This window comes from Paenibacillus sp. EPM92 (genome assembly GCF_016586185.1).
Classification (GTDB): domain Bacteria; phylum Bacillota; class Bacilli; order Paenibacillales; family NBRC-103111; genus Paenibacillus_G; species Paenibacillus_G validus.
This window is the reverse complement of record NZ_BCPS01000109.1, coordinates 1-57,671: the sequence shown is the minus strand read 5'-3', so window position 1 is coordinate 57,671 and position 57,671 is coordinate 1. Positions and strand designations below refer to the sequence as shown.

The window sequence follows — 57,671 nt, the reverse complement described above, 5'->3', positions numbered from 1 at the left end:
GGGAAAAGCCGAGCAGCAGTCCGATCACAATGCCGATGGACGCGCCAAGCAAGTAGCCGAGCACGATACGGTACAGGCTGGCGCCCGTGTTTTGCAGCAAATCGCCTTGAGTCAGCAGTTCCCAGCCCGCCGCAACGATTCCCGTCGGTGAAGGCAGGAACAAAGGGGAGACCCATTCCAACCGGCAAACAATTTCCCAAATTATGAGCAGCGCGGCAATCCCGGCCACGGAGGCGTAGCCGGGAACCTTCTGCTCCAGAAACGCCACCCGGTTTTTAATATGTTTTCTCGTTTCTCCCACTTGACTAACCCTCCTTCAGCGCGTCCTGGGCGTCATGCCGGATCAGGTTCCAAATTTGTTTGACGTAATCGTCGAATTGAATCCGGTATTGCTCATCGTCCCGGCCTGTTTTCGGCATGTCGATTCGAATGATTTCCTTGATTCGTCCGGGATGACGGGAAAGCACGATCACGCGGTCGGCCAGATAAACGGCTTCCTGGATATTATGGGTGACGTACAGCGTGCTCAATCTCGTGCGGTTCCAGATGGTGAGCAGCTCCTCCTGCATCAGGGTGCGGGTCTGCGCATCCAAAGCGGAGAACGGCTCGTCCATGAGCAGCAGATCCGGTTCGATGGCAAGCGCCCTCGCAATGCCTGCGCGCTGCCTCATACCGCCGGAGAGCTGCTTAGGATAGGCCTGCTCGAAGCCGGTCAGCCCTACCATGTCGAGGTAGTACTGGCCCTTTTCCTTCAGCTCGCTTTTGCCCAGCCCCATTTCTTCCAGGCCGTACACCACATTCTCGAACACCGTACGCCAGGGGAACAGGGCGATCTCCTGAAACACGATCCCAAGACGCGGATCGTTCTGCTCCGCGGACAGTCCTTCGAAATAAACGCTTCCATCGGTGGGGGACAGCAATCCCCCCACGATGTTCAGCAACGTTGACTTCCCGCAGCCGCTAGGGCCGACCAGGACGACGAATTCCTCCCGGTCGATGGCGAAGTCGATCTGGCTGAGGGCGGTGACGTCCCGCCCTTTTTTGTCCCGAAACGTTTTGGTGACTCCGTCGACGACGACTCTCATGCTGTCCTCACTTTCCTACGGTTTTCAATGCTTCGTCAAGCAATTCCGTATTGACGATGGTTTTGTAGTCCACCGCTTGTTCGATCATTTTAGTTTTCAAGTACCACTCGACCTGAGTTTTGATGTCTTCGGCCAAGAGCTTTCCGTCACGGTCCATGTAAGGCAGACCGAGCTTGATGTTGTCGGCAGGCTGATCGGTGTATTTGGCAATGATGCTGATGACTTCGTCATAGTTAGCGCCCGGTTGAGGTTTGCCGTCCTTTTGCACGAGCACTGCATCGTAGTAGTAGCGGGACGCTTTGACGTACGCCTTCATGAAGCGAACGGCTGCGTCACGATTGTCCGCGAATTTCTGCGAGAAGAAGAGACCGGACGTCTGGTATTCGATTTCGTCGCCCACCTGCGCAATGACTTTCCCATAGCCTTCCTTCACAACGGCTGTAATATTAGGCTCGTTGAGGAGCACGGCGTCCACCTGTTTGCTCTTCAGTGTTTCCATCATCGCGCTCACTTTGCCGAGCGGCACGAGTTCTACGTCGGCCAGTGTCAGGCCGTACTTTTCCAGCAGACGTCCGGCCATGTAATGGAACGTAGAGCCGGTTTGGGTAATACCGATCTTTTTGCCCTTCAAATCCTGGATGGAAGCTACCGGAGAATCTTTGTGTACCAGTAAAGCGGAAGAGGAATAGCCTTTCTGCTCTCTTCCTTTATCCGCGACGATGAGCAGCTTCTGGCCCCCGGCGATCATATTGTAAAGACTTGCGGTAATTCCCGTAGCGCCCACGTCCACGCTTCCCGATGCGGTAGCAACGGCGATCGGCTGGGCCGCTTCAAACCACCGTGGACTCGCTTCGATTCCTTCTTCTTTGAAGAAGCCTTTTTCCATGGCGATAAACAGTGGAGCGGAGCTGGTCAGTTTCAGCATCCCGATCTCCAGTTTGACGGGTTTGACTTCCGCCTTTGATGCGGAGCCCGCCGCCTGGGGAGCTTCTTCTTTTTTGCCGCAAGCCCCTAGAACCGCAACCATGACCAGCATGGCCGCAAGTAGCAGTGCGAAGTTCTTTTTCATTTTGTACCCTCCTGAATGCGATTTAAACTGCGAAATTTACATGATTCGACACTTCGGAGAAGGAATCCTTCTGTAAAATAATTCCTTCAACAGTTTGTCATAATATTGGATTTGAACAGGTCTTGGAAGCATAGTGTACACGAATACCCGCACCATAACTCAATTTAATACGGAAGTGATGAAAACTAGCTTGAGATAAGGGAAATTGGCCACATGAAAAATAACGCTATGCCCTTCGTGCAGCTGAGCATGAACCGGGGACACCTTATTATTCCAATTGAAGGGTGAAAGGAGTCCGGACGGGCCTCTTTTTCTTTTGAAAGATCATGCCGGGTGCAGCATGTAAGCGAGCCCGGAAGACAAGCCGTTCACTGCTGGTTTTTAACATTTCATGCTTTTAATTTAACACTTCACGCACAGAGCTATCACAGAAAGCTCAAATCCATGTAAAGTTTTATTAAAGCGCTTACATTAATTCTAAGGGGGCTTTCGACATGAACATACCTAAACAACTGGAAAACCGCGCAATAGCCAAAGTGCAATCCGCCGCTGTAGAGATCGGCAAGCTCTTGGAAGGACACGCATGGTCCGAACGGTCAGAGGATATTCGGGTATTATTGGACCAGTTGCTTCAAAATGATGAATACTTCCTGGTCGTCGAGCATCACGGACTATCCGTTCTGCATACAAACCGGCTGCGCGAGGGGACGGTCTTCAATGATGTCGTTGGCTTGGCGGCTGCGCAAACGGACAAGCCGTTAGCTCAAATTTACCACCGTAACACCGGTGAGGTTATATTGGATGTTTCGACTCCTGTGAACATTCCGGGGGCGGGAGCTTCGCCTTATAATTTGCGGCTGGGTGTGATCGTGCAATCCTTATCTTTTCAGGCAACCTGGTACACCGTTTACAGTATTCCATTGCTGATTGCTTTAGGCGGCCTCGGGCTGGCCGATTCGTGGGGGGAACGCGCCGGGGCGGGCCTTCTTGTGCTGGCGGCGTTCGCCGGGACGGGCTTGTATTTTCATCGAACGGTGCTTCAAAGCTTGAAGAGCTGGATGGGCCGCATGAAAGCCATTTCTTCCGGCAAGCTGATGCCCGCTGCGGCAGGCTCCAGGCGCAATGAGCTCGGACAAGTTTCGTTTGAGATCAACAAAATTGTGATAGGGATGAGAGCGATCTTGTCCGACATGAAGGAGGCTTCCTCCACCGTGAATAAGATCGGGTCCGAGCAGGCCGACGAAATTCGGCAGCTGCTGTCTTCGGCTGAGCAGCTGGTAGCGAGCATGCAGGAAGTGAGCGCGGGAGCGAATGACCAGCTGCAGCTCATCGAACTTAACGGCAGCCGGATGCAGCAGATTCACGACAGAGTCAGCCGGGCCGGTCAAGACATGGAGCTTTCGGGCAAGATATCCGAGGAGGCCCGGACATCGTCGCATGCCGGGCTGGAGAAGACGCTGGAATTGCGCAATGACATGAATGACCTGCAGGAAACGAGCAAGCGGAGCGTGAGCTCGATGGAAGAGCTGGAGCGGCAATTGCAAGAAATGAGAGAGTTCATCTTGTACATGCGTGAAATTGCCGAACAGACGAACCTGCTCGCGCTGAACGCCGCGATTGAGGCTGCGAGGGCCGGCGAAGAAGGCAGAGGATTCGGGGTCGTTGCCGGCGAAGTGAGGAAGCTTGCCGTTACATCCAATGAGGTAGCGGAACGCGCGATCGGGCTGACGCACAATATGGCGCTGAAATCGAAAGAAGCCGCGGATGCGGTGAAAGCGGAACGGCTTGCCGTAGAACGGGGAATCCGAAGGATTGGCCAATTGAGCGATATGATTCGCCTTGTGGCCGACAAGTGCCGCCTGACTGCGGAGCAAGCGTCCGCGCATTCTGCGGAGATGCGTGAAATTCAGCTTGGGCTTCATTCGATGGAAAGCAGCATGCAGGCGATTCGGGATATTTCTCAACAGTTCACTGCGTCCGCCCAAGCGATGGCGAGCAGCGGAGAACGGCATCACATGGCTACCGAGCTTATTGCGCAGCAAGCGGATTTGCTCAAAAGCATTTCCGGAAATCTGCAGAAAATTACCGGCCGGTTTGTGATGGAATCCTGAAGCCGCCCGCTGTAAGCGAGTGGATCGAAGCGTACGGCGGGATGAGGCCCCGCGTCAGGACCGCGGGCGGTTGGCCCGCAAGAAATAGTTGGACGATGCTTGGGGATCGTGTTATTCTTTGTACATAATTGAATCATTTGCTCGGGTAGATGTCGAACGGGAGGCTAGCCATGCCGGCGTTCGGCGAACAGGGAAGTCCGGTGAGAATCCGGCACGGTCGCGCCACTGTAAGCGGGGAGCGGCTTCCATGATGTCACTGTCCTTCAGTTGGTTTAGGGGGGGCGGTTGGGATGACGGAAGTCCGGCTTCGATCCGCAAGTCAGGATATCTGTCTAACCCGAGAACACCGTCGCCTACGCGAAATTAGGAGAAGGGGGAACGGCAATCCGTCAGGAACGTAATATTGCCTGCAGGTTCATGCGTATCGGCATCCCTTCATAGAGAAGGGGTGCTTTTTTAGTTTAAGGAAGGTCAGTTTCAAGAGAGGGGAATAGGACAACAGATGAAGAGTAACAGATGGATCAACAAGATAAGCATGGTCCTGCTAAGCTGGTGCTTGCTCATATCCATGCTTGGCGGGCTGGCGCCTGCGTATGCGGATGGAGCGGGGAGAGGGCTTGTCACGGTTCCTCAGGCTATAGACGATGCGGCCGGCTACATCCTGGATGCGAATGGAGGCGCGCTTTCCGATTGGGATGCTTATGCGCTGGCTGCAGCCGGGAAGCAGGTGCCGGCTTCGTATTTATCATCCGTCCGCGAGCAGCTTCAGCAGAACGGCGGACGTTACAGCAAGGTAACGGACTATGCCCGGATTGCGTTAGGCGTAAAGTCGGCCGGAGGAAACCCCGAGCAGATCGCGGCCGGGTCGAGTTCGTACAATCTTATTGAGGGCATTTATAACAGCGATGTGCTGACTGCCCAGGGAACGAACGGCGCGATTTATGCGCTGCTGGCCTTGAGCGGCGATGCTTATCACATTCCGTTAACCGCGAAGTGGAATCCCGATAAAATCGTGGCATGGCTGCTCGCGCAGCAAAATGCGGACGGCGGATGGCCGCTTGGGGCCGGAGGGCCGAGCAGCATCGACATTACAGCGTCTGCTGTGAACGCCCTGGCCGCTCATACCGCGCACACCGGTGTCCGGCCGGCGATGGACCGCGGCATTCAATGGCTGTCCTCGCAGCAATTAGCGAACGGCGGATTTTCGGAGTATGGGGAAAATGCGGAAAGCACCGCACAGGTCATTCTCGCGTTGTCCGCTGCCGGACTCGACGCGCGCAGTTCAGGCTTCGCGAAGGCGAACGGCAACCCGCTTACCTATTTATTCGGTTACCGGCAAGGCGACGGCGGATTTGCCCATGTGGCCGGCGGTTCTTCCGACGGATGGGCCACGGTGCAATCGCTTGTGGCGCTGGCGGCCTTCCATACGGCTGTCAACGGTGACAGCGGATCGTATGAGGCGATCCTGACCACAGGGGGCGGAGCGCCTGCCGCAGCTCGCGTGACGGTTCATGTGGAAGGCCCCGCCGGTACGATCGCCGAAGGCTCCGCCGTTGCGGGGACTGCCTATGAGGCTGTGGCTCAAGTGCTGCATGCGCAGGGGGTTCCTTTTCAAGAGAGCGACGGCCATTTCATTCATACGATCAACGGAATTTCCGGTAAAAGCGACTACAGCACCTGGTGGTGGTACAATGTCAAACGCCAGGGCTCCTGGGATTATGCCCGCACGAATAACCTGGGCATGGCTGACTACTCCCTGCGTAACGGCGATGACATTTATTTGTACTATACAGGCATAAGTACCGCATTGGTGGATTCGATTAAGGTGGAGCCGGCGATGCCGGTTGAAGGCCAGGCAGTAACGGTTCAGGTCTATCGGTCGGTATGGGATTATGACGTTACAAGGGACGAGGTCGTCACGGTTGCCGCCAGCGTTTATGTAGAATTGGGCGGACGTAAGGTGGAGACGGACGCAAACGGATACGCGTTGTTCCCGTCCGGCTTGCCCGGCGGCACCTATCAAGCGGTTGTAACAGGCTATCAAGACGGGCTTGCGCCGAAGATCGTCAAGGATTCCAAGACGATTCAGGTCGGAACGGCGGCGATTCAAATTGAAGGAGCTTCAGGCACTTATGCCGAAGGGAAGGCGAGTTCTCCGAATTTGCTGGAAAGCGTTGTGCGGCTTCTAGATGCCAACCAGGTTCCTTACGAGCTTGAACACGCCAGCTTCGGAACGTACATCCAATCCGTCGGCGCTGATGCCGGGGCTTGGCTCTATGCGATCTACCGCCAAGGCAAGTGGAATCCGGGAATGGTCGGCGCGGATCAATATACGCTGCAGCCGGGGGACCGGGCGGTCGTTTATATTAGCGGATTCGACGCGGAGTGGAACTCGTCGACGTATTTGGTCGATTCGATTGCCTTGAATCCTGCACAGCCTAAGGCTAACGAATCGTTCACCGTTACGGTGAAGAAGACGCTCGCGGACAATAAGCCGGCTTCTCCCGCAGCCGGCATTCAAGTGAAGATCGGAAGCTTGACCGCCACAACAAGCAGTGAAGGCATCGCCACATTCGCCGGATTGCCTGCAGGAACCTATACCCTCGATATATCGGGCTATGTGACCGGTGAGGCGCCGAAAGTGGTACATACCTCGCAACCGGTGACGATTCAACCGAGAACCGGGGGCGGAACAGACGGAGGAACGGGTCCTGTCGTCAATCCGGTCGTATATGTGTCCGTAACCGGGGACAGCAGCATGGGGACGATCCTGCCTTCGACCTCGGTTTCCTTGCAGAGCGGCGACACGCCTTATTCCATTCTGATCCGGGCCCTGGGCGCAGGCCGCGTTCAATCGTCCGGCTCGGGCTCGACGGCTTACGTCCAAGGCATTGACGGACTGCGGGAATTCGACCGGGGGCCGCTAAGCGGCTGGATGTACGCGGTCAACGGCACCTACCTGAGCACAGGGGCGGATTCCACGTCCTTGAAGCCGGGCGATACGGTGGCGTGGCGTTATACGCTGGACGGCGGCAAGGATTTGAATGCCGGCGCGGGTACCGGAGGAACGGGCGCTGTCGGGGTACCGGTGGCGCCGACCGTCCCGGCGGCTGCCGATGTGGTTCAGAAGCTGGAGATGCCGTATAACAACCGGAAGCCGATCCATGAGATCGCGAAGCCGGCCATTGTCTTGAACGCAGACAAGAAAATGACGGCGAATGCCGCCGATACGCTCAAGAAGGACTTGGCGGCCAATACGGTGAACGTGCAAAAAGCGGCAGCTGCCGATACCGAAACCGTCATTGCCGACGCCAAAGCGGAGGTTCAGCTCCAGGTTCCGGCCGGTGCGCTTAAGGAAACGACGAAGCTGACGGTCAGCGAGCTTCCTTCGGCTTCGGCCGGGCGGAACGAGCTCGTTTCCTCGATGTATGAGTTCGGCCCGCAGGGTCAGTCCTTTGATACACCGGTACAAATTTCGATTAAAACGCCGGTTGCCTCGGTAAGTCTGGATCAGTTGGCGCTGGTGTGGCTGGATGAGCAGACGGAGCAATGGATTCCGATTCCGGCCGTCATCGATGCCGAGACGGGAACGGTTACCGGATGGGTGAACCATTTTACGAAATTCGCGGTTATCGACAAGTCCAAAGTGGCGCCGGCTGCGGGCATAGACGTCGGACCTTCCATCGAACGGGCGGCCCAATGGCTGAAGGGCGGCGTGGAACTGAGCGACTGGTCGGCCTATGCGCTGAGCAGAGCCGGCGTGGCCGTTCCAAACGATTACCTCGCTTTGGCTTCCGCCAAGCTGAAGGAGAAGAACGGCGAGTTCCGGAACGTCACCGACTATGAAAGATTGGCGCTAAGCATACAGGCGGCAGGCGGCAATCCGGAATCGATAGGCGGCTTCAATCTGATCGAGCGTATTTATAATAACGAGCGGATGGAAGTACAGGGAAGCAACGGCCCGATTTATGCGCTGCTGGCTTTGAACGGAGGCGCTTATCGCATTCCGGCCGATGCGAAATGGACGACCGGGAAGCTGGCGCAGTGGATCCTCGACGTGCAGAATGCGGACGGCAGCTGGCCGCTTGTGAAGGGCGAGCAGGGAAATCCCGACTTAACGGCTGCGGCGCTGGCTGCCCTTACCCCTTACCAAGAGCGGACGGATGTGAAAGCCGCCATGGAGAGGGCGGTTAAATGGCTGGGCTCCGTGCAGTCCCCGGACGGCGGCTTTGCCCTGAACGGTGTGGAGAATGCGGAAAGTACAGCGCAAGTGATTTGGGGTCTCTCGGTAAGCGGAACCGATCCGGTGAACAGCCCGTATTTCAAGTCCGGCAAGCAGAGCATGCTGGCCTGCTTGCTCGGGCTGCAGCTGAGTAACGGCGGTTTCCCTCATGAACGCGGAGGGGAAGCGGAGGTCATGGCTACGGAGCAGGCGTTAATGGCGCTGGGAGCGTACCAAGCCTATGTGAATCTTGATCGGCAGGTGCCTGCCGCCCCGGTCTACGCCGACCAGACGGACATTGCCTCCTGGGCGCTGCCGTTCGTACAGAAGGCGTCTATTTACCGGATCATGGAGGGGACGGGCGGATCGGTACCCGTTTTCGAACCTAAACAAAAAGTGACCCGCGTACAATTTACCGCGATGCTGCTGCGGATGATGGGCGAAGCGCCTCTGGCCGAAGCCACGACGGATTTCGCAGATGTCGCTCCGGATGCCTGGTACGCAGGCTATGTGACCAAAGCGGTGGCGAAGGGCATCGTGCAGGGCGTAAGCGCGGATCGGTTTGCTCCGGATGCCGCCATTTCACGTCAGGAGATGGCTATCATGCTGGCAAGAGCGCTGCAATTGCAAGCCACAGGCGCCGATTCCGCCGGATTTATCGATATGAGCGAATCGTACCCGGATGCCGTACCATTCATTCAAGCCGTGCGCGAGCAAGGGCTGATGGAAGGCGACGAAGCGGGACGGTTCCTGCCGCTGGATTCGGCAACGCGCGAGATGGCTGCGGTCGTAGCGGTAAGAGCCTATGAATTGACAAAAAAGCCGTAATCGGTGAGGATGAAAAGAGCCCTGTTCGCAAGGGGCTCTTTCTTTCCTTTTCATGTCAGGAGGATCCTAGATGTATCGATTATTTCTGCTGGGAATTGCCGTGATGACCGCTCTCTCCGGCTGTGGGCCGCAAGCGCAGCCTTCTGCCGGCGCGGCCTCGCAGCCCCCTGCGCAAGGGGCGGCCGCGGACAACGCTGCTTCGCAAGAAGCAGCCCGGCCTGCGGAAGCGGCGGTTAAGCCGCCGGAGCCGCCGGCGTCCGGGCAGGCCGAGCCGGATGCCGCCAAGCCGGAGGCTGCGAAGCCAGCCGGCGCGAAGCCGCCGGAAGCAGGCCCGTCCGCGGGCCAGGCCGCGCCGTCTGATGCAGACGCCGCCCAGCCGCCCGCCGCTTCGGCCGCGCCGCCGGCTGAGCAAACGCCGCCGGCCCCTGTTGCTGCGGCAGCGCCGGTGCATAACGCGCTAACCGTCACCATAACCGGGGACTCGAAGCGCGGCGTCCTTCTGAAGGAAGGCTCCGTGCCTTATGAGGAAGGAATGACGGTGATGGACGCGCTCAAGCAGGCAACCAAACAACATAAGATTCAGATGGAATTTCAGGGCAAGGGAGCTTACGCATATGTGCAAGGCATCGATAACTTATATGAATTTGACGAGGGCCCCAAAAGCGGTTGGGTCTACAAGGTGAACGGCAGCGCGCCCGGCGAAGGCGCCGGCGCCTATAAGGTAAAGGCAGGCGACAAGATCGAATGGCTGTACACGCTTGATCTGGGCGAAGACGTGGGAGCGAAGCCGAAATGAACAGCGGCTTCCGGTCCTTTCACCCGTTTCCATGCTTCTTCTATTTTATAGGCGCTATGGTTCTCGGCATGATCGTGACCCATCCGGTTTATATCGCGACCCTCTTGCTCCTTCTGGTCGTGCTGGTTGTCTTGAATCGGGAGCTTCGTACTTTGCTAAGTATGCTTACCTTTTTTCTTCCCATTAGTCTGCTGTATGCGCTGATCAATCCGTTGTTTTCCCATCGGGGGAGTCATATCCTGTTTTATGCGTGGGATCAGCCGGTTACGCTGGAATCGCTCGCGTACGGCTTGTTTGCCACCGTCAACCTGCTGGTGCTGCTGGTCCTGTTCATTTCGTATAATGCGGTGATCACGCCCGCCAGGTTTTTGTATTTGTTCGGGTCGCTGTTTCCGAAAATTGCGCTGCTCATCGTCATGGCGATGCGCTTTGTTCCGCTGCTGAAGCATCGGCTGGCCGGCATTTCGTCGGTTCAGCAGATGAAGGGGATCGATCCCGGTCATGGCAGCCTGCGGATACGGATGACGGACGGCATGAAGCTGCTGCAAATTTTGCTGGCGCTCTGTCTCGAGGAAGCGCTGCAGACGGCCGATGCGATGAAAGCGAAGGGGTACGGCTCCGGCCCCCGCGGACGGTATGAGGAATTTAGAATGCGGCCCCGGGATTGGGGCTTGTTCGGGCTGCTGCTCGGTTTGTTTACAGGCTGTGTCGTGTTCCGGCTTCTTGGTTATGGGACTTACCGGATTTTCCCGTCGCTTGAACCTGTAACGCTGCAGGGCTGGGAGACGTTGTCGTACGGGTGCTTTGCGCTGTTCGCGGCGGTGCCGGTCATCATGGAAACGAGGGAGGTGTGGGTGTGGCGATCCTGGAAATCCAAGATTTAAGCTTTCATTATCCTGCGGGCGAGCGCGCGGTTCTCGACCGGGTCAACCTTGCGGTGGAGCCCGGTGAGTTTGTGCTTCTGTGCGGGACTTCCGGCTGCGGCAAAACGACACTGCTCCGCCATATCAAAAAGGAGCTGGCGCCCTTCGGCGCGAGAAGCGGGGAGCTGCTGTTTCAAGGCAAGCCTCTCTCGTCGTATGACGACCGGTATATATCGAGAAATATCGGCATGGTGCAGCAGAGCCCGGAGAATCAGACGGTGACGGACCGGGTGCTGTCGGAGCTCGTGTTCACGATGGAAAATGTCGGGTTTCCGTCCGATCTGATGCGGAGGCGGGCGGCGGAGCTGTCCCATTATTTCGGACTGGATGCGCTGCTGGGCAAGCATGTCTTTGAGCTGTCAGGCGGGCAGAAGCAGCTCGTGCAGCTTGCTTCCGTTCTGGCTCTGCAGCCGCAGCTGCTGCTGCTCGACGAGCCGACGGCGCAGCTCGATCCGCTGGCCGCGCGGGAGCTGATCCAACTGCTGCACAGGATCAACCAGGATCTTGGCTTGACGATCATCGTCGCCGAGCACCGTTACGAAGAACTGCTGCCTGTCGTGGATCGGGTGATCGCGATGGAGAACGGCGCGATCCGGCACACGGGAACACCGCGTGAAGCGGTCGGGGCGCTCTGGACGGACGCGGATGAGAGATGGAAGGATTTTGTCCCGCCGATTCCGAGTCTGTTTATGCAAGTGCAAGAGACCGACAGCCCGCACGAGGCGGTGCCGCTGACGGTCAAAGAAGGCCGGCAGCAGCTGCGTCGCCTGCCTGGCTTCGGGGCTGCCCGGCAGTCGGCTGCCGCGGATTCGGCGTCGGGCCGTGCGGCGCAAACGACGCGGCCGGAGGGGCCGGTTTTGCTGGAATGCAGGGAGCTGTACCTGCAATACGGCCCCAAGGATGCCGCGCCGGTGCTGAAGCATGCTTCGCTTCGCGTGTATGCCGGCGAGGTGCTGGCGATTCTGGGCGCGAACGGTTCCGGCAAAACGACGCTGCTGAAGGCCATGGCCGGTATGCTGAAGCCGCAAAAGGGAAAGCTCTTTTTTCAAGGGAAAGACCTGGGCAAATGGAAGCCCCATGAACGCGCCGCGCGGATCGGATTTCTCGATCAAAATCCGCTAACGTATTTTATCGAGGACACGGTGGAGCTGGAGCTTCGGCAGGCGGCGGCCCGTGCGGTACACAGGGGGACCGGCTCAGCCGAAGACACCGCGGACATCGTCAACAGGCTGGGACTGGGACGCGTGCTGGAGCGGCACCCCTACGATCTAAGCGAAGGGGAACGTCAGCTTGCGGCGCTCGCCGCGGTGCTGCTGTCAGGCCCCGATCTCCTGCTGCTCGACGAGCCGACCAAAGGGCTCGATCCCGCGGCCAAGCGCCGCTGGGGAGAGCGGCTCCGGGAGCTGCAGCAGCTGGGCAAAACCGTGGTCATGGTTACGCACGACGTGGAATTTGCCGCGGAATACGCGACCCGGTGTGCGATGATGTTTGACGGGATGCTCGCGGCCGATGAAGCGCCATCGTTGTTTTTTCGCGATAACTTGTACTATACGACGGCGATGTGCCAGCTGCTGAGGGAGGTTTGACATGGCGCGCGTCCGTTTCGCTTCGGCTGTCGTCATCCTCTTGTTTTTCGGCTCGCTCGCCTATATGGCGTGGGCGAACGATGAGCAGTATTTGCCCATCGCCTTATTGTTGGTGTGCGCATCGATTGTGCCGTTCTTCCTTCGCTATGAGAGTCGGTCCCTTCAGGCAAGGGAAATCGTGCTGGTGGCCGTACTTTCCGCAATTGCCGCCGTCGGGCGCGTTCCTTTCGCCGCTTTGCCGAGCGTGCAGCCCACATCGTTCGTGATCATCGTCTCCGCTCTCGTGTTCGGTTCCGAGACGGGCTTCATGGTCGGGGCGGTGGCCGCGCTGGTCTCCAATATGTTTCTGGGACAAGGTCCCTGGACGCCTTGGCAAATGTTCGGCTGGGGCATGATCGGCTGGACGGCCGGTATGCTGTATCAGCGGGGCTGGCTGAAAAACCGGTACATGCTGATCGCCTTCGGGTTCGTCTGGGGCATCTTGTTCGGGTGGATCATGAATATTTGGCTGCTGGCGGGCATGGGGCAAGATTTGACCTGGGCCTCGGTTCTGGCCGTCTATGCCTCCAGCTTTTACTTCGATTTGGCCCACGCGCTCAGCAATGTGTTTTTTCTGGCCGTCTTGGGTCCGGGGTGGATTAAAGTTTTGGAACGGTACAGGTTGAAGTACGGCTTGCTGGATAGCCAGGGCTGGTCATGAAGTCATATACGGCCGCGGACGATGTCTGTGGCCTTTCTTCCGCACCCTGGATAATCCGCAAGATACCAAAGTGGATTCCGCAACATCCTTCATAGAATTGCTTGACGGGACGGTCTATAATAGGCTGGGAAAATGGTTGGTTTAACGGTTGTGTTAACGAGGGTTGGAGGAGACTATGTCACAATCAGGACAGAGCATGCTGGTGGAAGCACTTGAATTTCTCTCTGCCAAGAGAATGGACGGTAATGACCCGTGGCCCCAAATATCGGAGCCCTGTGCCGATGTCACTTCTCTCGTATTTATCAAGGGGGGGCGGGGAGAGAGCGTTATCGAGAATGTGACCTACTCCGTCAGAGAAGGGGATATCGTCATCTGCCATCCGCTTGTGCCTTTTCAGCTTCGCTCTTCAGCAGATCATCCGTTAATGATCATTTATTGTACATTCTCGATTCATGTGTCCGGAAAAAACAAAGGACAGCTGCTGGATGCCGGCCAATGTCCGGTCGTACCTCTTCGCAATAACCTTCGCGCGATGGGCAATTATTTCGAAGCCATTGTTCACGAGTATGAGCATCCTTCGGCAGGGTCCAGGGAAATCGTAAACAGTTTAATGAAAACGATTACAATCATGCTGATCCGAATGCTTGAAGCGATGAAAGTCCCCGAATACACGTCGATCACTCAAACCGTAAAAGAATATATCCAGAGTCATTTCGAACAGGAATTAACGCTTAATGATTTGGCTGAGCTGGTATATGTCAGTCCGTATCACCTGGTCCACACCTTTAAGAACGACGTCGGCATGGCGCCTATCCAATATTTGATTCATTGCCGGATCGAAGAGGCCAAGCGTCTGCTGCGGAGTACGGAATTGTCGGTCAGCGACATTTCATTTCGGGTCGGCTACCCTAATTCCAACTACTTTAATCAAATTTTCAAAAAGATGGCGGGAGTCACCCCGGGCAAATATCGAAGCGATGCGAGGCGGTAGCTCCATCACGCGGGCTGCCGGTGCAAGTAAATAGACAGGATGCTGGAGGGCTTTCGGATGCTTGAGCTGCAGGGTATCAGCAAATCGTTCTTAAACAATAAAGCCTTGGATAAAGTCAATTTTTCTTTACAAGCAGGCGAGGTGCATGCGCTTATCGGTCCGAACGGCGCAGGCAAATCGACCTTGATGAAAATATTAACCGGCATGTATGAGCCAGACGAAGGGGTTATCCTGCTCGGCGGACAACCGGTTCAAATTCGGTCTATTCTGGAAGCGCAAAAGCTTGGAATCGCCATTCTTCATCAGGAACCGATGCTCGTTCAGGATATGAGCGTCGTCGATAATATATTTCTCGGTGTCGAACCGCGGATTGCCGGCATGATTCCGAGATTCCGCTATATGAAGGAAGAGAGCAAACGATTGCTCAAAACGTTGGGAGTTCCCCTTCACCCCAATACGCCCGTGAGAAATTTATCGTACAGCCAACAATTCGTCGTTGCCATCGCTAAAGCGCTGTCGTTCAAATCTAAAATTCTTATCATGGATGAGCCGTCTTCCTGTTTATCCGAGTTCGAGAGCGGGCGTTTGTTCGACGTGATCCGCAAGCTGAAACGGGAAGGGGTGGCCATCGTCTATATTACGCACCGCATCAAAGAGGTGATGCAAATCTGCGACCGGGTCACCTTTCTCCGCGACGGAAGACATGTCGCCACGATGGACGTAGCGGGAATGAGCGAAGAAGAAGCGATCAAAATGATGCTGGGAAGAGAGCTGCATCAATATTTTCCTCCGATTTTGGACGAAGCGGGGGAAACGTTGGTCAGGGTACAAGGCCTGACGAAAAAGCCGTTTTTTTATGACATCGATTTTTCATTGCGGGAAGGCGAAATTTTAGGCGTTGCCGGCTTGATTGGATCGGGAACCTCGGAGCTGGCCAAAGCGCTATTCGGCAAAGAGAAGCGGGACCGCGGCAGCATATTTTGGCGCAACCGGGAGCTTCCGTACAAGAAAGGACGGGACGCCTCCGATTTTCGCTTCGGATTCGTCAATCAGGATCGCATTGAGGAGGGCCTGTTTTTGGAGATGGGCGTGAATCGCAATTTAACGATGCCCGGACTGGACAAAATCATGCGGTACCATATTCTAAACGCGAATAAAGAAAATGACGCGGCTTTGGATGCCGTTATCGAAATGGACATCAAAATTCAGCATCTGAATCAAAAGGTGAAATATTTAAGCAGAGGCAGCCAGCAAAAGGTGATGCTCGGGAAATGGCTGGTTCCTCAAAGCGATCTTTACTTGCTGGATGAACCGACACGGGGCGTAGACATTGGAAGTAAAGTTGAAATTTACGCGAAAATTCACGATCTGGCAGCCGCCGGCAAAGGCGTGATCGTCTTTTCGTCCGATTTTGCGGTATTAATGGGGTTGTGCACGCGAATTCTGGTCATGTATCAAGGGCGGATTGCTGCGGAGCTGCATCACAGCGAGGCAAGTGAAAAAAAAATACTGCATTATGCTACGGGAGGATCGCATGATTCGCAAGAAACATAACTTCAAGCCACAATTTTGTTAAGTGTAAGCGGATTCAATATCCAGTATGATAGGCATGTGAGCGCTTACAATAAAGGATTAAAATGAAGCTCGAATAGAAAGGGAGGGTTTATCCTTGTTCAAAACAAAAACCAATTTCCTCATGGTCCTGATCCTGCTGGTTACCGTTGTTACAGCAGGCTGTGGGCAAAATGCCGCTCCACCCGATTCAAATGGCGGGCAAGCCGGCGCCCAGACCGCAGGCAGCGGGAAGGAGGAAGGGCTGGCCAAGCTGCCTCCGCTGAAGGAGGAGGAGGCGCTGGGGAAACCGGCCGGCGTCGATACGCTGGAGCTGACGCCCGAGGAAGCGGCGAAAATCAAAGAGATGAAGCCTGTGATCGGTTATTCCGTTCATTTTGGCGACATCGCATCGGAGAAAGTGATTGGCCAGGCGATTAAAGAAACCGTCGAGTCCTATGGCGGAAAGTACATTTTGACGGATGCGCAAAGGAATCTCAATAAACAAATGAGCGACGTCGAATCACTCATCCTTCAGAAGGTGAACGGGGTTGTGGCCATTGGGGTTGATACGGCTGCTTTTGGCCCGGCTGTTAAAAAATTAAACGACGCGAAAATTCCCGTCGTGCTTGGCGGCGGGCCTCCTAACCAAGGCGATTTCGTGAGCCTGGTAGACCCGGATGGTTACGGCGGCGGTTTTGCGGCAGGCAAAGCATTGGTCAAAGAGCTGAAGGCCAAAGGGATTGAAAGCAAATCTTTAGCGACGATCGGGCTAAGGGCTTATATTTTGACTTGCGAGCAAAGAGTCAGGGGCTTCGAAGACGCTGTCCGGGAAGACGGCTATAAAATCGTGGCAAGAGGTCAGGCAGACACGGCCGATCAGGCCCAACAAGAGTTTGAAAATATTTTGACGGCGCATCCGGACGTTGTCGGAGCCTTCGGCGTCTATGAGACGCCGGCTTTAGGGATGGAAGCGGCGGTTCGGACTTCCGGACGCAAGGATGTTTTCGTCGTTACCCATGATTTGAACGATCACCTTGCCAAAGGAATGGCGGATGGGAATAAAATTGTGATCTTCACCTCGTCCCAGGACTTGTATGCCGAAGGAAAATACAAAGCGTTGGCGCTGTTAAAGGCCGTAGCCGGCGGGCAAGTTCCTAAATATGTGACGGTAGCCACCTTGCCTACCTCTGCGGAGAACGTGAAGGAGATGTATAAGAAAGTATTCAATAAAGACTGGCCCAATTAATTCGTAGCAAACTAGGGTCCCGGGCTGGATACGATCCGGTCCGGGTTCGTCTATAGGGGAGGTTTACTGTGGCTGAGCATGTACTGGAAATGGCCGGAATCACCAAAGTTTTCCCGGGAGTTAAAGCTGTAGACAACGTAAACTTTACCCTGAGAAAAGGGGAAGTTCATGCTTTATTAGGTGAGAACGGGGCGGGCAAAACGACTTTAATGAAAATTCTTGCCGGCGTTTACCGTCCGGAACAGGGGAAAATTGTAATCGACGGGCAGCCCGTTCAAATCAACTCCAGAAAAAAATCCCAAGAGCTGGGCGTCGGCATGATCTTCCAAGAGCTGAGCGTGCTGCCCAATCTCAATGTAGCTGAAAATTTGTTCCTGGCGAAGGAAAAGAAAAAGGGGATGCTGCTCGACAACTCCCTGATGGAAAAAGAAGCGCAAGCGCTTCTCCAAAGCCTGGGCTTATCTATAAGCCCCAATCAGATCGTGAAAAATTTAAGCATGGGTGAACGCCAGGTTATCGAGATCGCCCGAGCGATTTCAAGCGACGCGAAAATTATCGTTATGGATGAACCGACTTCGGCCTTAACCCATGACGAGCAGGAAAAGCTTTTTGAAATCATTCAGAAATTAAAGGCCAGAGGAACTGCCATTATATATGTATCCCACCGAATGGACGAGATTTTCAAAATTTGCGACCGGATTACCGTACTTCGGGACGGCAAGAAGATCGATACGGTGGATACGAAAGAAGCGGACATCAAACAAATCATCAACATGATGATCGGCGATAACGAAGGGTTTCATGAATCGGTCATTGCGAGGAAGCAAACGGGCAAGCAAACGGCCGCTCCGATCTTACAAGTAGACCGTCTCACCGGCACCAAGTTTAAAAATGTCAGCTTTAAGCTTTATAAAGGGGAGATTCTGGGCATTGCCGGGTTATTGGGCAGCGGCAGGACGGAAATATTACGCGCGATCTGCGGGCTGGACCCGGTCTCATCGGGAACGATAACCATGAATGGAACCGTGTGCAGGATCAAATCGATTCAGGACGCTATCCGGCTTGGCATTATTATGGTTCCGGAAGATCGAAGAAATGAAGGGATCATACCGGGCATGTCGATCAGGGAAAATGTAACCTTAACCAATCTTCCCGCTTTTTTCCCCAGCGGCGTCATTAAGTCCAAAACGGAACATACCGTGGCCCGCCGGAACATCACGGATTTAAAAATAGCGCCGGGAGATCCGGAGAAAAAGGTCGGCAAGCTCAGCGGCGGCAATCAGCAAAAGGTCGTCATCTCGAGATGCCTGAATCTGAATCCCCAAATTCTGCTGCTGGATGAACCGACGCAAGGCATTGATATTGTGGCCAAAACCGAATTGTATAAATTGTTTCGTTCATTAGCCGATCAAGGCATGGCGATCATCGTTGTATCATCGGAACTGCCGGAGCTCGTGTCGATCACGGACCGGACGATCGTCCTTTATGACGGGCAAGTCAAAACAACGCTCGAAGACGCTGAGATCAATAACAAGAGCATCTTGTATCACGCTACCGGGGGGCAATAATTCGCAATGGAACTGGGAGGACAAAAAATGGCTGGTCTGGCAACGGAACAAAGCCCCGCGCTCAAGCTGGGAAAACTACTGGGCAAATCAACGGCAATCATTTTTATAGCGCTCGTGATATTGATTGCCATTTTCAGCTATCTTTCGCCGTATTTCTTAACCTTCAGCAATTTTATGAATATTATCCGGCAAATGTCCATGATTGCGATCGTCGCTTTCGGCATGACGTACGTTATCATTGCCGGGGAAATAGATCTTTCCGTCGGCTCGATTATCGGCATCACCGGCATGGTCGCGGCCATCAATATCAAATCCGGCCTCGATCCGGTTGTTGTTATCTTTTTAACGCTCGCTTTAGGTGCTTTGATCGGTTTATTTAACGGAATCATGGTCGTAAAAGTAAGGGTCACCGCCTTTCTGGCCACCCTGGTTTGCATGTCGATATTAAGGGGGCTGTCGTTGGCGTCAAGCCCCGGCTCGGCGCCTGTTACGATCAGCTCGCCGCTTTTCGTCGATTTGACGACGATGAACATCGGGCCGATCCCGATTGTGCTGATTTATCTCGCTGTCCTGCTGTTTATCACGCATTTTGTATTAAATAAAACGGTCTTCGGCAGACATATTTATGCGACGGGCGGCAGCGCTATCGCGGCTTCATTATCCGGAGTCAACGTCAGCCGGGTCAAGATCATGGTGTTTGTCATCAGCGGTTTATTGTCAGCCTTCAGCGGACTCGTGCTGGCCGGCCGTTTGTCGGCAGGCTTGCCCGATTCCGGTACAGGGTGGGAATTGGATGCCATCGCCGCAGTCGTATTAGGGGGAACCAAGTTCAGCGGAGGCAAAGGCACCGTGATCGGCACGCTCGGGGGAGCGCTTATTATCGGCATTCTCAGCAACGGTTTAACGCTGCTCGGCATGACTTATGCTTACCAGTTAATTATTAAGGGGATTATTATTGGAATCGCCGTTATTTTGGATATTTGGGTTCGCAGGGAAGAAGCTTAACATGAAGCTTAACATGCGTAGATGGAGGGAAAGCGATGAGCGGCTTTAGCCATTTGTTCACACCATTTTCAATCGGGAATGTAACGGTAAAAATAGAATTGTTTTTCTTCCGCATTTTAATGCGCTTAGCAGCGAGGACGGGATGCCGACGGAAAGGGATGCGCTCTATTTTGCCGAGCGCGCCAAAGGCGGAGCGGGACTCATCATCATGTACGGCATTGCCTGTACGTTATCCGGTAAAATGTCGCAAAAATTTATTCACGGCTGGGATCCTCAAATCGTGCCCGGGTTAAGCCAATATGCCGAATTGGTTCATCAGCACGGCAGTAAAATTTTCGGACAAATCAACCATGGCGGACACACGACCTTGCAAAATCCTCCGCAGCTCTTGTTTGCCCCTACGCAAATGCCGGAGCCTTCGAGTCCATTTAATACGAAAGAAATGGAAATTGAAGATATTCAAGAGGTGATTGAAGGCTTTGCCAAAACCGCTTTGCATTTTAAGATGGCCGGCTTCGACGGGGTAGAAATTAAAGTCGCCCATGACGGTCTCCTGCGTTCGTTTGTGTCGGAGTTTTTCAACCGGCGTACGGACCAATACGGGGGTTCGTTTGAAAATAGATTGCGGTTTCCGCTGGAAGTCATTCAAGCGATTAGAGACGCAGTAGGCGATGACTATCCGCTCGGCATACGTCTTTGTCTGGATGAATATACGTCATGGGGATACGGGCTTGACTTCGGTCTGAAGCTGGCTAAAGCGTTCGAAGAAACGGGCCAGGTCACGTACATCAATACGGATGCGGGAACCTTTTCCAGCTTTTATATGGAAATTCCGCCCGCTGCGGTTCCGAAAGGCTTTGCCGTGCATATGAGCGCTTCCCTGAAGGATACGATCAAGCTGCCGGTTATCGCTTTCGGCCGCATTAACGATCCGGTTCAGGCGGAGAAAATTTTAGCCGACGGTCAAGCCGACCTGATCGGGATGGCCAGGCCGCTGATTGCCGACCCTGAGCTTCCGAATAAAGCGATGCGGGGGGATGCGGATGATGTGCGCGCCTGTATCCACTGCAACGACGGTTGTATTTTTCAAGTGATGCAGGAAAAGGCTATACGCTGTATTCATAACCCTGCGGCAGGCCGGGAGAAGACGCTTGGCATCGGGACTTTAATGCCGGCTGCCGTGAAGAAACGGGTAGTCGTCATCGGTGGCGGCGTGGCCGGTTTGAAGGTAAGCGAAATCGCCGCTCTGCGCGGCCATCAAGTCACGCTTATCGAGAAAAGCGGCCAGCTGGGCGGCCAGGTGCTGCTGGCAAGCAAGCTGCCCTACAGAGATCAGCTGCTTGAAGTTCCTTCGCATCTCATTAAACGGGTGAACCGGCTTGGCGTAGAAGTGCTGTATAACACGGAAGCTACGGAAGCAAGCGTGCGCTCGCTCCAGCCTGATGCGGTCGTCATTGCTACCGGTTCTTATTCCGGCAAATTAAATATTCCGGGCATAGACCAGGACAATGTTTATAACGTATACGACGTGCTTCAAGGGAAAGCGGCCATCGGCGACAGGGTTCTGCTTATCGACCGGGGCGGGCATTATAAGGGCGCGGGCATGGCGGAGCTTCTGGCTTCCCAAGGGAAACACGTCCATATCGTCACCCCCTTATTGTTCGTAGGAGAGAATCTGGAACCGAGCAACAGGGCGCTGCTCTATCAACGCATTTCCAAACTGGATATCGAAATGACGCCTCATGTGGAAGCCGTGTCCATCCATGGGCGGGATGCCGTCATTCAACATGTATATTCGGGCAAAGAGCAGCGGCTTAGCGGTTATGACACCTTTATTTATGTGACCTATAACCATTCCAATGAAGCTTTGTATCATGCACTCAAAGGAAAATGCAAGGAAGTATACCGCGTTGGCGACAGTGCGGCTCCCCGCATGATCGAGCAGGCGGTATGGGACGGAGAAGAAATTGGCCGCAAACTCTAGGCGATCGGACAGAATGATAACATAAAGGGGTATTCCAAGGTGCAGAAAATTAAAGCTGGATTTATAGGAACCGGGTTTATCGGGCCTGAGCATATCGAGGCCGTGCGGCGCTTGGGGTTTGTGGATGTAGCGGCCGTGGCGGAGACCAGTAAGGAGAAGGCTGAAAAAAGAGCGGCTGAATTCCATATACCTACGGCATACAGCGATTACCGCGACATGTTGGCAGACCCGGAAATCCAGGTCGTACACAATTGTACGCCCAACCATCTGCATTATCAGATCAGCAAAGATATCATCCTGGCCGGGAAGCACGTCATATCTGAAAAACCGCTGGGCATGACCCGCGATGAGACGGCAGAGCTTGTCCGGTTAGCCCGTGAGAACCATATCGTGCATGGCGTAAACTTCAACTACCGGCAGTATCCGCTCGTCCAGCAATTACGGGCGATGATCGCTCAAGGCCAATTAGGGACGGTTCATCTTGTGCATGGAAGCTACCTGCAAGACTGGCTGCTCTATGATACCGACTACAACTGGCGCCTTGAGCCTGGAGTAGGGGGGAACTCGCGGGCGGTAGCGGATATCGGATCACACTGGTGCGATATTGTACAGCATGTCATCGGTCAGCGGATTACAGAAGTGTTTGCCGATTTAGCGACGGTCATCCCTGTAAGAAAGCGCTCGAAGCAAGGGGTTGTCACTTTTGGCTCCCCGTCACAGCAGGAAGCGGAGTACGATGAAGTGCCTGTTGCTACGGAGGATTATGCTACAGTACTGGTTCGTTTCAACGGCGGCGCAAGAGGGGCGTTTACCGTTTCCCAAGTCAGTGCGGGCCGTAAAAACAGGCTTTCTTTTGAAATTGATGGCAGCCTGTCGGCGGCTTACTGGAATCAGGAAGAACCGGAGAAGCTTTGGATCGGACACCGCGACCGCGCCAATGAGCATCTTCTGGCGGACCCTCCCTTGTTACTGCCGGAGGCCAAAGCCTACATCAAGCATCCTGGCGGACATAACGAAGGGTGGCCGGATGGAATGAAAAATATGATGGCCCATTTCTATCGCTTTATTGCCGAAGGCAAAGACCCGCTCAAAGACAGCGCCAATTTCGCCACGTTTGCCGACGGGCATACGGCGATGTGCCTGATCGATGCTATTCTGGAAAGCAATCAGACTCAAGCATGGGTCAAGGTCAAAACCTAACGAAACAAAGCCCTGAACCAATAAAGTTCAGGGCTTCGTCGCATCCATGATTCGTTAGCCGTTCATTAAACGCCTTGCGGTACAGATAATCCGAGTCCTTCTGCGATACGTTGTCCGAACTCCGGATCTGCTTTATACCAGTGCCCGATTTGACGAAGCTTGATTTCGTCTTTTTCGACAGGCTTCATAGCGCCGACAATGTTTTCAACCAGACGCGCACGTTCTTCTTCGCTTAAGAGACGGTATAAGTCGCCAGGCTGCGTGTAATGGTCATGATGGTCATAACCGACGCTATCGGCTTCGCCGGATACGGTGAAGGCGGCAGGCTTATTCTCAGGCGATTCTGTAGGTCCGCCGTAGCTGTTTGGCTCGTAATATACGGAAGCCCCGCCATTGTTATCGGCACGCATTTGGCCGTCGCGCTGATGGTTGTTCACTTCCGCTACCGGACGATTGATCGGCAGCGTATTGTGGTTAGCTCCTACACGATAGCGATGAGCGTCCGAGTAGGCGAACAGACGGCCTTGCAGCATTTTATCCGGTGAAGCTTCGATTCCAGGGACAAACGACCCAGGAGAGAACGTTGCTTGCTCAACTTCGGCAAAATAGTTTTCCGGGTTGCGATCCAATACCATACGGCCTACTTCAATTAACGGATAGTCTTTCTGGGACCATACTTTTGTTACATCGAATGGATCGAAACGGTACGTATTCGCATCTTCCAACGGCATGATTTGAACATACAGCGTCCATGCTGGGAAATCGCCCTTATCAATGGCATTGAACAAATCCTCGATATGGTAATCCGGATTTTCGCCTGCAAGCTGCGCAGCAAGGTTAGGATCGAGGTTTTTAATGCCTTGCTCTGTTTTAAAGTGATATTTCACCCATACGGCTTGGCCTTGGGCATTGACCCACTTGAAAGTATGGCTGCCGAAACCGTGCATATGCCGGAACGTCGCCGGAATACCGCGATCGGACATCAGAATCGTTACCTGGTGCAAGGATTCAGGGGATAAAGACCAGAAATCCCATACGGCGTTCGGGTTTTTCAGATGTGTTTGCGGATGACGTTTTTGAGTATGAATAAAGTCCGGGAATTTAATCGCATCGCGGATAAAGAAAACAGGTGTGTTGTTGCCGACCAGGTCATAGTTTCCTTCTTCGGTGTAGAACTTGACGGCGAATCCACGCGGATCGCGAACCGTATCGGCCGAACCGAGCTCGCCGGCAACCGTCGAGAATCGGATGAATAGGGGAGTACGTTTTCCTACCTCTGATAAAAAGTTAGCTTTGGTATATTCCGATACATCGTTGGTTACCTCGAAGTAACCGTGCGCTCCGGCGCCCTTGGCATGAACAACACGCTCCGGAACACGTTCTCTGTTGAAATGCGCTAATTTTTCTAGAAGGTGAACATCTTGAATTAATGTCGGACCACGCGAACCGGCTGTCATTGAGTTTTGGTTATCCCCAACTGGAGCTCCCCAACTAGTAGTTAGATTTTTCTTATTTGTACTCAAAATAGCGTCACCTCATCAGAAATTTTTAATATTTCGTACTCTATATACTATGATAACTATTCTCAACAAAAAATCAATACTTATTTATAATTATTATAAATAACGATAGAAAGTTAGACAAAATTCGCGGTTTGTCAGTGTTTTTCGGCAATGTATGACCTCGAATTCATTTGAAAACAATTCTAATTATACCATCATATGGACCATTAGACGAGTCATAAAAAATCAATTGACAATTAATAGGAGGTCGCACTATATTTATATTATCGTTAATCGATAATCTATATTATTTATTTGAAAGCGCTTAATTTTGGGAGGAGGTGGCGGTTATGAAGTGAACGATAAAGATCCAGATGTCGGAACCGGGTCATCCAAAAAAGTTGATTGATGAAGGGGTGCACACATTGAAAAAGTCGATTCGGACAACACTGCTTCTATGTATAGCCTCCATGATGATCGTATTGTCAGCTTGTGGAACGAACAGCGGTGACGGTCAAGGCAGCAAAGGCTCCGGAGGCAGCGGCTCAGGCGGTACGGGGGGCGTTATTAAAATCGGGATGGTAGCCGACCTGACGGGGAAGTCCGCGCTTACCGGCGAGTTTAAGAAAAGAGGGGCGCAAATTGCCTTGGACGAAATTAACGCAAACGGCGGAATTAACGGCAAGACGATTGAACTGGTCATTGAGGATGATCGCGGTACGAACGACGGGACGGTATCGTCCTTTCAGAAAATTGTATCGAATCCGGACGTCATAGCCGTACTCGGTCCGATTACGAGCACGAATGCGAAGTCGATCAGCGATATCGCCAAGAAAACCGGCATTCCGGTCTTGATCGGCGGAACCAATGTCGGGTTGACCACAGAGTTGAAAAATCCATGGTTTTTCCGGATCCGACCGCATGACGGATATTCGGCCCAAACGATCGCAGACTTCACCGCAGATAAAAAAGGTCATCAAAAAATCGCGATCATCTACGATACGGATGCATTCGGCACAGCCGGCAAAGACATGCTGATCAGCGAATATAAGAAAAAGGGAATTACGCCTACAACGGTTGAGGGGATTACGGCAGGTACCAAAGACTTCACGCCGACCCTTGAAAGCATCCGCAAATCCGGCGCTGAAGCGATCAATACGATGATGACGGCATCCGCGGACGTCGCACAGCTGGTCATCCAAATGAGGCAGCTTGGGATCAATACCGATTTGGTAGGCTCATCATCGGCAGCCCAAACGACAACCGTGAAATTGGCCGGGGATAAATTGAACGGAATTTACGGGGCTAACGACTTTGCTCTGGATCAGAGCGAGGAAGCCAAGCAATTCGTTGATAAATTCCAGAAGAAATATAATGAGCTTCCGGATCTGTATACGGGATGGGTGTATGATTCCCTACATATTTTAGCCAAGATCATCAAAGATAAAGGAACGGATCCGGAGCAAATGCGGCAAGGGATATTGGCTCTCAAGGGCTTCAAAGGGGTGGAAGGCGAATATAACTTTGACGAAAATGGCGACGGCTTGCATCAATACTCCATCGTGAAGGTCGAAAACGGCAATTTTGTAACACAAAAATAACACAAGGGCCATGGGTTGAATTCGGCGGCGGCGCAGGCTTGGCCGGATTCGACCCATAGAAGAGGAAGGGGAACAATATGGAACAGTTCAATATGCCCCTGCAGCTCCTGGTCAGCGGACTGGCGATCGGCAGCATATACGCGCTGGTAGCACTGGGATTTGTGTTGACTTACGTATCGGTGAATGTGGTTAATTTTGCACAAGGCGACTTTACGATGATGGGGGCTTTCGTAGCATTTACGCTTGTGGCTGGCGGCGGCCTCCCGGTGTGGGCCGGGCTTCTGATCGGGATTGTCATCATCGGGGGAATCGGATATTTGTTTCAGCTCAGCGTGTACCGGCCTTTTGTGAAACGGAACAAAGCTTTTTTGCCGGTGATGATCAGTACGCTTGGGGCGTCGATGATTATTCAAAATATTTTCTTAATCATTTACGGCCCCTACCCGCAGAAGCTGTCTCCGCTTTTTAGCAAGGAAACGATTAAAGTCGGGGAAATCGTCATTTCGGTGCAGTACTTAGCGATTCTTTGCTGCGCCGTCCTCCTCCTCGTGCTGCAGTACTTGTTATTTGAGAAGACGCGCCTCGGCAAAATGATGCAGGCGACTGCCCAGGACCCGACCACTGCCAAATTGATGGGAATCAAAGTCACCTCGATGCAAGCGCTGACCTTTATTTATAGCGCGGCATTAGGCGGAACGGCCGGTATTTTGGTTGCGCCGGTTTTTATGATTAACCATACGATGGGAGCGATTATCGGGCTTAAAGCGTTTGCGGCTTCGATCGTAGGCGGTTTGGGCGATGTGAAGGGAGCCATCTTCGGAGGCTTGATGATCGGGGTTATCGAAACCTTTGCGGCTGCTTATATTTCAGGACCTTATAAAGACGGCTTTGCGTTTTTATTTTTAATTATTTTCCTGATCTTTAGACCGTATGGGATTTTTGGAGAAAAAGTCGGAACGAAAGCCTGATGCCCTGACGAATCCAAATTTCTGGGGAGTGTTGAAATGCAAACCATAAAGCTTAGTGAAGCGAATGTAAGAAGCGGCAAAACGAATAATTCCCTGCTTATCGCCGCCGGTCTTCTGCTGATCGTTATTGCGTTTTGTCTTCCGTATCTGCTGCCGGGCGGGCGGCTCGGCAACTACTATATGACCGAGGTTATTAAAACGACCGTATTTTGTTTGGCTACCCTCGGCCTCACGGTAGGTATGGGCTACGGGGGGCAAATCTCGCTTGCCCAAGCCGCGTTTTTCGGCCTCGGCGCCTATTCGCTTGCGTCGGCCACCGTGCTGTTCGGATTGCCTTATTGGGTGGGAGTGCTGTTGGCCCTTCTCGTACCCGTTGTCTCCGGGCTGCTCCTCGGTGCCATCTCTCTGCGTGTCGTCACTCACTATTTGGCGCTGGTGACCATCGGCTTTCAAATTATCGTCCAGCTGGTCATGCATAACTGGAAAATTGTTTTTGGCGGCGCCGACGGCGTGGGCGGCATCCCTCGTCCCTTCGGCATTGACGATCTGAAGGCTTATTATTGGGTCTGTCTGACGGTTTTACTCGTCTGCATGTTGTTCGTGTACCGGATGAGAAGATCAAGACTCGGACGGGCTTTGTTCGCCTTGCGGGAAGACGAACTGGCGGCCTCGGCCATCGGCATTGACTTGTATCGGACGAAAATGATGGCGTTCTCCGTATGTTCGGCCTTAGGCGGCGTAGGCGGTCTCCTGTATGCCTCCGCTTATCAGTACATCAGCCCGGATGTATTCAGCTTTGAGCAGTCGGTTACCTTCTTCGCGATGCTGATTACCGGAGGAGCGGATTCCATCATCGGCACCCTGGTGGGCACCGTCTTATTGACCTGGCTGCCGGAATGGCTTCGATCCTTTAAAGATTATTACCTGGCGATTTACGGCGGCTTGATTATTGCGGTGCTGATCTTCGTGCCCAACGGGATTTGGGGCATCGTCAGCAGTCTGTATCTGATGGTCATGAAGAAGAAGGGCAGCGGCAATGCGGCTTCGGGAACGATAAAATTTGTAGAAGGAAAAAGACTGTCGTATCTGGAACGGCAGGACGCTCCAGCGATAAAGTCCCGGCAGCCTGTTATTTTCGAGGTGAACGGATTAAAGAAGCATTTTGGCGGAGTTAAAGCGGTTGACGGCGTCGATTTTCACATCCGGAAAGGTGACATCCACGTGCTCATCGGACCGAACGGATCGGGCAAAACGACTGTTATTAACGTTCTGAGCGGACTATACGCGGCAACAGAGGGAACGGTCAGCTACCGCGGCAATCCGATCGCCAATTTGCGGCCGCACCTGATTGTCAAGCAAGGCATCGCGAGGACGTTCCAGAACATCCGGTTATTTCCCGAGCTCACCGTGATCGAGAACGTGATGATCGGCCAGCATATCCGGACGAAATCGAATTTGGGGAGCATATTTTTCAATATCAGGTCTTTCCGGGATGAAGAGAAAAAAATTAGAGAACGGGCGGAAGAAGCGCTCGCGTTTGTAGGGTTTGAGAATTACGCGGAAAAGGTAAAAAATTTGGCATACGGTCAGCAGAGATTGGTGGAAATCGCCAGAGCGCTGGCAACCGAACCGGAATTGCTATTGTTGGATGAGCCGGCCGCAGGTATGAATCCGGAAGAGACGCAGGAGCTTGTCAAGCTGCTGAAACGAATGAATGAGCTGGGCATTACGATGCTGCTGATCGAGCATGACATGAATTTGGTGACGCAGGTTGCCGATTCGATTACCGTACTGAATTTCGGCAAAAAAATTAGCGAAGGCTCACTCGAGCAAGTATTGGATGATGCGGAAGTCATTAAAGCCTATCTCGGGGAGGAATTTGTTCGTGCTGAGGCTTAACGGAATCGAAACCAGATACGGTAAAATTGTCGCTTTGAGAAACATGTCTCTGGAGGTTAGAGAGGGAGAAATCGTGGCTCTGCTCGGTATGAACGGAGCAGGCAAATCGACAACCTTGAAAACCATCTCCGGGCTGCTCCGTCCGAAAGCGGGAACGATTGAATTCATGGGCCAGCCGGTTGACCAGCTTTCCCCGGAAGAAATTGTCCGGCGCGGCATTATTCACGTACCGGAAGGCAGGAAGATTTTTCCCGGACTGACCGTGAAGGAAAACTTGATTCTGGGGGCAACCAGCAGAAAAATTTCCATGACTCAGGTGAAACAGGAACTCCAGGAGATTTTGGACATATTCCCCGAACTGATTCCGTTGCTGGATCAGCTTGGCTGGTCTCTATCCGGAGGGCAGCAGCAAATGTGCGCAATCGGAAGAGGTCTGATGGCCAAACCGAAGCTGCTCATGCTTGACGAGCCTTCGCTTGGGCTGGCTCCGTTAATCGTTCAGAACATGTTTCATACGATTCAGAAAATTAACCGGAACGGGACAACGGTGCTGTTGGTCGAACAAAACGCAAGACAAAGCCTGGCCATTGCCCATCGCGGGTATGTAGCGGAAGCCGGTAAAATCGTCGCAAGCGACGAAGCGTCGAATCTGCTTAACGGGATCCATCACGCCTATTTGGGCGCAGCCAAATAAGAGAGCTTACCTTTCAAAAATTATCTTTACAGATTGTGGGTAATTTTGGTAACATCAAATTATTATATTATCGATAATCGATAATTGATAAAAACACGATAAGGGCGTGACGTCATGAATCTTGTTCTGGACTCCTTTGAATTTGGTTTACACACTCAAATTTACTACGGCGTTAATAAATTAAATGACCTCCCTCATCTGATCCGCAGGTACAACTACAGCAAGGTTTTGATATGCACGGATAAAGGGATTGTGCAGTCCGGCAATTTGATTCGACTGGAAAATATGCTGAAAGAAGCCGGGATTGATTTCTTCACCTTCACCGATGTGGAGCCGGACCCGACCATCGAGATCGTCCAGCATGTGAAAAGCTTGTTTATCGAAAACGGATGCGACGCGCTTATCGGCCTGGGCGGAGGCAGCTCGATCGATACGGCCAAGGGCGTTTCCGTTGCCGTAGCGAATCCCGGCGACCTTAGCCAATACGAGGGGAAGGATAAGATTCCACACAAGGGACCCGACCTGATTGCGATTCCAACGACGGCGGGGACCGGCTCCGAGGTCACCCATGCTACCGTATTAAAGGATAAGAAGCGTCAATATAAAATGGGCATTTTAAGCCATACCTTGCATGCCAAGGCGGCTATCCTGGATCCCCAATTGCTGACGACGGTTCCAAGAGGCGTTGCGGCGGTAACGGGGATGGATGCCTTAAGCCATGCCATCGAATCGTACACATCCAATCAGGCGCAGCCGATTACGGAAGCGCTCGGCCTGCACGCCATTCGATTAATCGGCCAAAATTTGCGCCCCTTCGTCGCACGCAGAGCCGATCTTCAAGCCGCCTCCCAGATGATGCTGGCTTCCACCATCGCCGGAGCGGCCTTCATCTGGGGAAGAATCGCCGCCGTCCATGCCATCTCCCATCCGCTCGGCGGTCGGCTCGGGGTCGCGCACGGCATGGCAAACTCGCTGCTGCTGCCTGCCGTGATGCGCTACAACGTCAGTACGAACTACGAAAAATTCCGCGATATCGCGATCGCGCTCGGCGAACCGGTGGAAGGATTAAGCTTGCGCGAGGCTGCAGAGCGCTCGATTCACGCGGTGGAGCAGTTGATTCACGACCTGGAAATTCCGACCACACTGGCTGCTCTTCAACTGCATCCGACCGATGAGGAGCTGGATATCATCGCGAAGGAAGCGATGGATTCCGGGATGACGGCTGCGAATCCGAAGGAATGTACGGTGAAGGATTTACGCAAAATGCTCGAAGAAATTCGATAGGGGGCATGGAGAGATGGGAAATGCACAGCAAACCGCGATTCAAGTGAAAAGCTATATCGGAGGCCGGTGGGCGGCGTCCAAGGGAGAGCCGGTCCAGAGGGAAAATCCGGCCAATACGAATGAAATTGTCGCTGTTGTCAGCAGCGCTACGCAGGAAGACGCGATTCAAGCGATCGAATCGGCTCATGAAGCGTTTCAAACGTGGTCCAAAGTTCCGGCAGTGAAACGAATCGAAACGATTTATAAATTCCTCGAACTGCTGGAGAGAAGAAGACAGGAAATCGCCGAGCTGCTCACCAGGGAGATGGGCAAGCCGATCCACGAAGCGAACGGTGAAATCACGAAAGCGATCAACGAGGTGCGGTTCTCTGCCGGCGAAGCTCTTCGATTGACCGGAGAAACGCTTCCGAGCGAGCGCCCCGGCATTCAGGTGAGAACGGTGCGCGTGCCGAAGGGGGTCATCGCCGCCATCTCTCCGTGGAATTTCCCGCTTGTCACGCCGATGCGTAAAATCGCTCCTGCACTAGCCGCCGGAAATACGGTTGTCTTTAAACCGGCAACGGTGACGGCAGCGATGGGGGCGAAAATTGTGGAATTGTTCGAAGAAGCGGGCCTTCCTGCGGGTGTGCTGAATCTGGTTGTCGGTGCGGGCCGAAGCGTAGGCCATACGCTTGTCTCGCATCCGCTCGTCAAAGGGGTGACCTTCACCGGATCTACGGCGGTCGGCTCCGGCATCTATAAACTGGCTGCGGAGCGCCTCATTGAGGTGCAGCTGGAGATGGGCGGCAAGAACGCCGGTATTATTTATGAGTACCCGGATGTGAAAGGTGCGCTTGACCAGATTTTGTCCGCCGCATTCGCCGCAAGCGGGCAGCGGTGCACATCGATCAGCCGCGTGGTCGTCCAAAGATCGATAGAAAACGAGGTCACAAGCTACTTGAAGGAAAAGCTGGGCTCCTATGTCATTGGCGACGGAATGTCCGGAAACGTCAATATGGGCCCGCTGGTCAGTCAAGACCAACTGGAAACCGTCGAGCACTATGTCCGCATCGGACTGGAGGAAGGCGCTACGCTGGCGGTTGGCGGCAAGAAGCCGACCGGAGTCGAAGGCGGTTATTATTTCGAGCCTACGGTATTCACCCAAGTAACGCCGGAGATGAGAATCGCCAAGGAAGAAATTTTTGGCCCTGTCCTCGTCGTCATCGCGGTAGACAGCTTTGAAGAAGCCGTTCAGGTTGCAAACAACAGCGAATACGGATTGGCCGTATCCTGCTTTACGCACAACATGCAGTACGCGGAGAAAGCGGCCGTGGAAATTGAAGTAGGCATGGTTCATATCAACAACGGGACGATCAGCGAGTCGCACGTTCCATTCGGCGGAGTGAAGGATTCAGCCGTAGGGTCGTACTCGATCGGCTCGACGGGCAAAGATTTTTTTACCGCACTTAAAGTCATTTATTCCAGCCCGAAATAAGGGCGGGCGTTCACGAAACGATTGGTTATTACAACGGGTTGGGAGAGTTGACCTATGAGCTATGAATTAACGGCACAGCAGCTGGAGTGGCAGTCGGTCGCGCGGGATTTTGCCGGGCGGAAGCTGACGCCGGCCAAGCATTGGCTGGAGGGCGAGGAGTTTTGGAATAACGCTAAGATGCTCTCGGAGCAAGGCTTTCTCGGCGTTACGCTGCCTGAAGAATACGGCGGCATGAATCTGGATCTGTTCAGCGCCATCCTTATGATCGAGGAGCTGTGCAGAGTGTGTCCGACGAGCGGCCGCATGGTGTATCACACAGGTCCGGGGATCGCCAACTTCATCAATCACTTGGGGACGCCGGAGCAGAAACGCCAATATTTGCCGAAAATCGTCGCAGGTCAATACTATGTCGCTCTGGGGATGAGCGAGCCGGATGCGGGGAGCGCGGCAACCGATATCCAAACAACGGCCGTGGAAGACGGCGATAACTACAGGTTGAACGGCTCGAAGATCTTTGTCAGCGAAGGGCATATTGCCGATGCCTTTGTCGTGTACGCCAGATTCGGCCATACCGGCAAGCCGTCGGATATCGGCGCGATTCTTGTGGAACGGGGAATGCCGGGCTTTTCCGTAGGCGTAGCCGAAGAAAATATGAGCGGCGAATTCCAGACGGCGCTCTATTTTGACGACGCGATCGTTCCTAAAGCGAATGTATTGGTGAAAGAGCATGCGTTTAAGGCGCTGATGGGCGTTTATAACGGGGTTCGTTTAGGCTATGCCGCGCAAACGCTCGGGATTACGCAGGCCGCTTTCGACCGCACCTGCCAATATGTGAAGGAACGCAAGCAATTCGGCAAAGAGATTTGCGATTTCCAGGGCGTGCAGTGGATGATCGCCGATATGTATTTGCAGCTGGAAGCGGCCAGGACGCTGCTCTACAAGGCAGCGGCTGACGCCCTCGACAGTAAAGCCGATAAAACGTCGGTAAGCATTGCCAAGGTCTACGTCGCGGAAGCTGCGAAAAAGATTACGGATGATTGTCTCCAGCTTCATGGCGGGTACGGTTTCTCCAAGGAATATCCGCTGGAATGGTATTACCGCTGCGTGCGTGCGGCCTCGATCGCCGGAGGAACGATACAGGTTCATAAGACCATGCTTGCTTCATCGGTACTTGGAAAAAAATTCGATCAACGAAAGTAAATTCCAGTCTGTCCGCGAGGGAGGAGAAAGACATGCCGGAACACACTACGGCAACATTAGTAGAGCAATTGGCCCGGTTTGATGCGGCCATTGTATCGGATTGCCTGGCCGGGAACGAACATGCGATGTCCGCATCGATTAAACCGCTTGACCGCAGCACCCAAATATGCGGGCCGGCGCTGACGGTCAAATGTCAGCCGCAGGATAACTTGATGCTGCATCTGGCGGTAGCTCAGGCGAAACCGGGAGACGTTCTGGTCGCTGTGACGAACCAGCATTACGAAGCCGGTTACTGGGGCGAGATTCTAACGATCGCCGCGATGAAACGCGGTATCCAGGGGCTGGTCATCGACGGCAGCGTCCGGGATATCGGGCCGATTATAGATCTGGGTTTTCCGGTCTTCACCCACTCGGTCTCCATCAAGAAAGCGGAAAAGAAAAATGCGGGTAAACTAAACGTCCCCATCGTTGCCGGAGGCATCACGGTGAATCCGGGGGACATCATCCTGGCCGATGCCAGCGGTGTGGCCGTTGTTCCTTCGCACCGGCTGGAGGAGATCGTGCAAGCGGCTCAGGAGAAGGTGGATTTTGAAAAAATGGTGATCGGGAAGTTGGAGCAGGGGCAATTAACCGTTGATTTGTTCGATCTCCGCAAATATGACTATTAGAACGACGGGAAGGAGGAAGACGCATGCCGGCACCAAGTAGGGGGACAGCGGCCCGCTCCAAAGTCATGACGGCCGAAGAGGCCGTGGCGAAAATTCCAAGCGGCTCGACGATTGCGATCGGGGGCCTCATTTCGATTCTGTGTCCGGAGACGGTCATTGCTGCCTTGGGAAATCGGTTCGAGACGAGCGGGAGTCCTGCGCATGTATCAGTTGTCACCCCCGTTCGCGTCGGTTGGGACAAAGACAACACGACGGGACTCGATCATTTTGCCAGGCCCGGGATGTTAAAGCGCTTGATTAGCGGAAGCTTCAATGTCAAGGAAAGCCCGAGAATTACGGATATGATCCGGAATAATCAAATTGAAGCGTACAGCTTCTCGATGGGAACGTTATTCCAGCTCATACGGAGCATGGCCGGCGGCAACGACGGCATGTTCACCAAGGTCGGCTTGCGGACGTATGTCGATCCCCGTATGGAGGGCGGCAAGCTGAACGAAGCGACGACGGACAATATCAATGAAGTCATCCAGGTGGGTGCAGAGGAATACCTGTATTACCGTCCGCTGCCTATCGATGTCGCGATTATCCGCGGCACGACTGCGGATGAAGATGGCAATGTCTCTCTGGAGCGCGAGCCGGTAACGTTGGCGGGACTCGAAATGGCCATGGCGGCGAAGGCAAGCGGCGGCTATGTGATCGTGCAGGCCGAGCGGCTTACCGCGAAAGGATCGATTTCTCCCCGTTCCGTAGCCATTCCGGGGATATTGGTGGATGCCGTCGTGATCGACCCGGAGCAACAGCAGAGTCTGCTGCCGTACAATCCGAGCTGGACGGGAGAAGTCAAGGCTCCGACCGATGACATGGTGCAGCCCATGGCGCTTGACATGAAAAAGATCATTTTGCGCCGAGCTGCGGAGGAGCTGCTTCCGGGCTCGGTGATCAATCTGGGCGTGGGCATACCGGTTGCGCTGCCGCAGTTATTATTGGAACAACACAGGCTCGATCAAGTGACGTTTTCTTTGGAGCACGGAGCGGTAGGGGGGATCCCTATGGGCGAAGAAGTGTTCGGCGCGCACCGGAATCCGACGGCGTTCTTCACGTCCCCGCAAGTGTTTGATTATTACCATAACGGAGGCTTGTCGGCGACGCTGCTGGGTTTTGCCCAGATCGATGGTTCAGGCAATGTGAACGTGAGCAAGTTTAACGGGATTTTTCGCGGGTCCGGCGGATTTATCGATATCACGCACCGTACGAAGAAAATCATGTTTTGCGGGACGTTGACCAGCGGAGGCCTGGACATCGGCATTCAGGACGGCAAGCTGACCATTGTGAAGGAAGGCAGGCATAAGAAGCTGATCCGGCAGGTCGAGCATTTGACGTTTAATGCGGAGGCCGCGAGAGAAAAGGGACAGGAGCCTGTCTATATTACGGAACGAGCCGTATTCCGGTTAGGGGACAACGGTTTAGTGCTGACCGAATACGCGCCGGGCATCGATGTGGAGAAGGAGATTTTGCCTTACATCGATTTCAAAGTCGACATTGATCCGGACGTCAAGCCCATGTCCCCCCATCTTTTTGTTTAGACGCTGAAGGCTCGCAAGCAACTTGACAAAGGAGACCATACCATGTCCAAACGCAAGATCGCTAGAGAAATATACACGGATGTACTCGTTGTCGGAGGGGGCGGGGCGGCATCGCGCGCGGCGCTTTCCGCGAAAGAAGCAGGGGCCGATGTGCGGATGGCGGTCAAATCCAAGTGGTTAAAAAGCGGTTCTACGGCCACGGCTTTCTCCGAATTGCTTTCGATTGCCGCGGCTATCGGCCACGGGGATGAGCGGGACCATCCGGAAATCCATTATGCCGATACGATGGAATCGGGCGTCGGGTTTATCGATCCCGACCTCGTGTGGGGATTGGCTCATGAAGCCCCGGAACGGATCTATGACTTAATCGCTTTAGGCCTGGAGTTCGATAAACAGCCCAACGGCAAATTGGTTCAAGGCATGAGCGATTTCGCCACGTACCCCAGAACGTGCCGGGTCAATGGCGTCACCGCAAGGCATATCCTTAACATTTTGGCGAAAAGAATCCAAGAATTGGAGCTGCCTGTGGATGAGGATATGATGATTTTCGAAGTGTTGACAGACGGGAACAACCAAGTGACCGGCGCTCTGGGGTGGCACCGGGAGACGAATGAAATGGTGCTGTACCGGACACCGGCTGTCATTTTCGCCTGCGGCGGTTCCCACGGCATTTATAAATATGGGGTAGGCACGCCCGACATGACCGGCGACGGTTACGCGATGGCTTATAAACTCGGTTTGCCGCTGATCAATATGGAGTTTGTGCAGATCGGGCCGGCTGCCTTATTCCCGTCGATTACACTGCTGTCCGGACCGGTCTGGAAAACGAATCCGGTGCTGACGAACGGCAAGGGGGAACCTGTGTTTGACGGCATTCTTCCGGAGGGAGTAACCGTTGAAGAGGTCTACAAGGAAAAGGTGTTCCCGTTCTCCGTGTCTAACGTTTCCTTCTATCTGGATACCTCCATTCAACGGGAATCGGAGAACAATCCGTCGCCAAGAGGCGCCGTCTGGTATCGCAAAGGGCCGGGCACCGACGAATTGATTGAAGCGAAAATGCCGAAAACGAAGCGCGTGCTGAAAAGCAAAGGCATCGAGCTGGACCGGGATCGATTCGAGATCGGACTCATTTCCCAGTGCAATAACGGCGGCGTGCAAATTCGTAACATGAATGGCGAGACGGAGGTCGCGGGACTGTATGTCGCCGGAGAAACGGCGGGCGGCCTGCGCGGACCGGACCGGCCGGGCGGCAACTCGCTTGCGGAAGGCCAAGTGTTCGGACACAGGGCGGGCGCGGCTTCCGCGCAGTATGCCCTGCGGCAGGCAGAGAAGCCGAACCCGTACCCTCAAGCTGCCGCCAAGCTGGACGGCTATCAGGACTGGCTGCGAAAGAGCGCCGATGGAACAAGGAGTATCCAGGAGGCCGCTGATTCGGTTAGGGCGCTCATGCACAGAAATTGCCTGGTCATCCGAAGTGAGAAGCGGCTGTCGGAAGCCTGGGACGTGCTGTGCAGCCTGGAGACGAAGCTGTTCAACGGCGAATTTGAGATCGATGACAGCCGCTTCGTTCAAGCCGTAGAACTCCATCATATGCTTGTTTCCGCCAAGCTGATCGTCCTTTCCGCGCTTGAAAGAAAGGAAAGCCGAAGCTGTCATTACAGGGAGGACTTCCCCGAGAAGAACGACAAGGACTGGACCAAAAGCATCCGGGTCCAGCAGAAGGACGGTCAAATGACGACGGAATTTTATGTCTGGCCTACCCGGGCCAGCAGGCAAGGGTGATGATCCTATGTTCGTTAAAACCGAAACGGTCGCTGACGGCATTACGAAGGTTACGCTGGCCAATCCGCAACTGAACCTGTTATCCAATCAGGTGAAAAAAGAACTCAAAGATACGTTTTCCCTGATCGCCCAAGATTCGAGTGTCCGTGTTGTTGTGTTTGAAACGGAGGGTCCGCATTTTTGCTGCGGCGCCGATTTGAAAGAGTTTCCCGCGCGCATCGAGACGAAAGCGGCCCGGATCGTATGGGATGAAGGTCATGCCATGCTGCAGTCGATCCTGCATACGCCGCAGCCGACCATCGCCTGCATCCAGGGAAAGACGCTCGGCGGTGGCGCCGAGCTGGCGGCGGCTTTCGATTTTCGGATTTTTGCCGATAACGTCCAGATCGGTTTTCCTGAAGTGTTTCGGGGCGTGTTTCCGGGAAATGGCGGATTGGAACGAACGATCGACATCGCGGGCGCCGGCAAGGCGATGCAGCTGATGATGACGGGCAGCGTCATCTCCGCGGCGGAAGCGAAGCGCATAGGCATGGCTTCCGAAGTCGTGCCGCCGGCCCGGTTATATTCAACTGCTCTTGAGCTGGCGGCAGAGCTCACCTCCCTGCCGGCGGCAGCCGTACAAGCGGTGAAACAAGCTGTGATTCAGTACGGTCTCTCCAAGCACGATTTCAATCGGATCGGACGCGAGCTTTTCTATCAGGTTCATGAAACCGAGGACGTTAGAGAAGGCGTGCAAGCCTTTATGGATAAGCGAAAGCCGGTGTATAAGCACCGTTAATCGCGTAAATACCACATCAAATCGGGGAGGGGATCGACTTGAAAATCTGGGTCTGCTTGAAGCAAACGTTTGATACGGAAGACAAAATAAAACTGGATCACGGGAACGTCGTGGAAGACCAGGCGAATTGGATTATGAATCCTTATGATGAATATGCGGTGGAAGAAGCGGTGAGGCTGCGCGAACGGTTCGGCGGAGAGGTGGCCGTTGTGACGATCGGTCCCGAGCGGGCAGAGTCTTCGCTGCGCCATGCGTTGGCGATGGGCGCGGATCAAGGGGTGATCATCAGCGGAGTGGAGGGCGATGAGCATGTCATCTCCCGAACGCTTGCCTGCTATTTCCGGGATAAGGACATCGATCTTCTTCTTACGGGCAATCAATCGATCGATAACGGAGCGGGACAAGTAGGCGTTCGCCTGGCCGAGGAGCTGAAGCTCCCTCACGTCACCTCGGTTATTCAATTCAACATCGAGCAGGGCCGGGCCGAATTGGAGCGGGATGTGGAGGGCGATATATATAAAATCGAAGGAAAGCTGCCGCTGCTCGTCACCTGCCAGCAGGGGCTTAACGAGCCGAGGTATCCTTCTCTGCCTAACATCATGAAGGCGAAGAAGAAACCGATTACGACGATCCAGGCCGATCAATTGCCGGGACTGGACAGAACGGCCAAGACCGTAACGGTGGACCGGTACTTGCCTCCGAAAAGGCAGGCATGCCGGTTTATCGACAATAACGATTTGCCGCATGCGGCAGGTGAGCTTGTCGACATTCTGTTTGAGAAAACATCGATTTTTTAGGGGGGAGGACGTACGATGAATCGAAAAGTTCTCGTTATTACAGAAATGAAAGGCGCCGCACTTCGTCAAGTATCTTTGGAGGGGGTGTCCATCGGCAAAAAAATGGCCGGCAGCGGCACCTTGATCGCGGCGGTGTTCGGAAGCCAGGCGTCCCCGCATGTAGAAGCCTTGGGCGAGCATGGCGCCGATCAAGTCCTGCTGTTCCCGGACGCCCTGTTCGATGCGTATCATTCGGACATCTACTATCAGGCCTTCGTCCAAGCGATTCAAGAAACGAATCCGGATGTTATTATCGCGGGACATACGGCGAATATGAAGGATGTCGCGCCGAGGATTGCTTCCCGTTTCGGCTATGGCTTGGTCACGGACTGCACGCATGTGGAGTTCGAAGGCGACGAGCCGGTTTATGTACGGCCGATATATGCGGGTAAAGCATTCGAGAAGAAACGGTTCACCTCGGACACGATGTTTGTGACCATCCGGCCGAACAACTTCAAGGCCGAACCATTACGGGAGCGGGCGACACCGGAAGTGATTCCGTGCGAGGCGGGCAGCGTAGACCTGAGAACCGTGATCCGCGACATTGTGCTTAAATCGACGGGCGCGATCGATTTGGCGGAAGCCAAAATCGTCGTTTCCGGGGGACGGGGGATCAAGAGCAAGGACGGATTTCAGCCTTTGCAGGAACTGGCCGCCGTGATCGGCGGAGCGGTAGGGGCTTCCAGAGGCGCTTGCGACGAAGGGTATTGCGATTACGGCCTGCAAATCGGTCAGACGGGCAAGGTCGTGACTCCCGATCTGTATATCGCATGCGGGATTTCCGGAGCGATCCAGCACGTTGCCGGCATATCGAACGCCAAAACGATTATTGCGATTAATAAGGACCCGGAAGCTCCGATCTTCCAAATCGCGGACTACGGCGTTGTAGGCGACTTGTTCGAGATCGTGCCTTTGCTAACGGAGGAATTCAGAAAAAAACTGGCCATTTAGGAACCGGGAGCACGGAAATGAAACCCGGGCGGTGTGTATCCTATTGAAGGAACCGGATATTGTTGTTATTATGAATCCGTATTCAGCTAGAGGACAAAAGGTTTATATAAGGAAGTGACCACTATGAAAAAAACCGTTGTATACAAATCGCTTTCCGAGCAGGTCTACGAGGCGATTAAAGACTCGATTATCAGGGCGGAGCTGAAGTCCGGGGACCGCATCGTCGAGCTGGAGCTCGCAAGAACGTACGGCGTCAGTCAAAGCACGGTGCGTGAAGCTTTAGCGCTGCTGCGCAAGGATGAGTTAGTCGTAACGCACGGCAACAAAGGAACGTATGTTTCGAACTTCTCGAAGAAAGACGTGGAGGAAATGTACAGCTTCCGCGAAGTGCTCGAAACGTTTGCCATCAGCAGGGCTATCGAACGTATTACGGACGCGGATATCGCTGAACTGGAGGCCATCTATAACGAGATGGTGACCGCCGGCCAAACCGACGATATTGAAAAAATGAGAATCAGCGATGTTGCTTTTCACAGCGTTATTTATAAAATCGCCGATCATTCCTTCGTCTATCAGGTTTGGCAGGATGTGACCAATAAGATGAATCGCGTCTGGTATTTCACCAACCAGTTTTATTTCAGCGATTTGCTGGAGCTTGCCTACATGCATAAACCGATCCTCGATGCCTTTAAGAACAAAAACAAAGAAGAAGCGTGCGCTACATTCATTACCCATTTGAATTATGTGAGACATCAATTCCTGGGTCCGGCCAAACATGAAGATGATGCTCAATAAATAGGAGAGGTTATTATGGGGGCTGCCATTCCGTTTTTGGTGTTTTTAGGGGTAACGGGGCTCGCGCTTTATTTATTGATGAAGGTTCTTTACACACGTTACCTCTATATTCGTTTGGGTAAGCCTGCATCCGCTCCGTTATATTCCAAAGAACGCCTGATAAATTTTCTGGGCGAAGTTTTCGGCCAGAAGAAGCTGTTGAAGGATCGGAAAAGCGGATGGATGCATATCGTTATTTTTTATGGGTTCATCATTTTGCAGGCAGGCGCCATCGATTTGATTTATAAAGGACTAGCGGGCAAGCCGCTGCCGATCCCGGGATATTCCGCGTTCTCGTTGGTACAGGAAATTACCGTTCTCCTCATCCTGGGGGCGGCCGGCTACGCAGGATACCGAAGGTATATCGAGAAGGTTAAACGTCTTAAACAAGGGTGGAAGCCTGGTATTGTTTTGTTTTTCATCTTCTTTCTGATGCTCTCCGTTTTGTTTACGCTTTCCTTTGAACGTGTCATGCTGCAGCATGATTTCGCATGGCATGCGCCCGTCTCATCCGCTATTGCCCTCCTGTTCGGAGGCTTATCCTTGCAGTCGTCCGTCAACTTGTTTTTTACGTGTTGGTGGATTCATCTATTGATCCTGTTGGCATTTGCGGTTTATGTCCCGCAGTCGAAGCATTTTCATATTATAGCGGCGCCGGTCAATTTATGGCTGAAGCGAAGCGAGCCGCCCGGAAAATTGAAAACGGTTGATTTGGAAGATGAGAATGCCGAATCGTTCGGCGTTGCGAAAATAGAAGATTTCACGCAAACGCAAATGCTGGATTTTTACGCCTGCGTGGAATGCGGGAGATGCACCAACGTTTGTCCGGCTTCCAATACCGGAAAGTCGCTGTCCCCCATGCATATGATCGTCAAGATGCGGGATCATTTAATGGAGAAGGGCCACAGCTTGACGTCCAAATCGCCGTGGGTGCCCGGCTTTGTGTTCGGCTATGAGGGAGCGCATGCTTTCGATCATGCGAATCGGCCCGGCACATTCCCGGAGCAGGACGTAACCAATATCGGACCCACCATGCAACTGCAAAAAACGGGCTGGGCCGTAACCGGTAAGAACATTGAAGACGTCCAGTTAATCGGCGATGTCATGAGCGAAGAAGAAATCTGGGAGTGCACCACTTGCCGAAATTGCGAAGACCAATGTCCTGTCGGCAACGAGCATGTCGATAAAATTATTGATTTGCGCCGGCAGCTTGTTCTTATGCAGGGCAGCATTCCTGCGGGCGGACAGCGTGCGCTTCAAAACATTGAGAGACAAGGCAATCCATGGGGATTCAGCAAGAAGGACCGTTTTCAGTGGAAAGAAGAAGCGGGGGACCTGCACGTGCCGACGGTGAAAGAGAACCCCGGGTTTGAGTATTTATTGTTTATTGGCTCGATGGGTTCCTATGATGCGAGAAACAACAAGGTGACGCGTTCTCTTGTGAAGCTGTTGAACGAAGCGGGCGTCAATTTTGCCGTGCTCGGAGAAGAGGAGAAAAATTCAGGGGATACGGCGCGAAGACTGGGCAATGAATTTTTGTTCCAGGAGCTGTGCAGAGAGAACATCGAGCTGTTTAAAAAGTACAAGGTCCAACAAATCGTGACCGCCTGCCCGCACACCTTCAACACGTTGAAAAACGAATACCCGGAATTCGGCCTGGAGGCGGAAGTGTATCATCATACGGAATTGCTCGATCAGTTGGTCACAGAGAAGAAGTTAATTCCTAAACGCGAAATCAAAGAGCGGATTACGTACCATGATTCTTGTTATTTGGGGCGCTACAACGACGTTTACGACCAGCCGCGGAACATTCTGCGCTCGATACCCGGCGTCGAGCTGGTGGAGATGGAGCGGGCGAAGGAGAACGGGATGTGCTGCGGCGCCGGGGGAGGGATGATGTGGATGGAGGAGACGGCGGGCAAACGTGTGAACGTCGCCCGTGTCGAACAGGCCATCGCCGTCCATCCTACCCTGATCAGCAGCGCATGTCCCTACTGCCTTACCATGATGAGCGATGGGGCTAAACTGAAGAATGTGGACGAACAAGTCAAGACGAAGGATATCGCTGAAATTTTAGCGGAATCCGTTCTGTAAACCAGCGATATTTGATCAGGTCATCTTCGTTTAGAGGGTGGCCTTTTATTCGTTCACACGAAGCAGCCGCCATTCGGAGAACCCGCCTTCCAATCAACATGTCAGCAATAAACTATAATGATTCAGCAAGATCGGTTGTATTATTTTTCGGTATGCCTCGTTTACACTTAGACTAAAGTTTCGGTGGAACAATCGAGGTGGACGATGTCGCTTCTTAAACTGAGAAATATTAGCAAAATGTTCTATGGCGTTCAGGTGCTCCATGAGATCAATTTGGAATTGAGAGCCGGAGAAGTCCATGCGCTTGTCGGAGAGAATGGGGCCGGTAAATCAACGCTCGTCAACATAGTCGCAGGCGTACATGAACTAACCTCTGGCGAAATCTATGTGGACAATCGGAAGGTGCACATAAAGTCGCCTTATCACGCCAAGAAGCTGGGAATTTCTATTGTGTATCAGGAACCTTGTCTGATTCCGGATATGACGATCGCCGAGAACATATTTATCGGGGCGCAGCCTTCTTTCTTAGGTATTTTCTCCAATTACATGAACATGAAAAAGAAATCCAGGGAGCTGTTGAAATCGCTCGGGAGCCATCTTCATCCGGCTGCGCTTGTCCGGTATCTTTCCCCGGCAGACCGGTATCTTGTAGCGATCGCCCAGGCAGTCGCGCATAAACCGAAAATATTGATTATGGATGAACCCGGCGATTATTTGAACGATCATGAACGCTCGCATCTGTTCCGGCTGATCAAGAGCTTAAAGGAACAAGGGATTGCGATCCTATATATCACCCACCGGCTCAAGGAAATTGCTGATCTGTGCGACCGGATCACCGTGTTGCGCGACGGCCGGCATGTGATTACATGTAAGGTGAACGGACTATCGGAGCGGGATATGGTCCGGCTCATGCTGGGACGCGAGCTTCACACTTTATTTCCGCCCGTTAACGAAGTATTGGGTAAAGAATTGCTGCGGATTGAGCGTTTATCGAAGGAACCCTGGTTCCATCATGTAAGTTTCAAGCTGCACGAAGGTGAAATATTAGGCTTGACCGGTCTGGTAGGATCCGGACAAACGGAATTGGCCAGTACCATCTTCGGAGAAACCAAGAAAGATTTCGGCGTAATTTACTGTAAAAATATAGAGTTCGATGCAGCTAATCCTCACCAAGCGGTGAAGAAGCATTTTGGCTATGTGCACGAAAACCGGATCGAGTCAGGACTGCTGATGGACATGAGCGTATCCAGTAATTTATCCATTTCGAGCTGGAACAGGCTTTCCCGCCGTCACTTTATGTACAAAGACGATGAGCGGGACCTGGCGATCGATAAAGTGATGGAGCTGGACATCAAAATTCATCATGTTGACCAGGAAGTAAAGTATTTAAGCGGCGGGAATCAGCAGAAGGTCATGTTGGGCAGATGGCTTGCAGCCGACAGCGAGATCTACCTGTTGGATGAACCGACACGCGGTATGGATATGGGCTCGAAGGCCGAGTTGTATGTACTGATTCATGAACTGGTCAAGAAAGGCAAGGGGGTTGTCTTAATTTCTTCGGATCTGCAGGAGCTCCTGGGTCTATGTACGCGCATCTTGGTCATGCATCATGGAAAAGTAGCGGGCGAGCTGCCTCGTCATGAAGCGACGGAAGAAAAGATTTTAAATCTGATGCAATAGTTTCATCAATAATAGCGTGAAGAGGTGTTACGATTTGCAACAGGGACAGAAACAAGGATCTATGCCAGAAATCATTTCTCCGTTTGCCAACATGCGTGTATCGAAACGAAGCCTTTTTCGTTACTTGGGAAGTCTGGGACTGCTTGCCGTGATCCTCATTTTTTGTGCAGTTCTCACCATGCTTTCGCCCGTCTTTTTTACGGCGACGAATTGGGTCAACCTGCTTCTTCAATCGACGATTCTTGCTGTGCTTGCTATGGGATTAACCTTTGTTATGATGACGGGAGGAATCGACCTTTCGGTTGGAGCGGTATTGGCGGTTTCGTCTATGATCGGTCTTGACCTGATTGTCGACCATCAAGCTCCTGTCCTCGTGGGAGTTGCAGCTTCATTGCTGATCGGCATCCTTTTCGGCTTGGTTAACGGGATTATGGTCACCCGAGTGGGAATCCCTCCGCTTATCGTGACTTTGGCCACAATGGGAGTTGCGCGCGGGATCGTCCTTATTTATTCGGATGGAGCTAAAGTAACGAAAATTCCGGACAGCATTATTTATTGGGCCAATGGGGAAATAGAGGGGATTCCCGTACTGCTTCTCATCGTCGGGTTGTTGGCGATGATCGCCCATATCCTTCTTTCACACACGATATACGGACGATCCCTCCGTGCCAGCGGCGGGAATGAATTAGCAGCGAGACTGGCAGGAGTCCGGACCAAGGGCGTCATCACGGGCGCCTATGTGCTGTCGGGAGCGACGGCGTCCATCTCAGGCCTTCTGCTTGCAGCCCGGCTGGAATCGGCGGGTCCGAACGCCGGATTGGGCATGGAACAGACCGTCATTGCGGCTGTCGTCATTGGCGGCACCAGTTTATTTGGCGGACAAGGCCATATAGTGGGCACCCTGCTGGGCGTTCTCCTGATTTCCCTTGTTTCCAACGCGGTGAATTTGTTGAATGTACCGCCGGCATGGGATCAAGTGGTGAAAGGCTTGGTTATTCTTATCGCGGCGTTACTCGATGTGTACCGAAGGAAATATTCGCAGGACGGTTACTCCAAATAACGAAGGGGGATCGCAGGCTGCGCGCATAGCCAATAAACGGATTGGGGAAAAATACGGTTGATTCCTATTAAGTGCTAGCAGAAGAAAGGCGAAAAGAGACCCATGCCATATGCAGAAGTCAACGGAACTACGTTGTATTACCGTGTTAAGGGATCGGGGTTGCCGATCATTTTCGTTCATCCTCCCTTGCTGGAGGGCAACAACTTCGACGATCAGTTGGAACAGCTGTCCGACACTTATCAAATTATAACCGTCGATGTTCGTGGTCATGGCAGGAGCCCCTATTCCAAGCAGCCGCTGACCATTCCGTTGATAGCCGGCGATATTCGCGGGTTAATGGACGCGCTCGAGGTGAAGAAGGCTTGCATTTGCGGCTATTCGACCGGCGGCTCGGTGGCGCTTGCGGCCATGCTCGCTTATCCGGGCCTGTTCCACGGGGGAATCCTTATAAGCGCTATGTCGGAGGTCAGCGATCTTATGCTGAGAAGCAGGTTCTGGGCTGCGATTTATACATCGGGCCTTCATGCCAAACGAGTTCTGACCGCAGCCATCACCTGGGGCAATGCGAGCTCACCGGAAAACTTTAAGAAGCTCTATAGTGCTGCCCTAAGAGGAGACATCCGCAATCACAAGCAATATTACAAAAGCGGATTGACTTATAGCTGCACGCAGCGGCTGAAGGAGATTCCCCTGCCGACCCTGCTGCTCTACGGTAAGAAAGATTCCGGCTTTCACAAATATGCGAAAATGCTCCACCGGCAATTGCCGAACAGCACGCTGCATTTCATCCCTAAAGCGAAACACCAGCTGCCAACCAAATGGGCAGGCCCGACTAACAGGCTGATTCGACAGTGGATCGAGGCGCAGCCGTTTGCAACAACGGGTCGTCGCATCCTTCGCGACCTCCAGGAGACGCACGTTCCTATCCCTGTATTTGAGCCTGGGACGATTCAAGAAGAGCCTAATCAACAAGCATAAAAAGATACTTGCATACATCACTTTAAGGCTGTTGAGCATGGTCAACAGCCTTAAACCGTTCGCCGCGACAGGCTATTTTTCTACGGTTGTAGATTTTCGAAAGGTTAGCAGCTCGGATACCGTAACGAATCGGTAGCCGCGTTCCTTCAATTCGGGAAGCACTTGCTTCAAGGCTTCCAGCGTTTGGCTTTTTCCTTCGACATAATCGTGGAATAGAACAATGTCGCCGTTACGCGCGTTTTTCAAAACTTTGTTGACGATTTTATTTACGCCCGGCTTGTTCCAGTCCTCGGTGTCCTGATGCCATGACCACATGACGACCAGATAACCGTTTTTTTTCGAAGCATCCACTACATTTTCGCTGTAATAGCCTCCAGGAGGTCGGAACAGATGCGGTTTCTCCCCCGTTGTCGTGAAGATGGCTTGTTCGGCCTTTAGTATTTCATTTTTTATTTTTTCCCCGCCCATCCTTTTTCTGAAATAACTGTGACTGTAGGTATGGTTCGCAATTTCATGGCCTTCGACGATTTCCCTCTTTGCCAGCTCGGGGTACATTTCAACGCGCTTTCCGACTACAAAGAAGGTTGCTTTCGCCTCATATTGTTTCAGAAGGTCTAAAATTGCCGGGGTATCCGCAGGATCGGGACCATCGTCAAAGGTTAGAGCTATTATTTTTTCGTCGCTGGGTACTTCCCACACAATATCCCCCCGGGCTTCATAATATTCCCGATTTTTGTTTTGCGGTGCGGCCTGAACATGGTTCAGCAATGTGGCGGAGAGTAAAGCAGTTGCAACCAGTGAACGGCAGATGATGCGCATCATATTCCTCCTTCAATGTAACATCCCTATAATAACCATCTTGTTGGCATCCTATGTTCACATTATTATCCTGTCATTGTTTTCTTTATTTATGTAGAAAATGAATGCTGACAAACTAATAGGGAAGTGGGCCAAGTGAAGCAAATGAACAAACAACTTATCATCCTGACGATTTGCGCCAGCGCCATATTTGGGCTGCCTCAAATTCTGTTCGCTGAACAGCTGCTGGAGCAAGGGGGGCTCCCAAAGGCGGTCATTGTGATCGATGATTTGGGGAACAACATGACGGGGACGGAAGAAATGCTCAATTTGCCTTATCCGATTACGGTTGCGATTATGCCGTTTCTACCGTCAACCAAGAGTGATGCGGAAGCGGCTCATCGTAAGGGACACGATGTTATTGTTCATTTGCCGATGGAGCCGTTGAAAGGGAATCGGAGCTGGCTCGGCCCAGGCGCAATTACTTGCGATTTAAGCGATGAGGAAATCCGTAAACGGGTAAATGCGGCCATCGACGATGTTCCGCACGCGATTGGAATCAATAATCATATGGGATCGAAAGCGACCGTTGACGAGCGTGTGATGAACATCGTGTTGACGGTTTGCCATGAAAGAGGACTATTCTTTCTGGACAGTCATACCAATTATCGGAGTATTGTCTCGAAAGTGGCCCGACAGATCGGTGTTCCTTGCATAGAAAACCACATTTTTTTAGATGATATAAAAAATAAAAAACATGTGATGAAGCAGCTCCGATTATTGCAGCAGCATTTAACGGAACACGAAAAGTGTGTCGCAATCGGACATGTTGGAGCAGGGGGAAAGGGGACGGCCGAAGTTATTAAACAAGTGCAGGCTCAAGCGCGTGATATCGAATTCGTAGTTATTTCCAAGCTGATCGAAGGCCAAGGCATTCAAGAAAATCCATTGCAATTCCATCCCAATTAAAAAGGAGCGAGTTTCGAATGTTCATCCAAACAGGTAAAGGTATAGCTCTGCTGGCCCTCTCATTGTCCGTGTTCGCCGCTGGCTGCACGAATAAAACAACGAATCAGGTAAGGCAGCAGGCGGCTCCGCAGCCAGCTCAAAACGCACCGTTAACGAATGCTGAAAACCGTGTCGAAATCGCTAAAAATGCGGCTGACAAGATTGTCCGATTGAATGGCGTCAAGCAAGCCAATGTGCTGGTTACCAGACGCAATGCTTATGTAGCGGCGGTCGTGGACACGCCTCAAACGGAAATCCCGCAACAGCTGGAAGAACAAATCGCCAATGAGGTTCGTTCAACCGATCCGAATATCCAGCACGTTTATGTGTCCACGAATCCCGAATTTGTAGACCGGGTTAACCGGTACGTTCAAGATATAGGGCAAGGAAGACCGGTAGCCGGTTTTGTTGAAGAATTCAGTGCGATGATCCAGCGTCTTTTTCCAACGGCCCGTTAAATTAAAAAGGTAAAATATAAAAGAAACAAATAAAAGGAGCCGGCGCGGCTCCTTTTATTTGTCCTTGTTTAATAAGTATTATAAATGTTTTCGCACTCTTCGGCGGTGGGTTCATAGAAGCAATGTCTTTTATACCGTCCTACCAAAGGCTGGTTATACCAAGTCGGAGGACAATCACCGGGAGGTCTGAAATACCACAAACTGAATTTCGCCGGCCAATGTCTCTCGCCATCGACCGATCTTTTGGCCAGACGTTTTTCCCGATCACGTGCCTTTTGGTAGAAATATCCATACAATGTCGCTTCGAAAGCGTGTGGCTGAAATACCATTTGCGGAATCGTACGAATGTCTTTAAAGTCGGAGCAATTGGCCCGGACCCGGTTAATTCCTACGTTCCCGACAAGCAGCATGCCCTTTTCGCCTTCGCCTTCCGCTTCAGCCCGAAGCAATCTGGCCAAGAGTGCAATATCCTGTTCTCTGGCTTTAACAACCGCCATGATTTCACCTCTTTATTTTGGAGATATGGGGGTAACGGTTTTTGACAATACATACTATTCAAACGCGGAATTTATGTGACGTTCACCCATCAGGGTGTCAGCAAGCCGGGTTCACGAGCTGGAATTCGCTTTGGCGACAGGACGTCGCTTACGGTCCCTATATGCAATCCTTTGTGCTGCAAAGCCTGGATCATCCCGTCAAGCGCCAGGCTGGATGAACGGGTGGGATGCATCAGAATCAATGACCCGTTCCCGGCTTTAGTCCCAATCTTATGAATGAGGGATTGCGGACTCGGATTTTGCCAGTCCACCGTATCCAAAGTCCATAACACGGTGTTCAGCTTCAAGCTTAACGCGATTTCTACGGTTTGCTTATCGAAATCACCGGAAGGGGGAGCGAACCAGCGGTTCTTAACCTGCAAGTGCGTTTGAAGCAGCTGCTCGGTTTTTGAAATTTCCAGGAGAGCCTGACTTTTGCTTAATTGGCTCATATTTTTGTGGGAATACGCGTGATTGGACAGCTCATGGCCGCGGCTTCCTATCTTTTGTGCGGTGGCCACATTTTTTTTCAGCCAGGAACCGTCAAAGAAAAAGGTCGCTTTCACTTTATGCTTGTCCAAGGTGTCGAGAATTTTGGGAATGAATTCTTCGCCCCAGGCTACATTGATCATAAAAGCGGCCATCGGTTTTTGAGGGTTGCCGCTATAGATCGGCTCCGCTCCCAAATTATCCAGATTCACACTCGGCGAGGTTTCGTTATATACATATTGAATCGGGCTGCCGGCAGGCTTGTTCTTATTGAGCTCGTAGGTTCGTTCCGTATCGACCTCAAGGCCATTATAACCCGGTATGGCGCCCCACACGCGATCGACCCTCGCGTCAACGGGAGGAATTCGCTTCTTCGGAGCTTCCTCGATAATTCGGGTCATCACGGCATCCAGACCGAGAGGCGGCGCAGAGAATCCGGTGATGAGAGGCAGTGCGCAAAGCGCCAGGGCATAACAACGTTTGAACTGAAACATTTCGTTCATAACTCCTTTCCTTTGTCTCCATGATTTCATTGATTTTGTTCACCGGTATCTTTTTGGCTTAAACTGAACAATCAAAAAGAGCAGCGGGATATAGGCGTATACAAAATAAAAACTGAAATTGTCGTATAAATCGGCAAATTGCCTGATAAGTCTGCGCTCGTCCAAGACGTTGGACAATACGAAGAACAGAATTAGAAAAACGATCAGGCTTGAGCGCTGCTTGATAGGGGAGATTCTCTCTCTCCAACGCCAGTTTGAATAATCCGAATCTTGGGATGATGTTGATGGATGGTCTGTTCCAAAAATAAAATGTTTTTAGTTTCGGTCAGATCTATTTCAGGCGGAGCATCTTTGATCTGGCAATTCAAGATAAAATCGATTTCGTTCGTAATTGAAATTTGCACAAAATCGCTGGATTTTTTAGTTTTCTCAAACAAATGCACAATATGTTGTTGAGGATTTGCTGCTTGTTTCTTATTTATTCTTGAACAGCCATGGCCGGAATAACATAATAGGGTCACCTCACCCATTAGCATCTATAGAAGGTTAAATTTCTATTCAATGAAAAGCCGAAGGGCCACTCCTTATCAGGAATGGCCCTCTTGCTATGGATGGGATTATTCGAATATTCCACTAGTTCTTATTTCTGCAAGGCTTGTTTGACCGTATCCTTCAAAGGCGTCAAGGTTCCGATCAGCTTGACCAGATCATCCGATGTTTTAGATGTCTCGCCCACGGAAACCGCATGATAAATACCCGCCATAAGTACGGCAATAGGCTCAGGCAAGCCGGCGTTCAAGAGTATATTTTTTTCTTCTTCGAAGGAAACGGACTGGTGAACGATTTTTTTACCGGTAACCTCAGAAACGATTTGAGCCAAATCGTCAAAGCTCCAGGTTTGATTGGAAACAAGATTATACGTCTTGTTCTCATGTCCTTCACCTGCAAGAACGGTCGCTGCAGCCAAGGCCAGATCGCTGCGGGTCACGGAATTAACGGTTCCGCGACCTGTATTCGTCACAATGGCTCCATGCTCTACGGATGCGCCAAGTCCCGGATTTATAAATACTTCGGTGTACAGAGAGTTGCGAAGGAACGTATAGGGAATGCCGGTGGTACGGATCGCATGCTCCGTAGCCAGATGGACCTGGGCTAGAGGGACGATCGATTCCTCCCCAAAGGCATATCCGGTATAGGCAATATGTCGAACGCCGGCATCCCGCGCCGCTTTGACGACATTCGCATGTTGAACGACGCGCAGCGTATCGTCGGAGTCAGGGCTTGAAATAAAGAGCAGCTTGGAGGCGCCGGCGAAAGCTTGTTGAAGGGATTCCGGTTTCGTGTAATCGCCATAACGAACTTCAATTCCGAGCCCGGCGAGCGAAGAAGCTTTCTCCACATTGCGGACGACGGCTGTGATTTGAGCTGCAGGAACTTTTTTGAGCAGATGTTCGATGACAAGGCCTCCGAGTTCGCCTGTAGCGCCGGTAACAAAAATGGACATGAGATTTCTTCCCTTCTTCTGATCAATTTTTCGAGAATGGCAACATTGTAACTGATTCTGTTACAACGCATGCAAAAAAATTAGAAGAACATAGAACCAGCTACAGACCACATGAACAAATCAGCTCATTAAAGAGCGGTTTTCTTGCGTAGTTCAGTCACCAGTTGATTCAGCGTTACTTGAGCTAGTTGACGCTCCATGGCAGACTGAGCTTCAAGCATGTTCGTTCGAAGAACGGATTCGATGTTAGCCCCAACCGGACAAGCAGGGTTAGGGTGTCCATGGAAATTAAAAAGCTCACCTTTCTCGACGACTTCAACCGCCCGATAAACGTCCAGCAGCGTTATTTCATCCAGCTCTTTGCGCAGGTAAGCTCCGCCGGCACCGGCCTTGACATGCACGAATCCGGCTTTTTTGAGGCTGCTGATAATTCTGCGGATCACGACCGGGTTCGTATTTACGCTGGCCGCTATGAAATCCGATGTACATGGCGATGGACTTATAGCTATAAGAGACAAGATGTGAACAGCGATGGAAAAGCGGCTGCTAATTTGCTTCATGTCGTTCACCTCTCGGGTGTAATCATTATAGTTACAACAAAAAATGAAGTCAAGGGGATGTATCTTCTGCAGCTGCTCTTTGCGCAGAAGCCTGTCTTATATCTGATATCCTCTTTTTACCCCATTCATACATCATTTCTATAATGGGCAGCAGCGTCATGCCAAGCTCCGTCATGGAATATTCCACTCTCGGAGGCACTTCAGGAAATACCTCGCGATGGACAATGCCGTCATCGATTAATTCCTTCAGCTGGCTCGTTAACATTTTATGCGTAATTTTAGGCAATAACCTCTGAAGCTCGCTGAAGCGCTGCGCTCCCTCTCTTCCCAGATGCCAAAGGAGCACCAGCTTCCACTTTCCTCCAATAATAGCCAGCGTCAATTCTTTCTCGCAATTGAAATCCCCATTCTTGATTTTATCCAATATTTCCTCGCGCAGATCGGACATTTTATTCTCCTAACTTCTCATAAGTTACTTTTTTGTAACCAGCGCACAAAAAAGTGCATTCTTTTATAATTTCTTCACAGCGTATACAATCTAGCTTGTAAACAACTACGTTGCAAGGAGAGGTGATACGAGTGTCTAAGAAGGTATTGATTTTGACAGGGGATGCTGTCGAAGCGTTAGAAGTATACTATCCCTATTACCGCTGTCTGGAAGAAGGCTTTGAAGCGGTGATCGCTTCCCCTACAGAACAGAAGGTGCTGCATACCGTCGTCCATGATTTTGAAGGATGGCAAACCTTCACGGAAAAACAAGGCTATAACATCGAGTCGCATGCTTCTTTCGAAAATATTAACCCTGAGCAATTTGATGCGTTAATCATTCCGGGGGGACGTGCGCCGGAGCATATTCGCCTTCATCCGGATTTTGCCAGACTTGCCGGCCATTTCTTCGAAAAAAATAAACCCATAATGATCCTATGCCATGCCAGTGTAGCTCTAACGGTAATTGCAGACCATATTAAGGGCCGCGAAATGACTGCTTACTATGCTTGCCGTCCGGAGGTTGAAGCTGCGGGCGCCAAATATATTGAGACTCGCTGCCACGTCGACCGTAACCTGGTCTCCGGGCATGCTTGGAACGACCTTCCACAGCTCATGAAAGAATTTGTTAAGCAAGTCCATGCAGTAAATTAAGCTGTAGATACACTATTATACCAAATAAACAAACTATTAAAAACAAACACCAAAACCATTCATGAAGAGGAGCGAATTAAACATGGAATTGCAATTAGCGTTGGATCTCGTAGACATCCCCGGAGCAAAGAAACTGGTGAAAGAAGTTGAGGCGTATGTAGATATCGTAGAAATCGGTACGCCGGTCGTCATTAACGAAGGCCTTAGAGCCGTAAAGGAAATTAAAGAGGCATTCCCTAATTTGAAAGTATTGGCTGACCTGAAAGTCATGGACGCGGCCGGATACGAAGTTATGAAAGCATCCGAAGCCGGCGCCGATATCATCACCATTCTCGGTGTTGCCGAAGATATGACGATCAAAGGTGCCGTGGAAGAGGCTAAAAAACAAAACAAAAAAATTCTGGTCGACATGATCGGCGTTAAAGATATCGCTGGACGCGCGAAAGAACTCGATGCCTTTGGCGTAGATTACATTTGCGTCCACACCGGTTACGATCTTCAGGCAGTCGGCAAAAACTCCTTTGAGGATCTGAACACGATCAAAAGCGTCGTGAAAAATGCAAAAGTGGCAGTTGCAGGCGGCATTAAATTAGAAACGCTGCCGGAAGTCATTAAAGCAAAACCGGATCTTGTTATCGTCGGCGGCGGTATTACCGGTGCGGAAGATAAACAAGCTGTCGCAGCCGAAATGCAAAAATTGATCAAACAAGGTTAATTTATGAGCACTTCTTATTTAGCTGAAATCATAAAAGAATTAAATCGTACGGCCGACTTCGTCGCTGATCGGGAAGTTGAAGATTTGGTCGATCGTATCCTTCAATCCAAGAAGGTGTTTGTGGCCGGCGCGGGCAGATCCGGGCTGATGGTACGGGCTTTCGCCATGCGCATGATGCAAATGGGCATTGAAGCTTATGTAGTCGGCGAAACCGTAACCCCTAATTTGGAGAAGGGCGACACCTTAATCATCGGATCCGGTTCAGGAGAGACGCGAACTTTAATACCGGTAGCCGAGAAAGCCAAAAGTCTGGGGGGATCGGTCGCCGTGATTACCATTTCCCCGGAATCCACGCTTGGCAAGCTATCGGATATTACGGTGAAAATGCCCGGCTCGCCGAAAGAGCAGGAGGGCAGCGCCTATCAAACCATACAGCCGATGGGGGCATTATTTGAACAATCCCTCTTACTCGTTTGCGACGCCGTCATATTGAAGATGATGGAGAAGCAAGGACTTGATTCCCGGACGATGTTTGGCCGACATGCCAATTTGGAGTAGCTGAAAACTCGTACACAACTGAAAATAGTCCTCGCTGTTCGGTGAGGACTATTTATCAGACATCAGCATTTTCCTCGAAAGGCTCCGATCAGGAGCTTTTCTTAAATATAGATCCGTCAGGAATCGGAATTAAAGGGGGGAAAGAATCATGGATCCAATTACTTTTGTTTTGTTTGGATCGACCGGGGACTTGGCGAAAAGAAAAATATTCCCGGCGCTGTACAACTTATTTTTGGAGCAAAAATTACCCCAATCTTTTTCGGTTATCGGCTTGGGACGAAAAACGTTTACGGATGCCGAATTTCAACATTATGTCGAGCAATCTTTACGCACCTTTTCCAGACGCAAGCCTGAAGCGCAGGAGCGGCTGGAGGAATTTCTGGACTGCATCCGCTATTATGCTTTGGATGTTACGAACAAGGAAGGATACGTGGGGCTGCTCAAGCTCATTCAAGAGCGGGAAGAGCAGTTAAACATTCCTGAAAATCGGATGTTTTACTTGTCTGTCGCCCCCGAATTTTTTGACGTAATTGCTTCCCGTATCAAGGAGAGCGGTTTAGGCGATACCAAAGGCTGGAAGCGTCTTATTATTGAAAAACCTTTCGGGCACGACTTACAATCGGCCCGCGAATTAAATCATAAATTAAGCCAATCTTTTGAAGAAGATGAAATTTTCCGGATCGATCACTATCTTGGAAAGCCTATGGTGCAAAATCTCGAAACGCTGGTGGCTGCCAATCCGCTGCTTAAAGCGTTATGGAGCAATCAATATATTGCCAATATCCAAATTACGGCGAGCGAAACGGTCGGCGTCGAAGAGAGAGCCGGCTACTACGAAACTGCCGGAGCGATCCGGGATATGTTTCAGAACCATATGCTGCAGCTGCTGATGATGACGGCTATGCACTTGCCTGCCCGAATCACGGAGAAAAATGTTCGCCAGCAGAAGATTCATTTATTGAAATCGTTGCGCCGCCTATCCAAAAAGGATGCGGCAAACCACGTCGTCCGGGGTCAGTATGGCGCTGGAGACATTCAAGGCCAAGCCGTTGCTGCCTATCGTGAAGAGCCTGGGGTTGACGCTTTCTCGATGACCGATACGTTTGTTGCCGCGCGGCTTTGGATTGACGACTTTTTCTGGAATGAGGTTCCGATTTACATTCGGACCGGCAAAAGAATGAAGGAAAAGTCGACACGCATCACCGTTGAATTTAAAGACCGGTTCAAGGAACCGTACGGGAATGCCAACCAGGCCGTTCCGAACCTGTTGACGATTCAAATCAATCCGGATGAAAAGATAACGCTGCAGCTGAATAGTAAAAATCTGCTGCACAACGGACAGATGGAACCTGTCATGATGGACTTCTCGATGGATGCCAGTCAGATGCCGGAAGCTTACGAGCTTTTAATATTCGACGCGCTGAGAGGCGATGCGACGTTCTTCGCCCATTGGGAGGAAGTGGAGCTGGCCTGGGAGTGGGTGCAGCCCGTTCTCGAGGCTTTTGCCGAAAACCAGCTGCCTCTACACTTGTATCCATCGGGTTCGTACGGTCCGGCGGCGGCCCACCGTTTATTGGAGGAGCAAGGGTTTCGCTGGTGGCCGGATGAAGAAGCGGTGGATGTCAGGGAAATGACGCTGCACGTCACAGCTTCAGCGCCATAACAGGAGAACGACCCGAATCTTGACATCAGGAGGATAGCGTCATATGAAAATCGGATTAGTCGGTTTAGGTAAGATGGGTTTAAATTTGGGCAAAAATTTAATGGATCACAAGCACGAAGTGGTTGCTTTTGATTTAAATACGGACGCGGTGGCCGAAATGAAAAGCTACGGGGCACAGGGCGCATCCGGGCTGCAAGAGCTTGTTCAAGCTTTGCCGGTTCCGCGGATTGTATGGATTATGGTGCCCCATTCGGCGGTGGATACCGTCATCGGTCAAATAACGCCGCTCCTGTCCCAAGGCGATATTGTCATCGAAGCGGGGAATTCGCACTATAAGGAATCGATTCGCCGATACAATCAGTTGAAAGAAAAAGGGATTCACTTTATGGATGCCGGAACTTCCGGAGGTATGGAGGGCGCCCGGCACGGGGCCTGCTACATGGTTGGCGGGGACCCGGAAGCATGGCGTGTAGTGGAGCCCATCTTCCGCGACACCGCCGTGGACCAAGGCTATTTGTATGCGGGTAAAGCCGGGAGCGGCCACTACCTGAAGATGGTTCATAACGGAATCGAATATGGCATGATGGCCGCTATCGGTGAAGGCTTCGAGGTGTTGGAGAAAAGCGGGTTTGATTTCGACTATGAGCAGGTGGCCCGGGTCTGGAATCACGGCTCCGTCATCCGTTCCTGGCTGATGGATTTGACGGAACGCGCTTTTTCCAAAGATGCCAAGCTGGATGAGATCAAAGGTGTGATGCATTCCTCCGGCGAAGGCAAATGGACGGTGGAGGAAGCTATGGATCTTCAGACAGCGACGCCGGTCATTGCCATGTCTCTGCTGATGCGCTACCGTTCCCTGGATCACGATACGTTCACAGGCAAAGTCGTGGCCGCTCTGCGGAACGAATTTGGCGGGCATGCCGTGGAGAAAAGCACCGTTACGGTGTAGGACGCGTTTTGAAGGATTTTATCGAAAAGCGGAATAAAAAAATACACGGTACGGTA

At 52.2% G+C, this 57,671-nt stretch carries 49 protein-coding genes and 1 riboswitch (1 of these 50 running past the window's edge); of the genes, 38 read left to right on the top strand and 11 right to left on the bottom strand.

Going from position 1 to position 57,671, the window contains the following annotated elements; translation table 11 throughout:
* The 3 genes in view from JMF85_RS27140 to JMF85_RS27130 are tightly spaced (at most 7 nt apart) and all read right to left on the bottom strand, a layout consistent with a single transcriptional unit that may run on beyond the window.
* Nucleotides 1-301, bottom strand: the start of a protein-coding gene (locus JMF85_RS27140) for an ABC transporter permease (RefSeq protein WP_127610048.1). It extends 491 nt beyond the left edge of the window; the window shows 301 of its 792 coding nt (coding positions 1-301); it begins with the start codon at nt 299-301; its stop codon lies off the left edge, out of view.
* A gap of 4 nt (nt 302-305) precedes the next feature.
* Entirely contained in the window at nt 306-1,085 is a 780-nt protein-coding gene (locus tag JMF85_RS27135; protein ID WP_127610046.1) for an ABC transporter ATP-binding protein, read from the bottom strand.
* Nucleotides 1,086-1,092: 7 nt separating this feature from the next.
* Complete coding sequence (locus JMF85_RS27130; RefSeq protein WP_201319319.1) at nt 1,093-2,154, bottom strand: ABC transporter substrate-binding protein; 1,062 nt, start codon at nt 2,152-2,154, stop codon at nt 1,093-1,095.
* A 494-nt stretch (nt 2,155-2,648) separates the two neighbouring features.
* Here JMF85_RS27130 and JMF85_RS27125 point away from each other — a divergent pair, with 494 nt between their 5' ends.
* The 13 genes from JMF85_RS27125 (at nt 2,649) to JMF85_RS27065 (ending at nt 22,868) form a co-directional block, all read left to right on the top strand.
* Nucleotides 2,649-4,265 carry a methyl-accepting chemotaxis protein gene (locus JMF85_RS27125; protein WP_201319318.1) on the top strand — a complete coding sequence of 539 codons (1,617 nt, stop codon included), beginning with the start codon at nt 2,649-2,651 and terminating at the stop codon, nt 4,263-4,265.
* 130 nt (nt 4,266-4,395) lie between these two features.
* A riboswitch (cobalamin riboswitch) is annotated at nt 4,396-4,615 on the top strand.
* 152 nt (nt 4,616-4,767) lie between these two features.
* Complete coding sequence (locus JMF85_RS27120; RefSeq protein WP_236596017.1) at nt 4,768-9,315, top strand: S-layer homology domain-containing protein; 4,548 nt, start codon at nt 4,768-4,770, stop codon at nt 9,313-9,315.
* A gap of 70 nt (nt 9,316-9,385) precedes the next feature.
* Nucleotides 9,386-10,111, top strand: coding sequence for a DUF4430 domain-containing protein (locus tag JMF85_RS27115; protein WP_201319317.1), 726 nt, complete (start codon nt 9,386-9,388; stop codon nt 10,109-10,111).
* Nucleotides 10,108-10,995 carry an energy-coupling factor transporter transmembrane component T family protein gene (locus JMF85_RS27110; protein WP_127607847.1) on the top strand — a complete coding sequence of 296 codons (888 nt, stop codon included), beginning with the start codon at nt 10,108-10,110 and terminating at the stop codon, nt 10,993-10,995. The genes JMF85_RS27115 and JMF85_RS27110 overlap by 4 nt, the downstream gene beginning before the upstream one ends.
* The gene (locus tag JMF85_RS27105) at nt 10,968-12,620 is read left to right on the top strand and encodes an ABC transporter ATP-binding protein (RefSeq protein WP_236596016.1); all 1,653 of its coding nucleotides are present in this window, start codon (nt 10,968-10,970) and stop codon (nt 12,618-12,620) included. Before JMF85_RS27110 ends, JMF85_RS27105 begins: the two co-directional genes overlap by 28 nt.
* Before the next feature lies 1 nt (nt 12,621).
* The gene (locus tag JMF85_RS27100) at nt 12,622-13,320 is read left to right on the top strand and encodes an ECF transporter S component (protein ID WP_201319315.1); all 699 of its coding nucleotides are present in this window, start codon (nt 12,622-12,624) and stop codon (nt 13,318-13,320) included.
* Between the two features lie 175 nt (nt 13,321-13,495).
* Complete coding sequence (locus tag JMF85_RS27095) at nt 13,496-14,311, top strand: helix-turn-helix domain-containing protein (protein WP_127607850.1); 816 nt, start codon at nt 13,496-13,498, stop codon at nt 14,309-14,311.
* Between the two features lie 57 nt (nt 14,312-14,368).
* Nucleotides 14,369-15,865 (top strand): sugar ABC transporter ATP-binding protein, encoded by a 1,497-nt coding sequence (locus JMF85_RS27090; RefSeq protein WP_196426882.1) that lies wholly within the window; start codon nt 14,369-14,371, stop codon nt 15,863-15,865.
* A gap of 115 nt (nt 15,866-15,980) precedes the next feature.
* On the top strand, nt 15,981-17,111 hold the full coding sequence (locus tag JMF85_RS27085; protein ID WP_127607852.1) for a substrate-binding domain-containing protein: 1,131 nt from the start codon (nt 15,981-15,983) through the stop codon (nt 17,109-17,111).
* 68 nt (nt 17,112-17,179) lie between these two features.
* On the top strand, nt 17,180-18,679 hold the full coding sequence (locus JMF85_RS27080) for a sugar ABC transporter ATP-binding protein (RefSeq protein WP_201319314.1): 1,500 nt from the start codon (nt 17,180-17,182) through the stop codon (nt 18,677-18,679).
* 27 nt (nt 18,680-18,706) lie between these two features.
* Complete coding sequence (locus JMF85_RS27075) at nt 18,707-19,684, top strand: ABC transporter permease (protein WP_054797166.1); 978 nt, start codon at nt 18,707-18,709, stop codon at nt 19,682-19,684.
* 64 nt (nt 19,685-19,748) lie between these two features.
* Nucleotides 19,749-21,668: an oxidoreductase gene (locus JMF85_RS27070; protein ID WP_308645044.1), complete on the top strand. Its 1,920-nt coding sequence runs from the start codon at nt 19,749-19,751 to the stop codon at nt 21,666-21,668.
* Between the two features lie 39 nt (nt 21,669-21,707).
* On the top strand, nt 21,708-22,868 hold the full coding sequence (locus JMF85_RS27065; protein WP_141335348.1) for a Gfo/Idh/MocA family protein: 1,161 nt from the start codon (nt 21,708-21,710) through the stop codon (nt 22,866-22,868).
* 65 nt (nt 22,869-22,933) lie between these two features.
* Here JMF85_RS27065 and katA read toward each other — a convergent pair whose 3' ends face one another.
* Nucleotides 22,934-24,391 (bottom strand): catalase KatA, encoded by a 1,458-nt coding sequence (gene katA / locus JMF85_RS27060; RefSeq protein WP_127607857.1) that lies wholly within the window; start codon nt 24,389-24,391, stop codon nt 22,934-22,936.
* A gap of 404 nt (nt 24,392-24,795) precedes the next feature.
* Here katA and JMF85_RS27055 point away from each other — a divergent pair, with 404 nt between their 5' ends.
* From JMF85_RS27055 to JMF85_RS26970, 18 genes are all read left to right on the top strand, one after another.
* Complete coding sequence (locus tag JMF85_RS27055; RefSeq protein WP_181410137.1) at nt 24,796-25,971, top strand: ABC transporter substrate-binding protein; 1,176 nt, start codon at nt 24,796-24,798, stop codon at nt 25,969-25,971.
* Nucleotides 25,972-26,048: 77 nt separating this feature from the next.
* Nucleotides 26,049-26,939, top strand: a complete 891-nt coding sequence (locus JMF85_RS27050; RefSeq protein WP_201319312.1) for a branched-chain amino acid ABC transporter permease — start codon at nt 26,049-26,051, stop codon at nt 26,937-26,939.
* Nucleotides 26,940-26,975: 36 nt separating this feature from the next.
* Nucleotides 26,976-28,838: a branched-chain amino acid ABC transporter ATP-binding protein/permease gene (locus JMF85_RS27045; protein ID WP_155614433.1), complete on the top strand. Its 1,863-nt coding sequence runs from the start codon at nt 26,976-26,978 to the stop codon at nt 28,836-28,838.
* Entirely contained in the window at nt 28,825-29,532 is a 708-nt protein-coding gene (locus JMF85_RS27040) for an ABC transporter ATP-binding protein (protein ID WP_127607861.1), read from the top strand. The genes JMF85_RS27045 and JMF85_RS27040 overlap by 14 nt, the downstream gene beginning before the upstream one ends.
* Before the next feature lie 114 nt (nt 29,533-29,646).
* On the top strand, nt 29,647-30,816 hold the full coding sequence (locus tag JMF85_RS27035) for an iron-containing alcohol dehydrogenase (protein WP_127607862.1): 1,170 nt from the start codon (nt 29,647-29,649) through the stop codon (nt 30,814-30,816).
* A 13-nt stretch (nt 30,817-30,829) separates the two neighbouring features.
* Entirely contained in the window at nt 30,830-32,290 is a 1,461-nt protein-coding gene (locus tag JMF85_RS27030; RefSeq protein ID WP_127607863.1) for an aldehyde dehydrogenase family protein, read from the top strand.
* Between the two features lie 54 nt (nt 32,291-32,344).
* Nucleotides 32,345-33,490, top strand: coding sequence for an acyl-CoA dehydrogenase family protein (locus tag JMF85_RS27025; protein ID WP_127607864.1), 1,146 nt, complete (start codon nt 32,345-32,347; stop codon nt 33,488-33,490).
* A 32-nt stretch (nt 33,491-33,522) separates the two neighbouring features.
* Nucleotides 33,523-34,158, top strand: coding sequence for a 4-carboxy-4-hydroxy-2-oxoadipate aldolase/oxaloacetate decarboxylase (locus JMF85_RS27020; protein ID WP_127607865.1), 636 nt, complete (start codon nt 33,523-33,525; stop codon nt 34,156-34,158).
* Between the two features lie 23 nt (nt 34,159-34,181).
* Nucleotides 34,182-35,741, top strand: a complete 1,560-nt coding sequence (locus tag JMF85_RS27015) for an acyl CoA:acetate/3-ketoacid CoA transferase (RefSeq protein WP_155614436.1) — start codon at nt 34,182-34,184, stop codon at nt 35,739-35,741.
* 42 nt (nt 35,742-35,783) lie between these two features.
* Complete coding sequence (locus JMF85_RS27010; protein ID WP_201319311.1) at nt 35,784-37,523, top strand: FAD-binding protein; 1,740 nt, start codon at nt 35,784-35,786, stop codon at nt 37,521-37,523.
* A gap of 7 nt (nt 37,524-37,530) precedes the next feature.
* On the top strand, nt 37,531-38,301 hold the full coding sequence (locus tag JMF85_RS27005; protein WP_181410136.1) for an enoyl-CoA hydratase/isomerase family protein: 771 nt from the start codon (nt 37,531-37,533) through the stop codon (nt 38,299-38,301).
* Nucleotides 38,302-38,339: 38 nt separating this feature from the next.
* The gene (locus JMF85_RS27000) at nt 38,340-39,098 is read left to right on the top strand and encodes an electron transfer flavoprotein subunit beta/FixA family protein (protein ID WP_054797183.1); all 759 of its coding nucleotides are present in this window, start codon (nt 38,340-38,342) and stop codon (nt 39,096-39,098) included.
* Nucleotides 39,099-39,113: 15 nt separating this feature from the next.
* Nucleotides 39,114-40,088 carry an electron transfer flavoprotein subunit alpha/FixB family protein gene (locus tag JMF85_RS26995; protein ID WP_127607870.1) on the top strand — a complete coding sequence of 325 codons (975 nt, stop codon included), beginning with the start codon at nt 39,114-39,116 and terminating at the stop codon, nt 40,086-40,088.
* A 123-nt stretch (nt 40,089-40,211) separates the two neighbouring features.
* Entirely contained in the window at nt 40,212-40,883 is a 672-nt protein-coding gene (locus JMF85_RS26990; RefSeq protein ID WP_127607871.1) for a GntR family transcriptional regulator, read from the top strand.
* Between the two features lie 15 nt (nt 40,884-40,898).
* Complete coding sequence (locus tag JMF85_RS26985; RefSeq protein ID WP_127607872.1) at nt 40,899-43,016, top strand: (Fe-S)-binding protein; 2,118 nt, start codon at nt 40,899-40,901, stop codon at nt 43,014-43,016.
* Between the two features lie 204 nt (nt 43,017-43,220).
* Nucleotides 43,221-44,696: a sugar ABC transporter ATP-binding protein gene (locus tag JMF85_RS26980; protein ID WP_127607873.1), complete on the top strand. Its 1,476-nt coding sequence runs from the start codon at nt 43,221-43,223 to the stop codon at nt 44,694-44,696.
* 61 nt (nt 44,697-44,757) lie between these two features.
* A complete protein-coding gene (locus JMF85_RS26975; protein ID WP_201319310.1) occupies nt 44,758-45,756 on the top strand; it encodes an ABC transporter permease in 999 nt (332 codons plus the stop codon).
* A gap of 102 nt (nt 45,757-45,858) precedes the next feature.
* Nucleotides 45,859-46,734: an alpha/beta fold hydrolase gene (locus tag JMF85_RS26970; protein ID WP_201319309.1), complete on the top strand. Its 876-nt coding sequence runs from the start codon at nt 45,859-45,861 to the stop codon at nt 46,732-46,734.
* Nucleotides 46,735-46,806: 72 nt separating this feature from the next.
* Here the strand turns inward: JMF85_RS26970 and JMF85_RS26965 are convergent, their stop codons facing one another.
* A complete protein-coding gene (locus JMF85_RS26965; RefSeq protein WP_201319308.1) occupies nt 46,807-47,556 on the bottom strand; it encodes a polysaccharide deacetylase family protein in 750 nt (249 codons plus the stop codon).
* Nucleotides 47,557-47,697: 141 nt separating this feature from the next.
* Here JMF85_RS26965 and JMF85_RS26960 point away from each other — a divergent pair, with 141 nt between their 5' ends.
* On the top strand, nt 47,698-48,501 hold the full coding sequence (locus JMF85_RS26960) for a divergent polysaccharide deacetylase family protein (protein ID WP_201319329.1): 804 nt from the start codon (nt 47,698-47,700) through the stop codon (nt 48,499-48,501).
* A gap of 17 nt (nt 48,502-48,518) precedes the next feature.
* Nucleotides 48,519-48,998 carry a YhcN/YlaJ family sporulation lipoprotein gene (locus JMF85_RS26955; RefSeq protein ID WP_164751813.1) on the top strand — a complete coding sequence of 160 codons (480 nt, stop codon included), beginning with the start codon at nt 48,519-48,521 and terminating at the stop codon, nt 48,996-48,998.
* A 68-nt stretch (nt 48,999-49,066) separates the two neighbouring features.
* On the opposite strand, the gene JMF85_RS26950 is transcribed toward JMF85_RS26955, so the two are convergent.
* From JMF85_RS26950 to JMF85_RS26925, 6 genes are all read right to left on the bottom strand, one after another.
* Nucleotides 49,067-49,495 (bottom strand): cell wall hydrolase, encoded by a 429-nt coding sequence (locus JMF85_RS26950; RefSeq protein ID WP_201319307.1) that lies wholly within the window; start codon nt 49,493-49,495, stop codon nt 49,067-49,069.
* An 89-nt stretch (nt 49,496-49,584) separates the two neighbouring features.
* Nucleotides 49,585-50,517: a polysaccharide deacetylase family protein gene (locus JMF85_RS26945; protein ID WP_236596014.1), complete on the bottom strand. Its 933-nt coding sequence runs from the start codon at nt 50,515-50,517 to the stop codon at nt 49,585-49,587.
* A gap of 212 nt (nt 50,518-50,729) precedes the next feature.
* A complete protein-coding gene (locus tag JMF85_RS26940) occupies nt 50,730-51,056 on the bottom strand; it encodes a hypothetical protein (protein WP_127607880.1) in 327 nt (108 codons plus the stop codon).
* Between the two features lie 110 nt (nt 51,057-51,166).
* Entirely contained in the window at nt 51,167-52,030 is an 864-nt protein-coding gene (locus tag JMF85_RS26935) for an SDR family oxidoreductase (RefSeq protein ID WP_127607881.1), read from the bottom strand.
* A 128-nt stretch (nt 52,031-52,158) separates the two neighbouring features.
* The gene (locus JMF85_RS26930; RefSeq protein ID WP_201319306.1) at nt 52,159-52,590 is read right to left on the bottom strand and encodes an Rrf2 family transcriptional regulator; all 432 of its coding nucleotides are present in this window, start codon (nt 52,588-52,590) and stop codon (nt 52,159-52,161) included.
* A 49-nt stretch (nt 52,591-52,639) separates the two neighbouring features.
* A complete protein-coding gene (locus tag JMF85_RS26925) occupies nt 52,640-53,038 on the bottom strand; it encodes a winged helix-turn-helix transcriptional regulator (protein WP_127607883.1) in 399 nt (132 codons plus the stop codon).
* Nucleotides 53,039-53,169: 131 nt separating this feature from the next.
* Between JMF85_RS26925 and JMF85_RS26920 the strand changes: the two genes are divergently transcribed.
* From JMF85_RS26920 to gnd, 5 genes are all read left to right on the top strand, one after another.
* Nucleotides 53,170-53,730 carry a DJ-1/PfpI family protein gene (locus tag JMF85_RS26920; protein WP_054799737.1) on the top strand — a complete coding sequence of 187 codons (561 nt, stop codon included), beginning with the start codon at nt 53,170-53,172 and terminating at the stop codon, nt 53,728-53,730.
* 82 nt (nt 53,731-53,812) lie between these two features.
* A complete protein-coding gene (hxlA, locus tag JMF85_RS26915; RefSeq protein ID WP_201319305.1) occupies nt 53,813-54,445 on the top strand; it encodes a 3-hexulose-6-phosphate synthase in 633 nt (210 codons plus the stop codon).
* A 3-nt stretch (nt 54,446-54,448) separates the two neighbouring features.
* On the top strand, nt 54,449-55,003 hold the full coding sequence (gene hxlB / locus JMF85_RS26910; RefSeq protein ID WP_127607885.1) for a 6-phospho-3-hexuloisomerase: 555 nt from the start codon (nt 54,449-54,451) through the stop codon (nt 55,001-55,003).
* Between the two features lie 148 nt (nt 55,004-55,151).
* Nucleotides 55,152-56,666, top strand: coding sequence for a glucose-6-phosphate dehydrogenase (zwf, locus tag JMF85_RS26905; RefSeq protein ID WP_155614452.1), 1,515 nt, complete (start codon nt 55,152-55,154; stop codon nt 56,664-56,666).
* Between the two features lie 43 nt (nt 56,667-56,709).
* Nucleotides 56,710-57,615, top strand: a complete 906-nt coding sequence (gene gnd / locus JMF85_RS26900) for a phosphogluconate dehydrogenase (NAD(+)-dependent, decarboxylating) (RefSeq protein WP_054797197.1) — start codon at nt 56,710-56,712, stop codon at nt 57,613-57,615.
* Nucleotides 57,616-57,671: the final 56 nt, after the last annotated feature.

Coding starts and splice junctions, on each gene's coding strand:
- JMF85_RS26985 (WP_127607872.1), top strand. CDS start 40,899: ATGGGGGCTGCCATTCCGTTTTTGGTGTTTTTAGGGGTAACGGGGCTC.
- JMF85_RS27125 (WP_201319318.1), top strand. CDS start 2,649: ATGAACATACCTAAACAACTGGAAAACCGCGCAATAGCCAAAGTGCAA.
- JMF85_RS26955 (WP_164751813.1), top strand. CDS start 48,519: ATGTTCATCCAAACAGGTAAAGGTATAGCTCTGCTGGCCCTCTCATTG.
- JMF85_RS27100 (WP_201319315.1), top strand. CDS start 12,622: ATGGCGCGCGTCCGTTTCGCTTCGGCTGTCGTCATCCTCTTGTTTTTC.
- JMF85_RS27005 (WP_181410136.1), top strand. CDS start 37,531: ATGTTCGTTAAAACCGAAACGGTCGCTGACGGCATTACGAAGGTTACG.
- JMF85_RS27115 (WP_201319317.1), top strand. CDS start 9,386: ATGTATCGATTATTTCTGCTGGGAATTGCCGTGATGACCGCTCTCTCC.
- JMF85_RS27035 (WP_127607862.1), top strand. CDS start 29,647: ATGAATCTTGTTCTGGACTCCTTTGAATTTGGTTTACACACTCAAATT.
- zwf (WP_155614452.1), top strand. CDS start 55,152: ATGGATCCAATTACTTTTGTTTTGTTTGGATCGACCGGGGACTTGGCG.
- JMF85_RS27110 (WP_127607847.1), top strand. CDS start 10,108: ATGAACAGCGGCTTCCGGTCCTTTCACCCGTTTCCATGCTTCTTCTAT.
- JMF85_RS26990 (WP_127607871.1), top strand. CDS start 40,212: ATGAAAAAAACCGTTGTATACAAATCGCTTTCCGAGCAGGTCTACGAG.
- JMF85_RS26960 (WP_201319329.1), top strand. CDS start 47,698: ATGAACAAACAACTTATCATCCTGACGATTTGCGCCAGCGCCATATTT.
- JMF85_RS27075 (WP_054797166.1), top strand. CDS start 18,707: ATGGCTGGTCTGGCAACGGAACAAAGCCCCGCGCTCAAGCTGGGAAAA.
- gnd (WP_054797197.1), top strand. CDS start 56,710: ATGAAAATCGGATTAGTCGGTTTAGGTAAGATGGGTTTAAATTTGGGC.
- JMF85_RS26940 (WP_127607880.1), bottom strand. CDS start 51,056: ATGGGTGAGGTGACCCTATTATGTTATTCCGGCCATGGCTGTTCAAGA.
- JMF85_RS26930 (WP_201319306.1), bottom strand. CDS start 52,590: ATGAAGCAAATTAGCAGCCGCTTTTCCATCGCTGTTCACATCTTGTCT.
- JMF85_RS26975 (WP_201319310.1), top strand. CDS start 44,758: ATGCCAGAAATCATTTCTCCGTTTGCCAACATGCGTGTATCGAAACGA.
- JMF85_RS27130 (WP_201319319.1), bottom strand. CDS start 2,154: ATGAAAAAGAACTTCGCACTGCTACTTGCGGCCATGCTGGTCATGGTT.
- JMF85_RS26995 (WP_127607870.1), top strand. CDS start 39,114: ATGAATCGAAAAGTTCTCGTTATTACAGAAATGAAAGGCGCCGCACTT.
- hxlB (WP_127607885.1), top strand. CDS start 54,449: ATGAGCACTTCTTATTTAGCTGAAATCATAAAAGAATTAAATCGTACG.
- hxlA (WP_201319305.1), top strand. CDS start 53,813: ATGGAATTGCAATTAGCGTTGGATCTCGTAGACATCCCCGGAGCAAAG.
- JMF85_RS26980 (WP_127607873.1), top strand. CDS start 43,221: ATGTCGCTTCTTAAACTGAGAAATATTAGCAAAATGTTCTATGGCGTT.
- JMF85_RS26945 (WP_236596014.1), bottom strand. CDS start 50,517: ATGTTTCAGTTCAAACGTTGTTATGCCCTGGCGCTTTGCGCACTGCCT.
- JMF85_RS27020 (WP_127607865.1), top strand. CDS start 33,523: ATGCCGGAACACACTACGGCAACATTAGTAGAGCAATTGGCCCGGTTT.
- JMF85_RS26950 (WP_201319307.1), bottom strand. CDS start 49,495: ATGGCGGTTGTTAAAGCCAGAGAACAGGATATTGCACTCTTGGCCAGA.
- JMF85_RS26925 (WP_127607883.1), bottom strand. CDS start 53,038: ATGTCCGATCTGCGCGAGGAAATATTGGATAAAATCAAGAATGGGGAT.
- JMF85_RS27045 (WP_155614433.1), top strand. CDS start 26,976: ATGCAAACCATAAAGCTTAGTGAAGCGAATGTAAGAAGCGGCAAAACG.
- JMF85_RS27015 (WP_155614436.1), top strand. CDS start 34,182: ATGCCGGCACCAAGTAGGGGGACAGCGGCCCGCTCCAAAGTCATGACG.
- JMF85_RS27010 (WP_201319311.1), top strand. CDS start 35,784: ATGTCCAAACGCAAGATCGCTAGAGAAATATACACGGATGTACTCGTT.
- JMF85_RS27095 (WP_127607850.1), top strand. CDS start 13,496: ATGTCACAATCAGGACAGAGCATGCTGGTGGAAGCACTTGAATTTCTC.
- JMF85_RS26935 (WP_127607881.1), bottom strand. CDS start 52,030: ATGTCCATTTTTGTTACCGGCGCTACAGGCGAACTCGGAGGCCTTGTC.
- JMF85_RS27090 (WP_196426882.1), top strand. CDS start 14,369: ATGCTTGAGCTGCAGGGTATCAGCAAATCGTTCTTAAACAATAAAGCC.
- JMF85_RS27025 (WP_127607864.1), top strand. CDS start 32,345: ATGAGCTATGAATTAACGGCACAGCAGCTGGAGTGGCAGTCGGTCGCG.
- JMF85_RS27030 (WP_127607863.1), top strand. CDS start 30,830: ATGGGAAATGCACAGCAAACCGCGATTCAAGTGAAAAGCTATATCGGA.
- JMF85_RS27135 (WP_127610046.1), bottom strand. CDS start 1,085: ATGAGAGTCGTCGTCGACGGAGTCACCAAAACGTTTCGGGACAAAAAA.
- JMF85_RS27120 (WP_236596017.1), top strand. CDS start 4,768: ATGAAGAGTAACAGATGGATCAACAAGATAAGCATGGTCCTGCTAAGC.
- JMF85_RS26970 (WP_201319309.1), top strand. CDS start 45,859: ATGCCATATGCAGAAGTCAACGGAACTACGTTGTATTACCGTGTTAAG.
- JMF85_RS26965 (WP_201319308.1), bottom strand. CDS start 47,556: ATGATGCGCATCATCTGCCGTTCACTGGTTGCAACTGCTTTACTCTCC.
- JMF85_RS27050 (WP_201319312.1), top strand. CDS start 26,049: ATGGAACAGTTCAATATGCCCCTGCAGCTCCTGGTCAGCGGACTGGCG.